This is a genomic window from Comamonas sp. A23, assembly GCF_004522605.1.
GTDB lineage: Bacteria > Pseudomonadota > Gammaproteobacteria > Burkholderiales > Burkholderiaceae_C > Comamonas > Comamonas thiooxydans.
In genome coordinates this window covers 55,999-111,826 of the sequence record NZ_RSDT01000008.1, presented here as the reverse complement: position 1 = coordinate 111,826, position 55,828 = coordinate 55,999, and the positions used below count along the sequence as shown (strand labels likewise).

The following is a 55,828-nucleotide window of genomic DNA, read 5'->3' as shown; positions in this document are numbered from 1 at the left end:
TCATGCCAGCCATGAAGACTGGCGCGCTGCGACTGAGCAAGTCGTGCTGCAGCTGCGTGGGCAGTTGCTGCGCCAGTCACTGCAGCCGCACCGGCTGGGTCTGGTCTATATCGCGCAGGGGCTGGTGCCCCATGCGCAGCCCTTGCTGGCGCTGCTGGCGCGCGAGTTGCCCCAGGTCACCGACTGGGTGGGCAGCTCCGGTCACGCCGTACTGGCCATGGAGCACGAGTATTCCGAAAGCTCCTCGCTGGCGGTCATGCTGCTGGACCTGCCTGCCGCCCATTACCGCGTCTATTCAGGCGTGGCACCGCTGGCGCAAAGCGGTGCCGAAGCCGGATTCGAGGCGCATTCGGCCCTGGTGCACTCCAGCATCGATCAGCCTGATCTCGCTGAGTTGCTGCTGGAGCTGTCCGAGCGCATCAGCTCTGGAAATCTGTTCGGGGCGCTCAGCAGCGAGCAGGGCGTGCAGTTCGCCTGTCGTGCCGAAGACCTGCCCCGGCTGAGGGCGCAGGCCAGCGTCGGCATTTTTCATGCCGGCTTTTCCGGCGTGGCCTTCGATGCCGATGTAGCCTGTATCTCAAGACTGGCCCAGGGCTGCGCGCCTTTGGGTGCGGGGCTCGAAATTACCGAGGCCAGAGGCCCGGTGGTGCTGGAGCTCGAAGGCGAGCCTGCCTTGCCCCGACTGCTGCAGATGCTGGATGTGGAAGCCAGCCCCAGCGCAGGAGGCGGCTGGCAGGCTGCGCTGTCGCAACTGCGCAAGACACAGGCCGCGATTGCCCCGCTGGGCCGGGGTCTGGAGCGCGGGGCGCTCACCGACGAGGCCCAGGTGCTGCATATCGTGGGGCTGGATCCGGTGCGCCAGGGCGTTGCGCTGTCGTCGCCCGTGGAGGCCGAGCATACGGTGATCTTCTGCCAGCGCCAGAGCAGCGCGGCCCGTCATGAGCTGATGCAGATGGGCGCGGCCCTCAAGGATGCGCTGCAGCCCGACTTTGCCGATGCCGGCCCCGAGACCATGGCCGAGGCGGCCCAGCCCCAGCATATACGCGGTGCGATCTATGTGAGCAGCAAGGGCCGAGGCAGCGAGCTGTTTGGCGGAGCCGATGCCGAGCTCAAGCTGCTGCGCCATGCGCTGGGGCCGGTGCCTCTGATCGGCCTGGTGGCCGAGGCACAGCTGATGGATGCGCATGTGCATCAGCTGGCCGGCGTGCTGACGGTGTTCACCGGTAAATAGCCTGAAATTTGATAGCTGCTAACGTTTGATTCAAATGGTTTTCAAAATCAATTGACTCTGAAGTCATGAATTAATCGGCACAAGCAGCTATCAAAAAAAGATGTTCACCCCAAAAGCTGGCGCGGCCTGAAATCAGCGATGCCGAGCAAGAGCCGTGTCGCGGCGATGGCATCGCCCCCCTCCGCGAAGCAGAGAGGGGGAAGCGGCGGGGCCGCTCAGGGGGTGGAATACAGTTCCACGCCCAGATTCAGCATCAGGCGATTGGCCCAGCCGAACAGTGCGGCTGAGTGCAGCATGTCCAGGATTTCCAGATCGGACAGACCTGCATCACGCAGCGGCTGCAGATTCTGCGGACCAAAGCCGCCCGGCGCACGCGTCAGTGTCAGCGAAGCCTGGATGATGGCGCGCTCGCGGGCATTGGTGCCGGCGGTTTCGGGCTCGTCAAACAGCTGGGCCATCACATCGTTGCGCTTGGCCAACTGCTCGAAGCGCTGGGCATGCACCGAAGCGCAGTACACGCAGCCGTTGGAGCGAGAGACGGCCGTGGCCGCCACTTCGCGCTCGGCGCGGGACAGGCCGCCGGGCGCATACATGATGGCGTTGAAGGCCTGGGAGCGCTCCAGCAGCACCTGGGGCTGGCGGGCCAGCAGCAGATAGAAGTCCATGCTCTTGGCCTTGGGGTGGCTGACTTCCAGCACATGCTGCTGCTCGGGCGTGGCGGTGCGGGGGTCCAGCACCTGCAGCCAGGCCTTCCAGTCCAGCGTTTCGCTGGTGAAGCCGTTGCGGCGCAGCGGCTCGCCGGGCGGCGGCAGGTTGGCGGGGTGGACAAAGGGCGCGGCATCGACAGGCTGGGCGGCAGGCGCTTCGGTCACGCCGCCCAGCTCGCCCATGGCCTTCACACCCGCCAGCAGGCGGGCCTGATAGGCCACAAAGCCGATCAGCTGGGCCAGCAGCACGGTGTCGTTGAGCGACAGGCCGGCGGCCGGAATGGCCAGCAGCGCAGCCTGATCGCTCTGGGCCGGGTTCAGGGCCAGCGTGCGCACAAAGTGCAGCATGGCGTCCAGGCGCGCATTGCCGGTCTGGGCGCCGGGCTGATCGAGGATGGAGCGCAGCTCGGGCGTGATGGCGTCGCCCAGGGCCTCGGCGCGCGCACGGTATTCGGCTTCCAGCACGGTCACGCCGCTGACGCGGGCCTGCTCGGCAGCCAGCACCAGGCGCTCGGCCTGGGTCAGCGCGCTGTCCAGTTGATTGCCCAGCAGCAGGTCTTCGCAGGCCTGGGTGGCCAGAGCGACTTTTTCGCGCTCGTGGCGGGTGGTGAATGTGGGGCTGCCTTGCTCAAGGCCGGCCAGTCGGTCTATGGTGTCTGTCATGCGAAGTCTCGTGATTTAGGGTTGCAGCTGCCGGATGCGCGCAGCGCTGTCGGCTGCGGTCCATTCTGTGCCCTCCAGTTCGGGCTCGGCATAGGCCTTGAGCTTGTCGAAGTGCTGCTCGATATCGTCCAGATAGAACAGCGAGGCCAGGCCCTGGGCCAGCTTGCGCGCCCCATCGCTGATGGCGGGAATATCGCCCGACACCGTGCCGTGCGAGAGCGCAGCGGGGTAGCAGAAGCAGTGAATATGGTCGAGACCGGGTAGCTCGCCCTGGAACTCGAACAGCGGTCCCAGATCGGGCGATGCCGACAGCTCGGCATCCTCATCGGCGGCCTCGGGCGTGAAGCGGCTGTTCCACAGCTTTACATGCGGCGCGATGTCGGCAAACTCGGGACGCAGGCTCCAGTCGATGGCAAAGCCCGTGGAGACGATGAGAAAGTCCAGCACGAACACGCCGGCCGAGGTCTGCACCTGCAGCTTGTTGCCCGCTTTTTCCACACTCTGCACGGCGCAGCCCAGGTTGAAGAAGGCGTTGTCATGGCGCGAGACGCGCAGCGTGCTGCCGTGCGGCGGCGGCACCTGCTGGGCGTTGATGTAGTGGCGGATGCGCCATTTCCAGGCATCGGGCAGCAGATACTGGCCGTGGGTCAGGCCGGGCACGCCCGATCCCTTGGATTTGTTGATCAGCGGCAGCTGCTGGCGGCGGATCAGCATGTCCACGCTGGCCGCGCCGTTTTCGAGGGCCGTCGCCGCGCTGTCCATGGCCGAAGCCCCGGCACCGACCACGCCCACATGCTTGCCCGCCAGCGTGGCGTAGTCCATGGCATCGGAGGAATGGGCCCAGAACTTCCTGTCCACGCCCCGCATGAAGGCGGGAACCGTTGCGCCGCCCAGACCGTCGCGGCCCGTGGCCAGCACCAGGCGGCGGGTTTGCCAGGTGGCGATTACGCCATTGGCCTTGACATCGACTTCCACCACGTCATCGGCCTGCGGACGCACGGCAACGACTTCATGGCCGTTGCGTACATCGGCGTTGGTCACGCGGCGGTACCAGCGCAGATAGTCCATCCACTGCAGGCGCGGGATCTTGTCCAGCGCCGTCCAGGCATCCAGACCGAACTGGGCGATGAACCAGGCGCGAAAGGATAGTGAGGGGATGCCCATGGCCGGGCCGGTCAGTTCCTTGGGCGAACGCAAGGTTTCCATGCGCGCCGTGGTGGCCCAGGGACCTTCGAAGTCCAGCGGCGACTTGTCCAGCAACACGGGCTTGATGCCGACCTGACCCAGCGCCACATGCAGGGCCAGACCGGCCTGACCGGCGCCGATGATGACCACGTCATGCACGGGCAGATCGCGGCGGGTGGAGGGAGGAATCCAGGCCTTGGCAGGCCAGCCCAGCGTGAGCAGATCGTCGCGCAGGCGTTCTTCCAGCGTTGCCAGCCCCGATGTGGCGGCTGTCGTAGAAGGTGAAATTGACATAGCTAAAACCCAAAAGCGTCTGAGGCTTGAGCCGCAGACGCATCAAACAAACACCGATAACGCAATACTGGCACGATACAAGCCAGGGCTCCGAGCAAGAGCCGCCTCGCGGCGAAGGAGCCGTCCCCCTCCCGATGCAACGCATCGAGAGAGGGGGAAGCCGCGCAGCGGCTCAGGGGGTGTCAATCAATACTTATTTTGGCATCCTTGACCACCTTGGCCCATTTGATGCGATCTTCATGCACGGTCTTCTTGAACTGCTCGGGTGTCTCTTCGCGGATGGTGTTGCCCTGGGAGACAAAGCGCTCGCGCACCTCGGGCTGCTTGAGCACGTCGTTGACCGCCAGGTTGAGCTTCTTGACGATGACCGGGTCCGTGCCCTTGGGCGCGAAGATGCCGAACCAGATGGAGCTGTTGAAGCCCTTGGTGCCCGGCAGGCCGCTGGCAGCAATGGTGGGTACTTCCTTGACGGCTTCCACGGGCTTGGCAGTGGTCACGCCCAGCAGGCGCACCTTGCCGGCCTTGTAGTGGCTCAGCACGGTCTGCACCTGGTTCATGATGCAGCAGGTCTCGCCGCGCAGCACCGAGGTGATGGCTTCGGGGCCGCCCTTGTAGGGCACATGCACCATGTCCAGGCCCAGACGCGAGTTGAACTCGGCAAACGCCATATGGGTGCCTGCGCCATTGCCGGTGGAGGCGTAGTTGTACTTGCCGGGATGGGCCTTGACCTCGTCAACGAACTCCTTGAGGGTCTTGACGTTGATCACATTGGGATTGATGGTCAGCACATTGGCCACGTCCACCAGCGGTGCGACGGGCACAAAGTCGGCCTCCACGTCGAAGGGTAGCTTTTTGTAGAGCGCGGCATTGCTGCCATGGGTGGCGGCGGTGCCGAAGTAGATGGTGTAGCCATCGGGTTTGGCGCGGGCCACGAACTCGCTGCCGATATTGCCGGCGGCGCCGCTCTTGTAGTCAATGATCACGGGCTGGCCCAGGATCTTGCCCAGCGGCTCCTGTGCCACGCGGCCGATCACGTCCACACCCGAGCCGGCGTTGAAGCCCATGATCATGGTGATGGGCTGATGCGGATAGCTGGCGGCACCGGGATCGGCCGCCTGGCTGGCCAGGGGAAACAGGGCGGCGGCCGCCGTTGTGGCAACAAGACCGGAGATGAAACGGGGCAGCAAACGCATGATGGGACTTGTCCAGAGGAACCTTGAATGCTGTGAATTGTGTCCGTAATTTAATGATTTGCTTCTATATGCTTATGCAGCATTAAGCTTGTGGGGTTAATGCAAAAAAGCCCAGATCTCTTGCGAGACATGGGCTGAAATCCGCTGGAAAGTGATGACTCGGAGGGCCAGCGGAGGGAGCGATCAGGGCTTAAAGCTTCAACAGGCTTTTAGCGGCGATAGGGGTTGTGGGGGTTGCGGTCATGGCGGTTGGGCACACCGTCGCCATCCCTGTCCCAGCGGCTGGCGCGGTAGTCCCAGCGGTTGCCGTGCTGCACCCAGACGGGCTGGCGGTACACATAGCCAGGGCGGTTCTGCACCCAGTGGCCGGCGCGCCAGACATGGCGATGGCCGCGCGGTTCCCAGTAACCAGGAGCCCAGACATAGCCACGGCGCGGAGCGGGCACGGCTTCATAGCGGACCGGGGGCGGTGCGTTGAACTGCACGTTCACATAGGCGCCCTGGCTGGCACCCGCCCAGTAAGCGCTTTGGGCCTGTGCACTACCGGCAAAGCCCAGCAAGGCGAGTGCGCCTGCGGCAGCGACGGTGTGGATGGTGTTGCGGATTGTCAGCATATACGCCTCCTTCATGGGTAGCGGGCTGTCTGTGGGTCCAGGCATCCCTTGGGCTCCATGTTGGAAGGCCAGCGTCAACCGCGGGTTGCCGCCGTGCGAAGTCTTGCAATCTTGTGTGTCTGTTTGGTGAAGAATGTATAAAACAGGCGGATAACGCAGATGCAGCAAGCGCATTTAGCTACATATTTTGGAGTGACAGTCTACCGGCGCAAGGCCGCAAAGGCGGGCAGCTCCCATTTGCGCATGCCCAGCACCAGGGTGTAGCCCTCGATCTTGTTGGGCCCCAGGCGCTGATCCTGCAGATGCTGCTGCGAGAAGTCCTGACCGATGCGCTGGATGCGCTCCACGAAGCTGGGCGCCAGGCTGGGGGCGATGGAGCCGTGCACCAGCAGCATGGTCTCGTCCTCGCCGGCAAAAGTGCCGCCAAAGTAGTCCAGCACGGCGTTCTCGCGGAAGAAGTCCATCACCGGGCCGTTGGTCTGCCAGCGGAAGGTCTTGGCCAGGCGCAGCTTGTAGCGGTTGCCAGGACGCAGCTCGATGATGCCGATGCGGTCCAGTTGCGCCAGATAGCCTATGCCCTCGGGCTCGCTTATGCGGTAGGTGGCGACTATCTGCTCCAGCGTCCACTGGCTGAGCACGCAGATGGCCGTGAGCAGCAGCTTGCGGTCGGCAACCACGGCAATCTCCTGCTCGCGCGTGATCTGCTGCAGCAGCGGTCGACTATCGGCCACATTGCGGGCCAGATCGGCAAAGTCCAGGTGCAGGGCGCGGCAGATCTCGTCAATGCGCGACAGCGGCATGTCGCCCTTGGCCAGCATGCGCTTGACGCTGGATTCGGCCATGCCTATGGCCTGGGCCAGGTCGGCATAGGTCATCTGCGCGGCCTTGAGTTCTTTCTTGATGGCGGTGACGAGATCGGCAGTCGTGCTCATGGTATCGGTTGGTAGTACTGGCAGTGCAGCGGTATGAGGCAAGTTTAGAAGATTGATGCCGCTGCTTCGGCGGGTTTCCATACTGCGCGGCAAACACAAAGGGACGCACCATGCAACTGCACAACTCATCGATACCGGCCGTGGAAATGACGAGCCCCGAGACCTCGGGCACGCTGGAGCAGCGCTTTGCCTTGTTCGGGTGCATGGCCTTGCTGTTCACGCTGGCGCTGCTGATGCCTGGCATGGCTCAGCCCGAGCACTACCACGCCTTTGCCGACCGGCGCGGCTGGCTGGGCGTGCCGCATGCGGCCGATGTGTTGAGCAATCTGGGGTTTGTGCTGGCGGGACTGGCGGGCTGGGTCGCACTGGCGCGTGCCGACTATCAAAAGCTCAACGGCACGGCGCGTGCCCTGTGCGCCCTGTTCTTCACGGGCCTGCTGTGCTCGGGGGCAGGGTCTGCGTACTATCACTGGGCACCGCAGGATTCGAGCCTGGTCTGGGACCGGCTGGGCATGAGCCTGGCTTTCGCCGGCTTGCTGGGCCTGGCGGTACAGACGCGCATTGACGACATCAGCGCCCGCATCACTGCCGGAGTACTGCTGGTGGCCGCACCTGCCAGCGTGGCGGTCTGGGCGCAGACCAGCAATGTGCTGCCCTGGGTGCTGGTGCAAGGCGGCGGCATGCTGACTCTCCTGTGGCTGGCCTTTGTGGCACCGCGTCGTCATGCGCTGCCCATGGAGCTGGGCTGGGTTCTCGGCTTGTACCTCGTTGCCAAGCTGCTGGAGTTCTCGGACGGCGATGTCTTCGATGTGACCGCGCACTCAATCTCCGGCCACAGCCTCAAGCACTGGATGGCCGCCGCTGCCGCATGGCCTGTGCTGCGTGCCTTGCTCCAGTGGCGCGAGTCGTAATATTCATAGCGGCGGGCGCATGTTCAACAAGCGTCAGCCGCATAAAACCTACAAAAAAATCCGGGCAAGTTGGCACAATGCCAGCAGCGCCACAGGGAGAGATCCATGAATTCCACGCCGACCGTGCATACGGCCGCCGCTGCACAGCAGCATGCCCACCCCAACCAGTTCGCCCTGCTGGGCCAGCGCCGCTTTGCGCCGTTTTTCTGGACGCAGTTTGCCGGTGCGGGCAATGACAATCTCTTCAAGTTCGCCTTCACGGTGATGGTTACCTATCAGCTCAGCGTCTCGTGGCTGCCGCCTTCCATGGCGGGCCTGGTGATCGGTGCGCTGTTCACCCTGCCTTATCTGCTGTTTTCGGCCACTTCGGGGCAACTGACCGACAAGTGGGACAAGACCCGCATGTTCCGCCTGGTCAAGAATCTCGAGATCGCCATCATGTTGATCGCGGCCTGGGGCTTTGTCCAGGCCAATGTGCCGGTGCTGCTGCTGTGCGTGTTCCTCATGGGGCTGCACTCCACGCTGTTCGGCCCCGTCAAGTTCGCCTATCTGCCCCAGGTGCTCAACGACCGCGAACTCACGGGCGGCAACGGCATGGTGGAGATGGGCACTTTTGTCGCCATCCTGCTCGGTCAGGTCGCTGGCGGCCTGCTGATCGCCGTGCCCGAGGTCGGTCATATGCAGGTCGCCATGGCCTGCGTGGCCGTCGCGGTCGTGGGCCGCATCTGCGCGCAGTTCATCCCTCATGCGCCCGCGACCGATCCGGGCCTGGTCATCAACTGGAACCCGTTCACCGAAACCTGGCGCAACCTCCAGCTGGCACGCCAGCAGCCCGTGGTGTTCCGCTCGCTGCTGGGCATCAGCTGGATGTGGTTTTTCGGCGCGGTGTTTCTCTCGCAGTTCCCCAGTTTCGCCAAGGAGGTGCTGCATGGCGACGAGCATGTGGCATCGCTGCTGCTGGTGATCTTCTCGGTGGGCATAGGCATCGGCTCGCTGCTGTGCGAAGTGTTCAGCCGTCGTCAGGTGGAGATCGGCCTGGTGCCGCTGGGCGCGATTGGCATGAGCGTGTTTGCGATTGATCTGTTCTTTGCCACGCGCGCGCTGCCGCCCTCCGAGCTGATGGGCGTGAACGCCTTTTTTGGAGAGGCCAAACACTGGCGCGTGATGCTGGATCTGGGCCTGCTGGCGCTGTCGGCGGGCATTTACAGCGTGCCCATGTATGCGCTGATCCAGATGCGCAGCCAGCCCACGCACCGCGCGCGCATCATCGCGGCCAACAATATCCTGAACGCGCTGTTCATGATCGCCTCGGCGGTGCTGGCCGGTGCCCTGCTGGCCGCAGGTTGCAGCATTCCCCAGGTGTTTCTGATCACCGGCATTGCCAACGCCATCGTGGCGCTCTATGTGTTCCTGCTGGTGCCCGAATATCTGCTGCGCTTTGTGGCCTGGGTCATTACCCACTTTGTCTACCGCTTCAAGGTGCGCGGCGACGAGCATATTCCGCGCGATGGTGCGGCCGTGCTGGTCTGCAACCATGTGAGCTTTGTCGACGCCATCTTGCTCATGGCGGCCAGCCCGCGCCCCATCCACTTCGTGATGGATCACCGCATCTTTCAGACGCCGGTGCTGGGCTGGCTGTTCAAGCTGGCCAAGGCGATCCCGATCGCGCCGCACAAGGAGGACCCTGCGACCTATGAAGCCGCGTTCGCACGGGCCGCGGAGGTGCTGCGCGAGGGCGATCTGCTGGCCATCTTCCCCGAGGGCGGCATCACCTTCAATGGCGAGCTGCAACCCTTCAAGGGCGGCATCATGAAGATTCTCGACCATGCGCGAGACGACGGCCTGCAGGTTCCCGTCATTCCCATGGCGCTGACCAATCTCTGGGGCTCCTACTTCAGCCGCATCGAGCTGCGCGGCGGCAGGAATGTGGCCATGGTCAAACCGCTGCGCCGCGGCCTGTTCAATCGCGTGGGGCTGGAAGTGGGCGAGCCCGTGGCGGCTGCCTCTGTCACGCCGGCCCTGCTGCAGCAGAACGTGGCGGATTTGCTCCGGCGTTGAGGCGGAAAGATCAGGGCAGGAGCCGGATATCACCCATGTAGGCCAGTCCTTCGCCATGGGTGTTGTCCGAGTCTGCCGAGACGGTGACGCCGATGATGGTGGGCATGGCCTGGGACTCGTCGCCAAAGGCGTGCAGATAGTCGGACGCCAGGTTGCGCTGTTCCGCCACCCACTGGCCTTTGTGCGTGCTGCCGCTTTGCAGCACGATATAGCGCATGCGATGCGTGAACGCGTTGTGCATGACCGTGCCTGTGGGTTGCTTATTGTCCCAGACATAGCACAGCGTCTCGGCCGGAATATCCTCTCCGGTGCTGATTTTTCCCAGGCGCAGCTTGGCCCGTTCACCAAAGCTCAGCTGCGATTTGTCAAAGTCGAATGATATGCAGAGCTTGAGCGCCGCATCGTCACCGGCTCTGGTTTTGATATCGGCCTTGTCGATCAGCTGATCCACGCGCCAGCGCCACTGCAGTTGCAGATCGGGCGAAGCAGTCAGGTGCAGCGTGTGAACCATATTGCCATAGGCGTCCTGTGTGCTCACGCGCAGCACATGCCCGCCATCCTGGTCCACCACATTGAAGGCCGTCGGGTTCTTGTTGGGCAGGGCGGCAAAGTGCCAGGGCCCTCCCAGAGGGCCCGGCGGCATCTGCGAAAAAGCAGGAATGCTGCTGCCCTGCGCCAGTGCCGAGACAGCTAGCGTGGACATGGCCGTGGCGAGCGCTGCTGCAAGCCGGCTTTGCCGGCGTGAAGGTTGGTGCAGGGCGAAGGTCTGAGAGTGAAGCCGCATGGATTGCCTGATGATTTTTGAAAGTTGTGGGCGCGGGAGTGGGGCAAGATGTGCAAGCTGCAACTGGTTTGAGCACTGGCCGTGGGCGGGAAGTATCGCTTCTCGATACTGCGAGACCTGCCGCTTGCCGATTTTGACAAAACACAGGGCCAAAGTTTCGGGCGCATGGATGATTCGTTCGTCGCCGCATGCAAATCGCGGCCCATTTCAACAACCACCGGGAGCCATTTGTGATCAACGTCCTGACCTTTATCCGTCCTCTTCGCAACGGCCTGTGCGCCCTGGGCGCGGCCTTTGCCTTGCTGGGCGGCAGCGCAGTCCACGCCCAGAGCGAAGCCTCTCTGGTGCTGTCGGCCCTGCCTGTGGCATCGGTGGTTGCAGCGGCATCGGGTGGCGCTTCGGAGGAAGTCGTGGCAATCCCCCTGTTTCTGTCGGCGGCAGGTGCATCCGTGATCGTTGAGGCCGTGGAAAGCAGTGCCACAGGCGTGACCTATGTGCTCAAGAATGTGGCCGACGGCACCTCGGCCGTGGTCAAGGTCTCCGGCCAGGCCGCAGGCGCGCTGTCGGTCGGCGTGGGCACGGTGGTGCAAACCAGCGCCACGGCGGCCGGCGTGATTCTGTCCACGGCAGGCAAGGTGCTGGCCTTCATCCCCAACGAAATCGGCAAGGCGCTGATGCACAACGAGCGTCTGTAATTCAAGAAGCTGGAGGCTCGCATGATCAAGGAAGCTACAAGCGTTGTACACGCCATGGCGCCCGCTCGACGCGCCGGCATGCCCATTCACGGCCCTGTGGCGCTGGCGCTGGGCGCCGCGCTGATTGCCTGGGCGGGCTCGGCCCAGGCCGGCCGCAGCTGTGAAGACCGTCCGCTGACCGCCGATGTGATGGCCAAGGGGCTGAATCTGGCCGCGCGCACCGCCAAGGCGCTGGACGCCGAATTCCAGAAGAACGGCACCCAGGTCGTGTTGCTGGCGCGGCAAGGGCAGGACTTGAGCAAATACGATCTCAAGTACTCGCACTATGGCTGGGCCTACAGAACGCCTGCCGGCCCCTGGCGCGTGGCCCACAAGCTCAACGAGTGCGGCACTGCATCCGGCCATATCTACCGCCAGGGCCTGGGCGAGTTCTTTCTTGACGATATGTGGCGCTATGAAGCCGCCATCCAGATCCCGACACCGGCGGTGCAGCAGGCCCTGCTCAAGTTCCTGAACGCTCCCACGGTGCTGCGCCTGCAAAACGAGCCCTACAGCATGGTCAGCTATGTCTGGAGCAGCAAATACCAGCAGTCGAACCAATGGGCGACCGAGACGCTGGCAGCCGCCATGGAGCCGGCGGCGATTCAGAACCGCGCACAGGCTCAGGCCTGGTTGCAGTCCAAGGGCTATGAGCCCAGCGCGCTCATCATCCGGGCGTTCTCGCGACTGGGCGGGCGCATGACGGCTGCCAATATCGCGTTTGACGATCATCCGAATGAAAAGCGCTTTGCCAGCCGCATCGAGACGGTGACGGTGGACTCCGTGACCCAGTGGTTGCAGCGCACGCAACTGGCATCGGCCGTGCGCACCGTGCAGTGAGTTTGAGCCTTTTTGGCTTCAAGGCCCTGCTGAGTATGCGCATGGTGCTACGTTTTTGGAGTAATTGAAAATGAGCAAGTCTCTGCGTTTGCCCGAGAAATGGTTTCGCCGCGGCCTCTGGCTGGTCGCGTTGGTGTTTGCCTTCTTCCTGATCGGTCTGGGTGGGCTGGTGGTGGGCAACCTGCCGCAGCCCGATCGCTCGCTGGAGATCGAGTCTTTTATTCCTGAGGCTGATGCACAGCGTGTGCAGGCCGAAATCGACCAGGCCCGGAAGACGGCCGGCGTGACCCAGAAGGCCCTGGACAGGGCCCAGCTCAAGTTCGACGCCGAGCGTGCGCGCTACCAGTCGGCGCGCGACACCTTTGACAACTGGGTGGCGACCCGCCGGGCCACGGAGCGCCCCGAGCAGGACGCCGAGTTGGTCGCACGCAGCAAGGCGCTGGATGCACTCAAGCAGGCCGAAGACATAGCCCGCCAGGAGCGCGAGAAAGAGGCCCAGACCAATCTGGAGGCCAATCAGGCAGTCTCCAACGCCGAGGCCGAGATGAGCAGTCTGCGCGAGCAGGCCTATCCCCAGTATGAAGCCGCCATGCGCGCCAGCGAGCTGCGCGTGTTTCTGTTCCGTCTGGCCATCACCTTGCCCCTGCTGGGCGTGGCGGGCTGGCTGTTCGCCAAGAAGCGCAAGAGCACCTGGTGGCCATTTGTCTGGGGCTTTATCTTTTTTGCGCTGTTCGCCTTCTTTGTCGAGTTGGTACCTTATCTGCCCGACTACGGCGGCTATGTGCGCTATATCGTAGGCATTTTGGTGACGGTATTGCTGGGGCGCTATGCCATTCTTGCGCTCAACCGCTATCTGGAAAAACAGAAGCTGCAGGAGTCTCTGCCCGAAGAGCAGCGCCGTGAAGAACTGAGTTATGACGTGGCGCTGGAGCGCCTGTCCAAGAATGTGTGCCCGGGCTGCGAGCGCCCGGTGGATCTCAAGAACACCGAGATCGACTTCTGCCCTCACTGCGGTATCGGCCTGTTCGACCATTGCGGCAGCTGCAATACCCGCAAGAGCGCGTTCTCACGCTTTTGCCATAGCTGCGGCACTGCGGCGGGGAAGATCCTGCCGCGTCTGGATGCCGCACCCGCAGTCCAGGTCACACCCGAGACGAATGATGTTCCGTGACCATGGACTGGCCGGTGGGGTCTGAGCTGCGGGTACAGCTCAGCAAAGCTGTGCCACGACGCGATCGCGCCCGGAAGCCTTTGCGTCATACAAAGCCTGATCTGCATCCTGCAGCAGCAGATCAAGGCTTTGATGTGCTTGCAGCCGGCTGGTATGGACCAGACCTATGCTGACCGTGGCACTCATCGTCTTGTCATTCATGGGCACGCGCAGCTCCCGGATGGCGCGGTTGATGCGCTTGGCGATCTCCTGCGCAGCGGTTGCGTCCACCTTGGGCAGGGCCACGGCGAATTCCTCGCCTCCCATGCGGCCCACGATGTCCTGAGCGCGCAGCACCTGACTCAGGGTCTGGCTGAAGCTGCGCAGCAATTGGTCGCCTCCCGCATGGCCGAAGCTGTCGTTGATCTGTTTGAAATGGTCGAGATCCAGCATCAGAATGGCAAAGGGCTGGCCATCCTGGCGGCAACGCTCCAGTATTCTTTGCCCCTGCTTCATGAAGGCACCGCGTGCCAGCATATCGGTCAGAAAATCGTGGTTGACGGCATGACTGAGCTTTTGCATCAGCTCGTTGCGCGCCATATGCGATCCGGCCACCGCCAGCGGGCCCAGCACCAGCATGCATAGCCCCATGCGAAATGACAGCGTTTCGAGAAAATGAGCGGGTGTGAATTCAAGCGTGCCCAGCGAAATGAAGATGATGCTGCTCAGGCAAAGTGTTGCCGTGATCAGCGTCAGACTGAAGATGCGATAGCTCAGCGCGCACCATATGAGAGCCGGCAGCGAGAACGCCAGCGAGCCGGGACCTTTGATCCAGTAGCTGATGGCCTCCAGCGCAATGACAGACAGCAAAGGCAGGACGCGGCGCATGGGGGAGGGCTCGCCCAGATGCCCAACTGGCTGCTTGCGTGTCGGCCAGGCCAGAACAATGGGCAAAAACATCATGTAGTTCAGCCATTCGCTGCTCAGCCACATGGAAAAGGCCTGCCAGTGCGGCGTCCCGAAAACGGCGCTCAGCACCGGAGCTCCCAGCAGCGCGGCCGTCAGTGCGCCCAGACCGCTGCCCACAAACAGCAGCAGGGCGGAGGACTGGCGTTGCATGAACAAAGTGGCATGGCGCTGCCTGTGCATCAGCGCCCAGGCCGCGCCCACACCGGCCATATTGGCGATGCTCAGCAGGATCGCCACATCGAGCCGGCTGCCCGTGAGCAGATCGGCTGCGATATAGGCTGCCGAAACCGCCAGCACCGAGCTCGGGCGCAGCCAGTCAGGGCGGTGCAGCAAAAGGCCCAGCAGCAGCGCGTTTGCGGGCCAGATCGCCGAGAGAAATCCCATGGGGCGCCCCAGTATGCCCAACAAGGCGGCTAGCAACACCAGGCCCCCAAGCCCGAGCGCCGCTGCCCATGTCCTGGGGGCAGCGGTCTGCGGCAGCGGCGTTGGCTTGGGTGCGGAGGCTTCGGTCATGGGAGAGGGGCCGCGAGCGTTTCGTGGAATTTTCTTCAGTGGCTCTTTGCGAATTCGATATCAATCGCCAAAAATGCCTGTTGTTGCCGTCAGATGTTGTGGTTCTAACAAAAACATATAGAAAAACGATTGCCAAAGCGGTTTTGCAGCGCGCAATTGACGATGTTTTTCATTTGACGGACTCCAGACAAACCGGATGTCAGCCGCCGAATGAAAAAAGCCAGAGACTCGCTCTGGCTTTTCGAGGTTCTGCTGCGGCAGATGATGGGTGGCTCAGACCCCGCGTGCGCGGTCGGCCTTGAATTGGGCGCGGAACTCGGCAAAAGTGCCTGCGTCCAGTGCGTTGCGGATTTCCTGCATCAGGTTCAGGTAATAGTGCAGATTGTGGATGGTGGTGAGCATGGGGCCCAGCATCTCGCCGCAGCGGTCCAGGTGGTGCAGATAGGCACGGCTGAAGCCTTCGCGGCCGCCATCGTCCCAGCTCACGCCGCTCTTGCCCGCGCATGCGTGGCAGGTGCAGGTGGTGTCTATGGGCTGGTGGTCCACCTTGTGACGAGCGTTGCGGATCTTCAGATCGCCGTAGCGCGTGAAGATGGTGCCGTTGCGCGCATTGCGGGTAGGCATCACGCAGTCAAACATGTCGACGCCATCGGCCACGCCTTGCACCAGGTCTTCGGGTGTTCCTACGCCCATCAGATAGCGCGGCTTGTTGGCGGGCAGCAGATGCGGCGTGTGGGCCATGATCTCCAGCATTTCGTCCTTGGGTTCACCCACGGAGACGCCACCCACGGCATAGCCGGGGAAATCGATTTCCAGCAGACCCTGCAGCGATTCCTCACGCAGATTGGTGTACATGCCGCCTTGCACGATGCCGAACAAGGCATTGGGGTTTTCCAGGCGCTGGAATTCCTCCTTGGAGCGCTTGGCCCAGCGACGGCTCATCTCCATGGACTTGCGCGCTTCGGCTTCGGTGGTCTTCTTGCCGTTGGTTTCGTAGGGCGTGCACTCGTCGAGCTGCATGACGATGTCCGAATTCAGAATCGTCTGGATCTGCATGCTGACCTCGGGCGACATGAACAGCTTGTCGCCGTTCACGGGACTCTGGAAATGCACGCCTTCTTCGGTGATCTTGCGCATCGCACCCAGCGACCAGACCTGGAAGCCCCCCGAGTCAGTCAGTATGGGCTTGTCCCACTTCTCAAAGTCGTGCAGACCGCCAAAGGACTTCATGATGTCCAGGCCTGGACGCATCCACAGATGGAAGGTGTTGCCCAGAATGATCTGTGCGCCCATTTCTTCGAGGCTGCGCGGCATCACGCCCTTGACGGTGCCATAGGTGCCAACGGGCATGAAGATGGGGGTCTGGACCTTGCCGTGGTTAAGCGTCAAGGTGCCACGGCGCGCGTGGCTGGTCGGGTCGGTCTTGAGAAGGTCAAACTGCAGCATAGCCCGCTATTTTCCCAGATGCCCGCAAGCACTGCTGCAATAGCCGGTGCTTGCCCCAGATTCGCAACCCGTCTTTGCAGCCTGGGCCTACACTGGTGCGCAAGACGAACAGGAGGTTGCCATGCTCAAGATCATGATCGCGGTGGATGGATCGGATGTCGCACTTGAGGCCGTACGCCACGGCATCAAGCTTTTGCAGAGCGGACTGGATGCTCACTTTGTAATAGCTCATGTGCAGAAGGAGGCCACGCTGCTGGAGCTTGCAACCACAGATTCAGATCTGATCGCCAACGCCAGCATCGAAGCCGGCATGGATCTGGTGGCGCCTGCACAGGATCTTCTCAAGGAGGCAGGGGCCTCCTATGAAGTGGAGATCAGCCTGGGCGAAGAGGCCAATACCCTGATCGATATTGCCGAGAGCAATGAATGCGATCAGATCATCATCGGTGCCACGGGCCAGAGCGGCCTGGGCAGCATTCTGATCGGCTCGGTCTCACGCGAGGTGGCCAGACACAGTCGGCTGCCGGTGACGATTGTGAAAATGCCCGAAGTGGCCGAGGCGGATGACAACTCCGCTGAAGATGCTGATTCCTGATTTGATAGCGCTATGCGCTTGACCAATAAGCGCTGGAAGGAAGTTTGACTGGAGGTCAGGCCGCACGACGCTGCTGGCCGGATTCACGTCTTTGCCAGCTGCTGCGGCTGCCTGCACGATGGGCTGCAAATTTGCCATGTGGCATGCTGGCCAGGCGCATCAGCATCCAGCGGCAATAGCCTTGCACGCTCAGGCATTTGTTGATTTCTTCTTCGGGCAGCGGGCCGGAGACCACGACCAGCCGGTTTGCGCCTTCCCAGTCTCCTGCCATGCGCAGACGGCGTTGCGCGCCCATGGCCCAGGAGTGAATGCGGGTGGGGTGACCATGCTGGTGCACGCGACCGGTGATTCGGTCAAACGCGATGGCGACCAGCTCGGTCTTGAGACGATAGGGCCGCTCTCCCGTGATGGCGTTGGGCGCATCACGCATGTCGTAGAGATAGTAGAACCCGGACTTGAGCCGATATCGCAGATGCAGTAAATCCATGAACCATGCCCCCCAAGCCTGTGTCACGCAGGACTGCGTGCAGGGCATTCTCCATGAAATTGTCACAAAACGGTGTTTTTTCGGACTCAGGCACTTTCTGGCGAGCTCAGCACCTGTCTGAGCTTGCCCAGTTGTTCATACAGATCGCTGGCGTTTTTGCTGCCCAGCGGAGTCAGCAACTGCTCAAGCCATAGCTCATGCGCAGCAGCCATGGCCTTGAACTGCTTTTTGCCCGAGCGGGTCAGGCGCACGATCATGGAGCGGCGGTCTTCCTCGTCAGCCACGCGTTCCACCCAGCCTTCGGCCACCAGTTGATCGGTCAGTCCGGTCACATTGCCGCCGGTCACCATCAGATATTCCGACAGGGTCTTCATGCGCAGACCTTTGGGAAAGCGGCTGAGTTGTGCCAGGTAGTCAAAACGAGGCAAGGTCGTGCCGAACTCTGTGCGTAGCTGGCTGCGAATGACTTGCTCAATCTGTGTGCTGCAGGTCAGAAGGCGCAGCCACAGGCGCACGGCTTGATGGTCGGAGTGGGACAGGCCAGCCTCGCGTCCCGGGGCTTCGGGCATGTCGATGGAGAAATCCGGATTGTGTTGGGCCATGGTTGGCATGGTGCGCAAACTAGCGTGCTTTGGGTTCAGGGTTTGGCCGGATTCTAGTGAAAATTTCATGCATTAATAATTTAGATATAAAGTAATTTTTCAAAAGCCAGGAACGGATCACTGTCATGAAAATTGTCTGCATAGGTGGTGGCCCCGCCGGCTTGTACTTCGCTTTGCTGATGAAGCAGATGAGCCCTGCGCATGAGGTGACGGTGGTGGAGCGCAACAAGCCCTACGACACCTTTGGCTGGGGCGTGGTTTTCTCCGATGCCACCATGGACAATATGCGCGACTGGGACCCGGTGACAGCCGCGCAGATCGAGCAGGCTTTCAACCATTGGGACGATATCGAGTTGCTGTTCAAAGGGCGCAAGATTCGCTCCGGAGGACATGGTTTTGTGGGGATTGGCCGCAAGCATCTGCTCAATATCCTGCAAGCACGATGCGAACAGCTGGGTGTGAACCTGGTGTTCGAGACCGATGTGCAAAGCGACGAGGACTATCCGGATGCCGACCTTGTGATTGCCTGCGATGGCGTGAACTCGCGCATTCGCAGCAAGTACGCCGACATCTTCAAGCCCGATATCGTCACCCGCCCCAATCGCTATATCTGGCTGGGGACGAACAAGGTCTACGAGGCATTCACCTTTGATTTCGTGCGCACGCCGCATGGCTGGTTTCAGGCGCATATCTACAAGTTCGACGACAAGACCTCGACCTTCATAGTGGAGACCACGGAGGAATGCTGGAAAGCCAGCGGTCTTGACACCGCCGATCAAGAGCAGTCCATTGCCTTCTGTGAAAAGTTGTTCGCGGACAATCTTCAGGGCGAGAAACTGATGACCAATGCCCGCCATCTGCGCGGCTCGGCCTGGATCAACTTTCAGCGCGTGGTCTGCGATCAGTGGTGGTTGAAAAACCGCAAGGGCAGCCATGTGGTGCTGATGGGCGATGCCGTGCATACGGCACATTTCGCCATTGGCTCAGGAACCAAGCTGGCGATTGAGGATGCGATCGAGCTGGCTCGCCAGTTCAAGCTGCGGGGTGATGCGGCTGCGCATATTCCCGAGGTGCTGGCGGCCTATCAGGAAGCGCGTCGCGTTGAGACGCTGCGCATTCAGAATGCGGCCTGGAATGCGATGGAGTGGTTCGAGGTCTGCGGCCAGCGCTATTGCGACCAGCTGGAGCCCGAGCAGTTCATGTACTCCATGCTCACGCGCAGCCAGCGCATCAGCCATGAAAACCTGCGCCTGCGTGATGCGCAGTGGCTTGGCGGCTATGAGAAATGGCTGGCCGAAAGAAGCGGTGTTGCGGTCGATGCCAAGGCGCCGCCGCCCATGTTCCTGCCCTATACCCTGCGCGGCATCACGCTGAAGAACCGTATCGTGGTCTCTCCCATGGCGCAGTACTCTGCGGTTGATGGCGTGCCTGGTGAGTTTCACCTCGTTCACCTGGGTGCGCGTGCGCTTGGCGGTGCCGGTCTGGTGTTCGCCGAGATGGCCTGTGTCAGCCCCGAGGGGCGCATCACGCCTGGCTGCCCAGGTACTTATAGCGCTGAGCAAAAGCAGGCCTGGAAACGCATCAGCGACTGGATTCACACCAACACCGATGCCAAGTTCGCCATGCAGATCGGCCATGCGGGTGCCAAGGCCTCGACGCGGCTGGCCTGGGAAGGTACGGATCTGCCGCTGGAGCAGGGCAACTGGCCCGTCATGGCAGCGTCGGAGCAGCAATATCTGCAGGGAGTGAGCCAGATCTCCAGGGCCATGACACGCGCCGACATGGATGAGGTGCTGCAGCAGTTTGTGCATGCTGCGCAAATGGCGGCCGACATCGGCGTGGACTGGCTGGAGCTGCATTGTGCGCACGGCTATCTGCTGTCGGGCTTTATCTCGCCGCTGACCAATCAGCGCAGTGATGAATATGGCGGCAGCCTGGAAAACCGCTTGCGCTACCCGCTGGAAGTGTTCAAGGCCATGCGTGCCGTTTGGCCGCAGGACAAGCCCATGTCCGTGCGCATCTCTGCCCATGACTGGGTGCCGGGCGGCATCACGCCCGAAGATGCGGTACAGATTGCCAAGGCCTTCAAGGCCGCAGGTGCCGATCTGATCGACTGCTCATCGGGGCAGGTCAGCAAGCTCGAAAAGCCGGTGTTTGGCCGCATGTATCAAACCCCGTTTGCAGACCGCATTCGACAAGAGGCCGGTATTGCGACCATGGCCGTGGGCGCGATCAGCGAAGCCGACCATGCCAACAGCATCATTGCTGCAGGACGTGCCGATCTGTGTGCGATTGCCAGACCGCATCTGGCCAATCCGGCCTGGACGCTGACCGAGGCCGCCAAGATAGGCTACACGCCTATCGTCTGGCCCAAACAATACTTCCAAGGCAAGCGCCAGATGGAAGCCCTGTTCGAGCGCGAAAAGGCCTTGAAATGAAGCACCCCCTGAGCCGCTGCGCGCCTTCCCCTCCTCTCTCCACACGCTGCGCGCTATGGGAGGGGGCGGCACCCGTGGCGTGGGGTGGCTCTTCCTTGGTGTTCGTGTGGCGGTTCGCGCCAGTTTCGTGAGCGATGGAGAACTCAATGACAGGCGATCTGAACGATCAACATGCGCTGGTGACAGGCGCGGGCCAGGGCATTGGCGAGGCGATTGCACGCCAGTTGCTGGCGCAGGGCGCTCGCGTCACGGTGCTGGGGCGTCGCGCCGAGCCGCTGCAAAAACTGGTGGAAGAACATCCCGGTCAATGCCGGATGGTACTGGCCGATGTGGCGGATGAGTCACAGGTGAAAACGGCGTTTGAAAAGGCAGTGGCTGCGCAAGGTGCCATCAGTATCCTGATCAACAACGCAGGTCAGGCCGGCAGTGCACCATTCATGAAGATGGATGCCGCGCATTGGCAGCAGATGCTGGCCGTCAACCTGAGCGGCACCATGCACTGCATCCAGCAAGTGCTGCCGGCCATGTCCGCTTCGGGCTGGGGGCGCATCGTCAATGTGGCCAGCACGGCCGGTTTGATGGGCTATGCCTATGTCGCAGCCTATGTGGCGGCCAAGCATGGCGTGGTGGGTCTGACACGAGCTCTGGCGCTGGAGTACGCCAAGACCGGGATCACCGTCAACGCCGTCTGCCCCGGCTATACCGAAACCGAGATTGTCAAAACCGGCATTGACCGCGTCGTAGCCAAGACCGGCCGCACACCAGAGCAGGCAATGGCCGAGTTCGTCAAATCCAACCCTCAAGGCCGCCTGGTACAGCCGCACGAGGTGGCGGACGCCGTGCTGTGGCTATGTGGGCGAGGCGCATCAAGTATTACCGGGCAAGCCATAGCCGTCGCTGGTGGCGAAGTCATGTGAACCGGATCTTTGGAGACAGACATGAGCGAATATGAAATCGATCCAGCGCTGCAAGCTGGCAATCACAAGCTGCTGGCGGGCTATAAGGCCACGCATTTCCAGTGGCAGGTGACAGATGGTGTGGCCACCATCACCCTCAATCGCCCGGAGCGCAAGAATCCGCTGACGTTTGATTCCTATGCCGAGCTGCGTGACCTGTTTCACCAGCTCAAGTGGGCGCAGGATGTAAAGGCCGTGGTGCTGGTCGGCGCGGGCGGCAACTTCTGCTCGGGCGGTGATGTGCATGAAATCATCGGTCCGCTGGTCGCGCTCAAGGCTCCCGAGTTGCTGATGTTCACCCGCATGACGGGCGAACTGGTCAAGACCATGCGAGCCTGCCCCCAGCCCATCATTGCGGCAATCGATGGCGTATGTGCGGGGGCAGGGGCCATCATGGCCATGGCCTCGGACATGCGCCTGGGCACTGCGCGCAGCAAGACCGCATTCCTGTTCAACCGCGTGGGGCTGGCGGGCTGCGACATGGGGGCCTGCGCCATGCTGCCGCGCATCATTGGCCAGGGCCGTGCGAGTGAGTTGCTCTATACGGGGCGCAGCCTGGGCGGAGAGGAGGGTGAACGCTGGGGCTTCTTCAACCGTCTGAGCGAACCTGAGAGCGTGCTGGCCGAGGCGCAGAAGCTGGCCGCCGATCTGGCTGCCGGTCCCAGCTTTGCCAACGGCATTACCAAGACCATGCTGCACCAGGAATGGGCCATGACCATAGAGCAGGCCATCGAAGCCGAAGCCCAGGCCCAGGCCCTGTGCATGCTGACCGAGGATTTCTCGCGTGCCTATCACGCGTTCGTGGCCAAGCAAAAGCCAGTCTTTCAAGGAAACTGATATGGCAGACACCAGCTATCTGAAGTGGCCTTTTTTTGAAGCCCATCACGCTCGTCTGGCCCAGTCGCTAGATGCCTGGGCCAGGCAGAACATTGCGCATTCCCATGGCGCCGATGTGGATGCCGAATGCCGGCAACTGGTCAAGGCCCTGGGCGAGGCCGGCTGGCTGCGTCATGCGGTTGCGGGTACGGCCTATGGCGGTGCGGGAGAGCATATTGATACAAGAGCCATCTGCCTGATCCGGGAGACTCTGGCGCGTCATAGCGGGCTGGCCGACTTTGCGTTTGCCATGCAGGGTCTGGGTTCGGGGGCGATTTCTCTGGCGGGCAGCGAGGAGCAGAAAAAACGCTATCTGAGCCTGGTGGCCAGGGGCGATGCGATCTCGGCCTTTGCGCTGTCCGAGCCCGACGCCGGCTCGGACGTGGCGGCCATGGCCTGCGAGGCCAGGCTGGAAGGTGATCACTATGTCATCAACGGCGAGAAGACCTGGATTTCCAACGGGGGGATTGCCGACTTCTATGTCGTTTTTGTGCGTACCGGCGAGGCTGCGGGTTCGCGTGGTCTGTCGGCACTGATCGTGGAGGCCGGCACCCCGGGCTTTGAGATTGCCGAGCGTATCAACGTCATCGCGCCACACCCGCTGGCGCGTTTGAAGTTTTCGAACTGCCGCGTGCCTGCCACCCAGCTCGTGGGCGCGGCCGGCGAGGGCTTCAAGGTGGCGATGCGCACGCTCGATGTGTTCCGCACCTCGGTGGCCGCCGCATCGTTGGGCTTTGCGCGTCGTGCCATGGATGAGGCATTGCAGCGCGCGACCAGCCGCAAGATGTTCGGCGGCGTGCTGGCTGATTTTCAGCTCACCCAGGCCAAGCTGGCGCAGATGGCCACGCAGATCGACAGTGCGGCGCTGCTGACCTATCGCGCAGCCTGGTTGCGTGACCAGGGCGAGAACGTGACAAGGGAAGCCGCCATGGCCAAGATGACGGCGACGGAAAACGCCCAGCAGGTGATCGATGCCGCCGTGCAGATCTGGGGCGGCCTGGGCGTGGTCAGCGAGCAGCCTGTGGAGCGCCTTTACCGGGAGATTCGCGCCCTGCGCATCTACGAAGGCGCGACCGAGGTGCAGCAGCTCATCATTGGGCGTGACCTTATCAAAAGTCATAGCTGATGGCGATTTTGTATCAAGCGTTTGATCCTGTTTTTGCCTGAAAGATCGGAATCATGTCGTACACCGCGCATATCGATACCTTTGCTGCCGACAACCTGCCACCGCCCGAACAGCAGCCCGAGTTCATTTTCGAGCTGCCCGAGCTGCGGTTCCCCGAGCGCCTGAACTGTGCTGTGGAGCTGCTGGATAGACATGTGAGCGAGGGGCGCGGCGACCGCTTGTGCATTCAGGCCGAAGGCCTGCGCTGGAGCTATGCGGATCTGCAGCTCAAGGCCAATCGCATCGCCAATGTGCTGACGCAGGAGCTGGGACTGCAGCCGGGCAACCGCGTGTTGCTGTGCGCACCCAACAATCCCATGATGGTGGCCTGCTGGTTTGGCGTCATCAAGGCCGGGGGCATTGCCGTGGCCGCCATGCCGCTGCTGCGGGCCAAGGAGCTGTCCACCATCATCGACATAGCGCAGATCAGCCATGCGCTGTGCGATGCGGCACTGCGCACCGAGGTGCAGGGTGCGCAGGAAAAAACCAGCACGCTCAAGGCCGTGCGCTATTTCAACAGTGTGGAAGCCGATGCACTGGAGCGCCTGATGGAGCGGGCGGGCGATGACTTCCAGGCCGTGGAAACTGCAGCGACCGATACCTGTCTGCTGGGCTTCACCTCGGGCACCACGGGCGTGCCCAAGGCCACCATGCATTTTCATCGTGATGTGATGGCGGTCTGCGCCTGCTGGCCCGTGCATACGCTGCGTGCCAATGCCGACGATGTGTTCATAGGCAGTCCTCCGCTGGCATTCACTTTCGGGTTGGGGGGGCAGGTGCTGTTCCCTATGTCCATCGGGGCCAGCATGGCCTTGCTGGAGAAAGCCGGCCCCGTCCAATTGGTTGATGGCATTGAGCGATTTGGTGCCAGTGTGGTGTTCACTGCGCCCACGTCCTATCGTGTGATGGCCCAGCAGGGCGAACGTATCCGCCGCACCCGGCTGCGCAAATGCGTGTCGGCGGGCGAGGCCTTGACCGCCTCCACACGCGCGCTGTGGAAGGAGGCGACCGGTATTGAAATCATTGACGGCATCGGTTCTACCGAGATGCTGCACATCTTCATCTCGCACCGCGAAGAGGAGGCCCGTCCCGGTGCCACCGGCAAGGCCGTGCCCGGCTATCGGGCCAAGGTGGTGGATGATGCGGGGCTCGAGGTACCGCCCGGCACCGTGGGCAGACTGGCCGTGCAGGGTCCAACGGGGTGCCGCTATCTCAACGACAGCCGTCAGACCAAGTATGTGAGCCGGGGCTGGAATCTGACGGGCGATGCCTATCTGATGGATGTCGACGGCTATTTCGTTTATCAGGCACGCACCGACGACATGATCATCTCGGCCGGATACAACATCGCTGCACCCGAAGTCGAAGAGGCCCTGATGCAGCACGGTTCTGTGGCTGAATGCGCGGTGATTGGCGTGGCCGACAGCGAGCGAGGCCAGATCGTCAAGGCTTTTGTGGTGCTGCGTGCCGGCCATGTGGCCAGCGATGCCATGGTCATGGAGCTGCAGGATTTTGTGAAGAGCCAGGTCGCTCCCTACAAATATCCACGGGCCGTACAGTTCGTCGATCAGCTGCCGCGCACGGCCACGGGCAAGTTGCAGCGCTTTCGCCTACATCAAACCTGATTGCCATGTTTTTAAAAGCTGCATGCGCCTGATTGAAAAGCGCTGCAGGCAGATTTTGCCGAAGGAATTGTTTGGGAATGAATGAAGTGGCAATGGCTTCAAAACGCTTTGTGACGCAGGTGCCGATTCGTTTTGCGCACTGCGATCCGGCGGGCATCATCTTCTTTCCCCAGTATCTGGTGCTGTTCAACGGGCTGGTCGAAGACTGGTTCAACCAAGCGCTGGGCCTGAGCTATGCGGACATGCTGCACAAGGACAAGGTGGGCCTGCCCATCGTGCATCTGGAGTGCGACTTTCGTGCCATCACCCGCATGGGTGAAACCGTGAGTCTGGGCCTGTCGGTTGCCAAGCTGGGCAATCGTTCGCTGACGCTCGATGTGGATTGCACAGGCCCTGAGGGACAGCTGCGCGTGACGGCGCAGAAAGTGCTGGTCTTCACCAGTCTCCAAACCCATCAGGCCATCACTGCGCCGCAACATATCCGCCACGCAATCGAGCGTTGGCAAAGTTCATCCAATCCAACAGAAAACAGGAGTTGAACATGCAAGTACTGCTGCCTCCGGGCTGGCCCCGGCCCAAGGGATATGCGAATGGCGTGGCCGTCAGCGGCCGCCAGATCTATGTGGCCGGCATGATAGGCTGGGACGCCGAAGGTCGGTTTCATACTGACGACCTCGCGGCGCAGGCCAGACAGGCTCTGCACAATATCGTCGAGGTGCTGCAGGCCGGTGGAGCCAAGCCTGAACATATCGTGCGCATGACCTGGTATATCACCGACAAGAAGGAGTATCTGGCGCAGCAGGCCGAGATCGGCAAGGCCTATCGCGAACTGATCGGTTCATTCAGCGTGGCCATGACGGCCGTGCAGGTGGCTGCCTTGATCGAGGACCGGGCCAAGGTGGAGATCGAGGTGACTGCAGTCGTGCCCGACTGATTGGCAATCTGCGCACGCATAGCCGCTGGGCCTTGGGCGCAGCGGTTTTTTACGGCTGCTGCTTTGCAGTCTTACCGTTGTGCAACGCGGCTTGCATGGAGGCGGCGGAGGCTGGGCTATCCTCGCGCTGCCCTCCAGCCGTTGCACACCCGCTGTTTTGCGAGATGCCATGAAGCCGATATTTGACCCGTACCGACGCCATGTTCTTCAATGCATGCGTGCCGCAGCATTGCTGACAGGTGGTGCCATGCTGCTAAGCGCCTGTGGCAAGAAGACGCCCAAGGCCGCAGCCGTTCCTGCCGGGGCTACCGTGCTGGCGCTTGGTGACTCCTTGACGCAAGGTGTTGGAGCCAGCGCAGATGCCTGCTACCCCAGCCTGCTGGCCGAGCGCACGGGTTGGAAGGTGGTGAATGCAGGTATTTCGGGCGAGACCAGCAAGCAGATTGCGGACCGTCTGCCGGGGCTGCTCGATGAGCACGGGCCATCGCTGGCGATTCTGTGCGCCGGTGGCAACGACTGGCTGCAGCGCAGGAGCGAGCAAGTTGTGCAAGGCGAGATCACGCGCATGCTGCAGCTGTGCAAAGCCAGGGCGACGCCCGTGCTGCTGGTGGCCGTGCCGGAGCTGAGCCTGAGTGCAGCGTTGACGGGGCGCATGAAGGATCACTCCATCTACCAAACCTTGGCCAAGGACAACCGGGTGGCATTGCTGGCCGATGCCTGGAGCGAGGTGCTGGGCAATAGCGCCTTGCGCGCCGATCAGGTGCATGCCAATGCCGCAGGCTATGCGCGGTTTACCGAGTTGCTGGTGGCTCAGGCCCGGGCTTCTGGCTTTCTGGCGTAAATCACGGCTCGGCCCAGCGGCTGCGGGCCAGGCCGGCTTCAGAAGTCCAGCAGGCTCAGGCCCACGCTGAGTACCGTGCGCTTGTTGTTGTAGTCGATCAGACTGTCGCCATAGCCGCTGAACAGCTGAACATGCAGGCGCAGATTGCTCTTGCCGCCGTTCCAGCCTTGGCCCAGGGTGCGCAGCCACTCGATACGACCGGAGCCCTTGCCCTGGCCCAGCGAACCGCGTGCAGTCAGGCCCAGATAGTTCTGCTCGTTGACGTTCCAGCCCAGCTTGACTTCACCGCGACCGATGTAGTCCTGGATGTGGGGGTTGTCGTCCTCGAGCGCGCTCTCCTTCATGCGCTGCCAGGCCTTCAGATGCAGCTGCCAGCGGTTGCCCAGCTCGGCGCCGGTCATCAGATACCAGCGGTTCCAGCTGCGCGACAGCGGGTTGCTCTGGCCGTTCGACTGATGAGCTATGCCTATGCCCGAGTAGCGCCAGCGCCAGCCCAGCGGCAGCTGGGCGTCCGTCGGGTAGACGTAGAACACCTCGGGCTCGTGGTCGGTGGTGCGGAAGGGCCGCGAGATATCGCCGTTGAACAGCTGCCAGTAGGACTGCTGGGTATAGCCGAACCACAGCGAATCCTTGCCCTTCGAGGTGGGGCCGGTCAGCAGGCCGGAGGCAATCTTGGTGCGGGCCGAGAGCTGCAGGCGCATCTCGTGCTTCTGGTAGGGCTGCTCGGTCGCCAGGCCGCGGCTGGGCGAATAGGGCTGCTGATTGACCTCGTCGCCCACGACCACGGAGACCGACATGGGACGGTAGCCGCGGAAGTTGAAAGTGCCGCAGTCCGTGCCGGGCTCCAGCTCGAAGTAGCGCGACACCTCGGTGTAGCGCGGATCACGGCAGCCGCCGTTGTTGGGTGAGAGACCCAGGCCGCTGTCGGCGCTGGCGACAGTCGCCCCAGCCGCACTGGCGGGCGCGGCATCGTTCGCCGAGGCGGTAGCGGCAGTGAGAGCCGGCGCAGCTTGTGCGCTGGCTGCAGGTGTACTCCAACCGGTGGCAGGGGGCGCAACCGCCGGGCCTTGCTTGTGTGCCCAGGCATCAAAGCAGGCCAGGCGGTCGTTGTTGCTGGTGGTGGCAGCACATTGCTGCCAGCTTTCGGGGGGCGGCAGTTCCGCGCTGCTGGCGGTGGTTGGGTTCAGGCCGCCGACCAGTGCCAGGCCGATGCTCAGGGTCAGGGGGGGCGGGGTAAAGAAGCGAATACTCATGGGTCAATCAATGCACAGGCCGGTTGCGGTTGGCAACACCCAGCCCTGCTCAGGGTTGGGCCTTGCGCATGATGAACGCACGTGGTGGAACATTTTCTCCCTCCTGGTAACTGCCGTGAATTTCTGTACCGCAACTGCCCTCGACCACTTCGCCCAGCCAGGTGCCGGTGATGCGTGAGCCGTCTGCGCTTTCTTCAAGAGTGACCGTACCCTCGTTCACATCGCCCACCATGGGATGGCTGCTGCCCAGGCGGCTGACGCTGCCTTTGACATTGCCTTCCCATTCGGGATGCGGGCCCAGCACCATGCGGGCGGTTTCCTCACTGCCGGCGACGGAGCCCGTCCATACGCCTTGCAGCTGCTTGTCGCTCATCTGCCAGTCTCGCGCGCAAGTGCTGACAGGCTTGGAGTCAAACTGCGCGCAAGCTGTTATGGAGAAAGCGCTGGCAGCTATGAAAATCAAAGATCTCAAAGTCATGTGGAGTCATCAGTTGGCGGCGCCTGGCGCCGCCTGGTTCTTGCGCGCGGCAAATTCTTCGCGCAGCTTGCGCAGCTTCTCGCGCGGGTCTTCCTTGGCCGTGGCCGCATCGAGGCCCATTTCCTTGATGAAGCGGCTGGGCTGGCAGGCCACCATCTCGCGGCCTTTTTTGCGGCGCTTGGTCCAGCTCACGGCCAGCGTGCGCTGGGCGCGGGTGATGCCCACATACATCAGGCGGCGCTCTTCCTGCAGCCGCGCTGCCGTTTCATCGCTGACCTGCTGCTGCTTGCCATCGTCATCGTCCAGCTTGAATGGCAGCATGCCCTCGGTCACGCCGACCTGCATGACATGGGGCCATTCCAGACCCTTGGACGCGTGGAGGGTGGAGAGCACGACCATGTCCTGCTCCTTCTCGCGCTCGCTGATGGTGGAGAGCAGGGCAATGTTCTGCGAGACCTCCAGCAGGCTCTTGACCTCGGTCTGGGTGCCGGCGCCTGCAGCATCTTCTATCTGGCCGCCAGCGCGCTGGGCCATCCAGTCACAGAACTCCAGCACATTGCTCCAGCGCGCGGCGGCGACGGACTCGCTGTCCTCGCTGTCATACAGATACTGTTCGTAGCCAATTTCCTTGAGCCAGTCGATCAGAAAGCTGCGCGAGGCTTCAAAGCCCAGGGTGTGGCGGGCACGGTATTCCAGGTCGTTGATATAGCGGCCGAATTCCAGCAGGCTTTCGAAGGCCTTGCGCGGCAGCGCCTCTTCCAGCATGGCATTGAACAGCGAGCCGAACATGCTGAGCTTGTGCGCAGCGGAGAACTCCCCGAGCTTGCCCAGCGTGGTGTGGCCGATGCCGCGCTTGGGCGTGCCTATGGAGCGCAGAAAAGCCGGGTCGTCGTCGTTGTTGATCCAGAGGCGGAACCAGGCGCACAGGTCCTTGATCTCGGCGCGGTCGAAAAAGCTGGTGCCGCCCGAGACCTTGTAGGGGATGTTGGCCTTGCGCAGCGCCTTCTCGAAGGGCTTGGCCTGGTGGTTGGCGCGGTAGAGGATGGCGAAGTCCTTCCACGCGGGCTGCGGGTTCATATTGGCGCGCAGGCTCTGAATGCGGGCCACGGCACGCTCGGCCTCGTGCTCTTCGGTGTCGCAGTCGACGATGCGCACGGGTTCGCCCTCGCCGAGTTCCGAAAACAGTGTCTTGGGAAACAGCTTGGGGTTGGGGCCGATCACATTGTTGGCGGCGCGCAGGATGGCGCTGGTGGAGCGGTAGTTCTGCTCCAGCTTGATGACCTTGAGCTGCGGAAAGTCCACGGGCAGCTTCCTGAGGTTGTCCAGCGTGGCGCCGCGCCAGCCGTAGATCGACTGATCGTCGTCACCCACGGCCGTGAAGTGGGCGCGCTCGCCCACCAGGAATTTGAGCAGCTCGTACTGCGTGGCATTGGTGTCCTGATATTCGTCCACCAGCACATGGCCCAGCAGGCGTTGCCATTTTTCGCGCACCTCGGGGTGGCCGCGCAGCAGGCGCATGGGCATGCCGATCAGGTCGTCGAAGTCCACGCTCTGGTAGGCGGTCAGGCGCTCTTCATAGCGCTGCATGATGAGAGCGGTGCTGCGCTCGTTGTCGTCCTGGGCCATGGCCAGGGCCTTGCGGCTGTCCCAGCCCTGGTTCTTCCAGCCGCTGATGGTCCACTGCCACTGGCGGGCCGTCGCCACATCGGTGGTGCCGCCCGCGCAGTCCTTGAGGATGCCGGTGACGTCGTCGGTGTCCAGAATGCTGAACTGGGGCTTGAGACCGAGGATGTGGCCGTCCTCGCGCACCATGCGCACGCCTAGCGAGTGGAAGGTGCAGATCAGCACCTCCTTGGCCTGGCGGCCGATCAGACCTGCGGCGCGTTCGCGCATTTCGGCGGCGGCCTTGTTGGTAAAAGTGATAGCGGCAATGCGGCGTGGCGCCAGACCGGTTTCGATCAGACGGCCTATCTTGTGCGTAATCACACGGGTCTTGCCCGAGCCGGCGCCTGCCAGAACAAGGCATGGACCTTCGGTGTAATGCACGGCCTGGAGCTGAGCGAGGTTGAGACCAGCAGACATGAAGCAGAGTGACCCATCATCAAAAACAAGGACTGGGAGCATACCGCTTCGCTGTGAAGAGCCCTGATGACCGCGTTCACAACTGACAAAAATCAGGGACTCAGCGAGCGTTTCACCTACACGTGCACTCTCCTGTTATCTGAATAATTGTTGTAATAAGGTGTTAGTTTTGTAGCGTGAAGATTGCATCGTGTCCGGCCTTGATCCCGACAGCGCCAGCGAATTTTCGATGGTTGAGGGATTCATTGTCTTTTCCTCAACCCTCAGGGTGTTGTGCATGGCGAGAACCATCGGTGAAGTGAGCTTGGCCGCAGAACTTTGGACGCCTGCCGTGCAGCAGCGCTTTGAAGCGCTGTTCGCCGTGGCCGCGCGCAAGTCGCTTTCCGGCTGGCGTCAGGTTCCACGCCATGCGGCCGAAGTGCTGGTGATCGAAGGGCTGGAGAGCCTGCTGGTCAGGGCCGAGGCGAGAGCTCCTTGTGTGGTCTATCTCGGCGGCGAGCCGGCCATGCAGCCGCTGGGGCGTTCTTCCCAGGGCTGGGCAGTACATCTTGATGTGGACTTCACGCTGTCCGACCTGATCGACATGCTCGACCGTGCCGCGGTTTTCCTCATGGACTGGAGAGCCCGGCACAGGGCCGGTGAGCCCCTGCCGCTGCAGCGTGCCTTGCAAGAGCTTCAGTCGCAGGGAGTCGACTGTACGCATTGCTTTCAAATCAAATCCTGGGTTGCTTTGCCTGGCAGCGTCAACAGCGCGCAGAACATGCGTGCGCTGGCGCTGCTCGCGCGTGGGCCTATCAATGCCAGATCGCTGGCCGAGCACGCCGGCATTGAGATGTCGCAACTATCGACCCTGCTGTCCCTGCCTCAGATTCAGGCAGTCCTGCGCTGTAGTCTGCGCGGCTCCGAGGAACCCTCCGCTGCACAGAAATCAATTGCCCAGAAGCAGCCCGCCGCTTCCGTGACGCGTCAATGGCTCAGCAAGCTGACGGGCTGGATTACCCGTGGAGGACGTACATGACATCTTTCATGCCCATGCAGCCCGGCCAGGGTCTGCTGCGGGTGAGTCTGCTGGGGCCCATGGGCATAGGCAAGACCACGGCGCTGCGCAGCCTGTGCGGGGAATTCATGGCAGGCAGCGATGTGCGCAACCTGGACAAGGCGACGCACAGCAAGGAGTTCACCACGGTCGGTGCGGAGTTTGGCGAGATCGATCTGGGCTCTGGCGAGAGACTGCAGCTGGTAGGCAGCCCCGGTCAGGATCGTTTTGATTTCGTGCGCCGCTGGGTGCTTTCTGCATCGGTGGGAGCGCTGCTGATGGTGGACGTCAACGATGCGGGCGCGGTGGACTACGCCTGCGAGATGCTGACGGGGATCGCAGAGCTGGACCAGGCACCTTTGATGGTCATTCTCAGTTGCCGTCCCGCCAGCGGAGCAAGGCTGGAGGCATTCAGCTCCGCCCTGGTTGCCAAAGGCCATGACCTCACCCCGCTTGTTGAGGCTGATCCACGTGATCGCCAGCAGATGCTGGATGCCCTGAGCGTGCTGGCATCGCTGCTCTCCTTGCAAAGTCAGACTCTATGAAGACCCATACCTCCCTCGTGATTCCGCCACATGCCGTGGAGGCAGGTCAGGAAATCCTGGCGCGTGTGGTCGCCCCGGTGGCGGGCGTCCACATCGCCTTGCTCTGTACCCCTGACGGTTTCGAGATTTCAGCGCTGCGCATTCGCAGCGATCTGCCGACCGAACGACTGTCGGCCATGGCGGGCTCGCTCATGGCCATGGCCAAGGCCGTGGCCAATGAGATCGGACACAGGGATTGCAAGCGCCTGACCTTCGAGACGGAGTCGGGCACGGTGGTCTTCCAGGCGGTGAACGGCTCTTTCCCGGCCGTTCTCTGCCTGGTGGTGGATCAGAACGCCTTGCTGGGTCGCGCGCTCTGGGCGGCTGGCGAGGTTGCCACAGGGTACCTGCCCTCTTGATCACAGGTTCACTGGAGTTCTGAGTCTGAGTGGGTGCGCATCTGGCGCACGAGTTCCTTGTCTTGCTTTTTCAAAAGGTGGATTTATGGCCTCTATCCAGGATTCTCTGAACGCTCTGATGACCGCAGACGGTGCTGTCTGCGGCGCCCTCGTGGACAGCGCCAGCGGCATGCTGATGGGCAGCGTAGGCGGCGGCGTGGACATGGAGCTGGCCGCGGCCGGCAACACCGAGGTCGTGCGTGCCAAGATCAAGACCATGCGCATGCTCAATCTCAACGACCAGATTGACGACATACTGATCACTCTGGGCAAGCAATATCACATCATCCGTCCCGTTGCCGCCAATGACGGCGTGTTCTTCTATCTGGTGCTGGACAAGGCGCGTGCCAACCTGGCGCTGGCGCGCCGCAAGACTGCAGATGTGGAAAAGGAGCTCAAGCTCTGACGCGCTGTCCTTGTACCTGTCACAGCAGCCTGCCTTGCGCAGGCTTTGTTTTTGGATAGGTCTGCACTGAAAAATTTTCATCGAAGGCCGTGAGAGGGCTGGAGCCGGGCGCTGTCACAATTTGTGCGTGTTGTCCGTTCTACTCATCACCTTTCCCTTCTTTGCCCTGGTGGCTTGCGGCTTTGTCGCCACATGGCGCGGCATCCTGCCCCAGGCGTCCATCCCCGGCCTCAATGCCTTTGTGCTGTACTTCGCGCTGCCTTGCATGCTGTACCGCTTTGGCGCGCAGACACCGATTCATCAGCTGCTCGACATCAACGTCACCCTGGTCTATCTGCTCTGTGCGGTGCTGATGGTGGGGGCGACCGTGCTGCTGACACACGCACGCCTGGGCTGGAACGATGCCGCATTCGGTGCACTGGTCGCTGCTTTTCCGAACACCGGCTTCATGGGCGTCCCCATGCTGGCGGCGCTGCTGGGCGCGCAGAGTGCGGGGCCAGTGATCGTGACCATGGCCATCGACATGGTCCTCACCACCTCGGCCTGCATTGCGCTGTCGCGGCTCGATCTGGCGGGAGGGCAAGGAATCTGGCTGGCAGTGCGCAATTCGCTCAAGGGCATGGCGTCCAACCCCATGCCCTGGTCGATTCTGCTGGGCGGCCTGGCATCCGCCATGGGTTGGGTATTGCCCGGCCCGGTGGACAAGACCGTGTCCATGCTGGCTGCAGCGGCTTCGCCGGTGGCCTTGTTCACCATAGGCGCGGTGCTGGCGCGCTCGCAGATGAACAGCCACGAGCGCGTGGCAGCGCGCGACTATGTACCGATCGCGCTGGCCAAACTGGTCGTCCACCCGCTGCTGGTCTGGGCCGTCGGATTGGCCGCAATCTCCATGGGCTTGGGGCTTCAGCACGAAACCCTGGTGGTGCTGGTGCTGCTGGCAGCCCTGCCGTCCGCCAGCAATGTATCGCTGTTGACCGAGCGCTACGGCGCCCACAGCGGCCGCGTGGCCCGCATCATCCTGGTATCGACCAGCCTGGCCTTTCTCAGCTTCTCCGCTGCCGTGGCGCTGATGACCTGATCAAAAACAATAGCGATTTGCGCAAGACCAGCCTGCGCAAACCGCTGTTTTGGCTAAAAGCCGTAGATCAAGCACACCCCAACAAAGAGACACCGAGGAAGGGACGTCCCGCACCGAAGGTGTCGTCCCCCTCCCGAAGAGAGAGGGGGAAGGCGCGAAGCGCCTCAGGGGGGGAGTGCTCAATACTCCCAGAACATCCGCTGCAGTTCCTTGGTGTTGGCGCCCTTGGTCAGCGCCAGCATGGTCAGCAGGCGTGCTTTTTCGGGGCGCATATCGTGGGCGACCACCCAGTCGTACTTGTCGTCGGGCTGCTCGGCATTGCGCAGCACAAAGCCGTAGGGCACGCGTGACGAACGCACGATGAGCACGCCCTTGCCGCGGGCATCCTGCAGCGGCTTGACCATGCGGTCGGCGACCGAGCCATTGCCGGTGCCGGCATGGACGATGGCCTTGGCGCCAGCATCGACCAGGGCATTCACGGCCGTGGGCTGGACGCTGCCGTAGGCATAGACGATGTCCACCTGAGGCAGCTTGTCGATGTTGTCGATATTGAACTCGGAGTTCATGGTGTGGCGCTTGACGGGCGCGCGGAACCAGTAGTTCTTGCCCTCGACCACCATGCCCAGCGGGCCCCACTGGCTCTTGAAGGCACCGGTCTGGATATTGATGTCCTTGTTCACATCGCGGGCGGTGTTGATCTCGTCATTCATGGTGACGAAGACGCCCTTGCCCCTGGCGTCCTTGGAGCCAGCCACGCTGACGGCATTGACCAGGTTCAGTGCGCCATCGGCGGACAGGGCCGTGCCCGGACGCATGCTGCCGACCACGGCAATGGGCTTGTCGGTGTGCACGGTCAGGCTCAGGAAGTAGGCCGTCTCGGCCAGCGTGTCCGTGCCGTGGGTGATGACGATGCCGTCCACATCGGACTGCTTGGCCAGTTGCGAGACGCGCTTGGCCAGGGTCAGCAGATTGTCGTTGGTGAAGCTCTCGGAAGCGATCTGGAACACCTGCTCGCCGCGCACATTGGCGATCTGGGCCAGCTCGGGCAGGCCGGCCAGCAGCTTGTCCACAGGTACCTTGGCGGCCGTGTAGGTAGCGCTGTTGACGGTCGAGGCACCGGCACCCGCAATCGTGCCGCCCGTGGCCAGCACCACCACATTGGGCTTGGCTGCCTGCGCCTTGGCCGCCTGCGCGGCCGCAGGCGATGCATCCTGCGCCAGGGCTGCGCCTGGGGCGGACAGAACGCCTAGAACGGCAATGGTGGCAGCCAGCAAGGACTGGCGGAAGACTTGTTTTTGCATGAAGTAGTGCTCCGTGATTGAATGAAACGGCCTCTTGTGGAGCCGAGCCTCACACCATGCAATAGCCATGCCGGCTTGCCCATTCGCGCAAATCCCGATGGATTTGCCAGGCGCCTGTGGTTTATATAAATTGATAGCTACCAGCGCTTATGGGTAAAGGGCTCAAGACTGAAAACCCTTAAATTTTCAGCGGCTTTAGATGCTGAGCGGATCCACATCCACCAGCCAGCGCACCAGGGGCCTGTGCTCGGGCAGAGTGCGAAGCCAGTGCAGATACTGCTGCCAGGCATTCAGAAAGCGCAGCAGGGCGCTGCGGTTGCCGGCTTCCAGCAGCATCTGGGCACGCTCCACATTGGCCACGCGCTGCACCGCCATGGGGATGGGCGGGTAGATGAACACCTCGTCCAGATAAGGCAGCTTGGCCTCTCTGGCGACCTGGGTGGCGGCATTCAGAAAGGCCTGGGCGGCTTCCTGGGTGCGTGCATCGGCCCGGACTATGGCCTGAAAGGCATAGGGCGGCATGCCGGCATCAAACCGTTCCTTGAGCTGCTGCCTGGCAAACGCCGGGTAGTCATGCTTGCGCAGTGCGGTGTAGACGGCGTTTTGCGGGTCGTGGCTTTGAATCCACATTTCCGGATGGCTGCCCTGGGCCTTCACATATTGCGCATCGCGCCCGGCACGCCCGGCGGCCTGCATCAGCAGGCAGAACAGCCGCTCCGGGGCGCGATAGTCGCTGGAGTACAGCGCGCTGTCGGGTTGCACGGCCGCCACCAGCGTGATGCGCCGAAAGTCATGGCCCTTGGCCACCATCTGGGTGCCTACCAGCACATCCACATCGCCGGCATGCACCTGGGCCAGCTGCTGCTCCAGGCTGCCCTTGGCCTTGGTGGTGTCGGCGTCGATGCGCGCCACGCGGGCCGGATTGCCGTCGGGACGCTGCACATTGCGCAGCAGCCGCTCCAGCTCTTCCTGCAACTGCTCCGTGCCCTTGCCCAGCGGCAGGATGTCGGGGTTGCCGCAGCTGGGGCAGGCAAACGGCACACGCTGGGTAAAGCCGCAGTGGTGGCAGCGCAGCGTGCGGTCGCCCTTGTGAAAGACCTGGTGAGCGCTGCAATGGGGGCAGTCGCTCTTCCAGTTGCAGTCGGCGCAGAACAGCACGGGGGCAAAGCCGCGGCGGTTGAGCAGAATCAGGCTTTGCTCGCCGCGTTTGACGCGCTCGGTGATGGCCTCGATCAGCGGCGGCGAGAACACGGCGCGTTTGGGTTGCTGGCCCATGTCCACCATTCTCACCCTGGGAAGGCTGGCCGCGCCTGAGCCGGCCGCGCCAATGCTGGCCGCGCCGATACGGCTGGGCATATGCAGGCGCAGGTAGCGGCCGACATCGGGTTCCGAGGCATGCCAGCTCTCCAGCGACGGTGTGGCGCTGCCCAGAATGACCTTGGCGCCGGTATCGCGCCCGCGCCAGATGGCCAGATCGCGTGCCGAATAGCGTGCCCCTTCCTGCTGCTTGTAGCTGGCGTCATGCTCCTCGTCGACCACGATCAGCGCCAGTTGCGGCACGCTGGCAAAAATAGCCATGCGCGTACCCAGCACGATGCGGGCGCGGCCCGTGTGAGCGGCCAGCCAGCTTTTGAGACGCTGCGGGTTGGTCATGCCGCTGTGCATGCTGACTACGGCGTCCTTGCCGTACTGAGGCACGAAGCGGGCGACAAATCGCTCTTCCAGCTGAGGCGTGAGGTTGATCTCGGGCACCATCACCAGGGCTTGAGCCTCCGGGTTGGCATCCAGCACGGCTTGCACTGCACGCAGATAAACCTCGGTCTTGCCGCTGCCAGTGCTGCCGTAGAGCAGGAACGGGCCGGGGTTTTGCTCAATTTGCTCGAAAACCGCCGATTGTTCGGCACTGAGGGCGAGCAAAGGCGTTGCGCTGCTGGCGTCCTGCGTGTGAGCCATCGTCTCGGTGCTCGCTTGTGCTGCTTCAGCGACTTGTGTCTTCTTGCGCTTGCCGGCTGGCGTCTTGGCTGTCTTGGGCGGAGTCAGCCGCCGCGCCAGTTGTTCGGGCGACATATCGCGCAATTGAGGCGGCAAGGCGGTGACGGCGATCTCGCCCAAGCTGCGCTGGTAATAGTGCGCGGCAAAAGCCACCAGGCGTCGCCAGGCCTGGTTCAGCGGTTCTATGCCCTGCAGCAGGCCGGCAATGCTGCGCAGTTCCACCCCGTCTGGAATGGCTTCGGGGGCGGCGGGCGTATCCCAGACCACACCCAGCAACTCTCTTTTTCCCAGAGGAACGCGCGCCAAGCTGCCGGGCTCCAGCCATGCATCGCTAACGTAGCTCAACAGATCACCTACGGCGCTGTGGGCAGGGGTCTGGACGGCAACGTAAACGATATGGGACATGGAGTTGGATCGGGGGAAGGCGCTGCAGAGGCCGCGGTTCCTCAGAGCTATAGCAGATTTTGAGGCCTGCAAAGGCTTTGCGTTCTGTGGATAACTTTGTGAGAAACAATATGCGCGAAAGGCCTGAGCAAGTCCTGTTCGTGTTTGTAAGCCGGCAGGATGGCTGAGTGGTTGAATAATTAATTTATTTAAAACAAAGACTTATATGTATTCATGAGGCGATGAGGAGCTTGCTTCGGAGGAGTGTTGGCAGGGAGTCTGCCTCGCCATATCTGTGCATAAATCAGGCGGCGAGTCACTGTCAACCGAGAAGCTCCCTAAACCTAAATGCTTCCAAACCGCTGTGCAAAGTCCTTAACTTCTCAAAAAATAGCACTAGAGCCAGCAGCCATGAGGCATGCAGTTATCTTGAAGCATTCATATGTGGATAACTTCCGTCAATCGATGCCAAGGTGGATGAAAAAATAAAAAAGCGCCAAGCACTGCTGGCGCCGAATTTTTCAGGGTCTGAGATTTAGTGATTTGAAATCAATGATTTGCTGCCGCTCTGCTGCATCTCAGGGTGGCAATTGTCGTTCAATAACCATTTGATCTTATCGGGTGATTGGGGCCCGTTGTTCTGCAACAAATGCCTGGGAAGGCAGTTGTTGCAGGGGGAATCAGCCCTTTGTGCGCAGCAGGCGCGAGTGGCTGTGCACAGCTTCGACCAGCGCGGCCACATGTTCGGGCGGGGTGAACTGGCTGATGCCGTGACCCAGATTGAAGATGTGGGTGGGGCCGGTGGTGCTCTTGTCGGTATGGGGCTTGCCAAAGCTGTCCAGCACGGCACGCGCCTGGGCGGCGACCTGCTCGGGTGCGGCAAACAGCACATTCGGGTCGATATTGCCCTGCAGCGCCTTGCCGGGGCCGCCGATCTCGCCGCCCACGATGGCGCGCGCCTTGCCCAGATTGGCCGTCCAGTCCAGACCCAGCACTTCGCAGTCGATGTCCTTCATGTCGGGCAGCCAGATGCCACCGCCCTTGGTGAAGACGATGCGGGGCACGTCGCTGCCGTCCACGCCGGTGCGCTTGAGCTGAGCCAGCACGCGCTTGGTATAGGCGAGGCTGAATTCCTGGAAAGCACCGTCGGCCAGCACGCCGCCCCAGCTGTCAAAAATCATCACGGCCTGTGCGCCGGCATCGATCTGGGCGTTCAGGTAGGCCGCCACGCTGTCGGCGTTGACTTCCAGGATGCGGTGCATCAGGTCGGGGCGCGAGTACATCAGCGACTTGACGGTACGGTAGTCATCGCTGCCCTTGCCCTCGGTCATGTAGCAGGCCAGAGTCCAGGGGCTGCCCGAGAAGCCGATCAGCGGTACACGGCCATTGAGCACCTTGCGGATATTGGTGACGGCGTCAAACACATAGCGCAGCTTGTCCATGTCGGGCACGGCCAGCTCGGCCACGGCGGCCTCGTCGCGCACCACCTTGGCAAAGCGCGGACCTTCGCCTTCGGCGAACGACAGGCCCAGGCCCATGGCGTCGGGCACGGTCAGGATGTCGCTGAACAGAATGGCAGCGTCCAGCGGGAAGCGATCCAGCGGCTGCAGGGTCACCTCGGTGGCGTAGTCCACATTGGTGGCCAGGCCCATGAAGCTGCCGGCCTTGGCGCGGGTGGCCTTGTACTCGGGCAGGTAGCGTCCCGCCTGGCGCATCAGCCACAGGGGCGTGTAGTCAGTAGCCTGGCGACGGCATGCGCGCAGGAAGGTGTCATTGGTCAGGGGGGCGAAACTCATATGCCGATTGTCGCCCACTCCGGCTTTCCCATTCACCACAATCCCGAGCGGCAATTCAGCTCTCTGTGCAGGGATGGCGGCCGCCATGGTTTGTCATGCAACCGTCATCCAAATGTCGCGCGGGCTTCATCTGCGTTTTCCACAATGACGCCACGCAGACACACCGTGTGGCACAGGCAGGCCGCCAACTGCGTCCAACACCGGAGGAAAGCAGACATGAGGCATCCCGAGATTCTTGATGCGCTGAATGGCCAGAGCATCGCGACGACATCATCATCGGCTCCCTCGCTTTCCCATCGTCCCGCCAGTCCCGTGCATCCTGCCGCGCCCGCTTTGCGCCTGCAGGTGCGCTGGGCCCGGCATCTGGACGAGGTTCGCCAGGCCCAGCGTCTGCGCTATCAGATCTTTGCCGAAGAAATGGGCGCTGTGCTGCAGACGCCCGTGGCAGGTCATGACATCGATGTCTTTGACGATTTCTGCGAGCATTTGATGGTCTGCGATGAAGAGCAGAACAAGGTGATCGGCACCTACCGTCTGCTGACCCCCGCCCAGGCCCAGCGTGCCGGCGGTTTGTACAGCGATCAGGAGTTCGATCTCTCGCCCATCAACGCCTGGCGGGCGCAGATGGTCGAACTGGGGCGCAGCTGCGTGCATGCGGAGCATCGCCAGGGCGGCGTGATTCTGGCGCTCTGGGGGGCGTTGGCCGAATTCATGCAGCGCAACCGGCTCGAGGCCATGGTGGGCTGCGCCAGCATTCCCATGCAGTACCCGGGCCTGGCCCATGGCGAAGGTCCGGCACGCATCTGGCAGCAACTGCGCCAGAGCCATCTGGCCGAGCCCGAGTTGCAGGTGCGCCCCCGAGTAGCCCTGCCCGAGGAGTTGGCGCATATCAGCAATGTCTCGGCAGATGCGTTGAAGGTCGAGCCGCCAGCGCTGATCCAGGGCTATCTGCGTGCCGGTGCCAAGGTGCTGGGGGCGCCGGCCTGGGACAGCGACTTCAATACGGCCGATCTGCCCATCATGATGCGCATGCAGGATCTACCCTCACGCTACCGCCGACTGTTCGGGCGCATGAAGGCCTGAGGCGAGGGCAGAAAGCAAAAAGCCTGCGGCCATGCCACAGGCTTTTTTGATGGCTGGACGGGTCATGCCGCGTGGCTGGGCTCATCTTCCAGGCCTTCGGCAAACAGGCCCAGCGCCGTAACCATCAGGCCCAGCATGAGGAAGGCATAGGCTGCAATGGACAGCACCAGACTCATGCTGTAGCCCCATTGCAGAACCGAGCAGGCCCAATCCCAGGACCCATAAAGCGCGCTGCACTGATTGCTGGCCGGCATGTGCACATACCAGGTGACGGCGATCCACATCAGGACCAGCATCACCACCGTGGTGCGAAGCTTGTGTGACGGCGTCTGGTCCATGTTCTTGAGCAAGACCAGCGGTATGGCTCCGCCCCAGACAAACATCATCAGCCAACTGAAGGCAGGAGCCTGCGCCAGTGCCTGTTGCAACCAGTGCATCTTGGGCATGCTGTTGATGCTGGCCAGGACGTCCCAGGCAAAAGGCAGGGCCAGACCGGCGATTGCCAGACTGGCCAGCGCCAGTGCACGCAACAAGCAAAGACGTTTGTGAGACGGCTGGTGGATAAGGTTGGCATGCATGGCTTACCTCCTGTGCAGTTCAGGCAGTCCGCAGTGGTCAACGCGTGCAAGGCTGGCAAAGGCTGGAAACTGCGGTTGCGCCTGGCTTGTGGGCAGTTCCAGTCTAGAGCTTTTGCCTGGTTTGTGCCATAGGCACTATGCGCCTGCTTGAAGTTGCGCTCCACTCCAAGGTGAGGCCGGTGTGCCCAGTCGTAAAGTTGATTGCGCCAGGTTCATTGAGCTTGCCGGGGCTGGCATCTGCTCACCCCTGGGGCTAAGCTTGGTTTGCTCGACTCAGGGCCATGACCCCGCAGCGCCGGGCAAAGGAGTTCTTATGCTGAGCCATTCTGCTGTGACGACGATGCTGCCGGTGATGGATATGACGCGTGCTCGTGCTTTCTACGAAGAAAGCCTGGGTCTGCAGCCAGGAGAGCTGCGGCCCGATGGAAAGTTTGTCTACCTGGTTGGCGGCAGTGCGCTGGCCCTGTTTCCAAAGCCTGGCGGTACCAAGGCCGAGCACACGGCCATCAGCTTTCGGGTGCCCGATATCGCTGCCAGCATTCGGGAACTGAAAAGCCGGGGTGTGGTGTTTGAGGACTACGACTTCCCCGACTTCAAGACCGTCAACCATGTCTGCGTGCTGGGGTCCGAGAAAGCCGCCTGGTTCAAGGACACCGAGGGTAACTACCTCTGCCTGCATGAGGAAGTGGCGACAGCCTGAATTGCGTCATGCTTTGCGCGCGGTAATGGCCTAGATCTGTTTGAGTGCGTCAAGCACCTCGCTTTTGGAGAGCAGCTCGCTCAGCACCACAGGCTGCTTGCCGGGCAGGTACAGCACGTAGACGGGGACGCCGCTGCGCCCCAGCGATTGCAGTGCCTGGGTGATGGCTGGGTCTTGGCGTGTCCAGTCGGCGCGCAGCAGCTGCACCTGGTGCTGCGCAAAGGCAGCAAGCACCTCGGCATTGCTGAGCGTGGTGCGCTTGTTGACCTGGCAGGTCACGCACCAAGCGGCCGTGAAGTCCACAAACACCGGCTGGCCCGAGGCATGGGCAGACTGAACCTTGTCTGCCGACCAGGGTTGCCAGAGTTCGCCGGCCTGTGTTTGAGCCTGGCCCGCAGGCTCGGCCTTGATCAGCGGCAGGGCGTAATAGGCCACGCCAGCGGCCAGCAGCAAGGCGATGGCACCGAGGCTCATGCGGCTCTTGCCGCGCAGGCCTAGGGTCCAGATCAGCGCGGCCAGCACCAGCAGCAGGGCCAGCAGGGCCGCGGCGGCGTCCATGCCGCCCTGGTGGCCCAGCACCCAGACCAGCCAGACCACGGTGGCAAACATGGGAAAGGCCATGGCGTGGCGAAAGGTCTGCATCCATGGGCCGGGGCGGGGCAGCCAGCCCACGACGGAAGGCACGAAGCTGGCCAGCAGATAGGGCAGGGCCATGCCCAAGCCCAGTGCGGCAAACACCGTCAGCGCCTGCGCTGCAGGCATATCGATAGCAAAGCCCAGAGAGGCACCCATGAAGGGCGCCGTGCAGGGCGAGGCAATGGCCACGGCCAACACGCCGGAGAGGAAGGAGTCCAGTATCGGGTTGCGTGCCTGGGCGCTGGCAATGCTGCTGGGCAGCAGACTGCCGAACTCGAACCAGCCGGCCAGATTCAGTCCCAGCGCGGTGAACAGCGCTGCCAACAGCGAGACCACAACTGGCGACTGCAGCTGGAAGCCCCAGCCCAGTTGCTGACCGGCCGCGCGCAGGCCCAGCAGCAGTGCGCCGAGAGCCACAAAGGACAGCACCACGCCGGCGGCATAGGCCAGGCCACCCAGTTTCTGGGCCTGGCGGTTCTGGCCATGCACCGCAAACCTCAGTACCTTGATGGCCAGCACGGGAAACACGCAGGGCATGAGGTTGAGGATCAGACCGCCGATCAGGCCGCCCAGCAGGGCCGCCCAGAGGCTGCCTGCACTGGCCGTATTGCCTGCGGGTACGGTCTGTGAAGCGGTCTTGTTGGCCTCCAGCGCTGCGGCTAGGGCCGGGGAAACGCCTGCGAGCGCGGGGGCGCTCCAGCGGCCCTGCACGGCCAGCTCGCTGCGCCAGCCAGCGCTTTCGCCTCGCTCCAGCGCCGCAGCGCGCTCAGCGGGCGGCAGGGCCAGCACAACGGCCAGTTGCGCTGCGGTTTCGCCGCGCATATCGGACAGGGGTATGTTTTCGCCGACCCAGACGTCACCGTCCCAGTGCTGCTTCCAGTCCTTGCCCGACTCTGCGGCATGCTTGAAGGTGTCGGCGTTCTCGGGGTAGAACTCCAGTGTCTTGCCCTTCAGGCTGGCGGGCAGTCCGGGTATGCGCAGCGTCACACGGTCGTCGGGCAGGTTCGTGCCTTCGGCCTTGCCGGACTCGACAAGGGCCTGGCCGCCCTGGCTCAGCGCCTGGGGCTGGCCGGCCTGGGCCTGCGCAAAGGCCTGGCTTTGCGCAGCGCTGCTGCCCTGAACGGGGATCTGCAGCTGGAAGTTGCCGGACTCGGGAATGCATTCCACGCGGCAGACCAGCCATTCGGCGGCCAGGCCCACGTCCACCATGCCGGAGGCCGGTGCCTTGAAGTCGGCCGCGACCTTGATGGGTACGGGCAGCAGCACCGTGTCCTCATAGCCATAGTTGACCAGGGGCCCTACGCGCAGCGCATGAGGCAGCGGCCAGGCGATGGGGCCAGCCTCCAGGCCCGTGGGCAGCTGCCACTGCAGCACCGTGGGCAGGCCCGAATCGCCGGCATTCTTCCAATAGGTATGCCATTCGGGCTGGTGGGTGATCTTCAACCCCAGCCAGAAGACCTGACCGGCGGTGATGCCCTCGGGGGCCTGGGCCACCAGCTCGGCCTGCACACGCGGCGTCTGCACGGTGGCGGCACCTGACGCTGCATTCTTCAGCAGGATCTGCGCGCCGGCACCGCTGGAGAAGGCACAGACCCAGATGGTCAGCGCCAGCATCAGCCAGAGTGAAAGGCGTTGCGAGAGGCTGCGGGGTCCGGTGGTCAGGAAAAGGGCTTGAGAAGACATGGCGGACGGTGGGAGTCTGTGGCGGTGTTTTTGGTTCCCTGCACGGGGGCGGCCGATTGGCAAAACCAATGCTTGCATAGGCGCATGGTATTGGACAGAAGGCGCGGGCGGACTCCATCATGGCCCGGCCAACAAGGCTCAAACAGCCCGCAGCCGGAGCCGGTCGCAGGAGTCCGTTACCGGGCAATTACAGGAGACAAGCATTATGGTGAATACATCACGCCGCCGCTTTCTTGCCACCTCGACTGCCTGTGCTGCCACCGCGCTGCCCTGGCATGCGGCCGCTGCGCCCGGCTATCCGGACAAGCCGGTACGAGTCATCGTGCCGTTTCCGGCCGGTGGCACCACCGACGTCGTGGCCCGGCTGACCATGCAGAAGTTGGGTGAACTTGCGGGCCAGTCCTTCGTGGTCGACAACAAGAGTGGCGCCAACGGCGTCATAGGCTCCGAGCTGGCGGCCCGCGCAGCACCCGACGGCTATACCTTGCTGATGAACACGGCAGGAGCGCAGACCCTGAGTCCCGTGCTCTACAAGACCGGCTACGAGGCGCTGGCCAGCTTCGAGCCCATCAGCCATCTGTGCGATGTCGGCTTTGTGGTGATTGCGCGCAAGGACCTGCCCGTCAATAGCATGCAGGAGCTGATCGCCATGGCGAAGCAGGGCCGGCCGCTGAGCGCCTCGTCGGGCAGCAGCATGATTTCGCTGATCACCGAGCAGTTCAAGAAAGTGATCGAGGCACCGGGCATCGTGAATGCCCAGTACAAGGGCACGGGCCCGCAGATGCAGGCCGTGGTGGCGGGCGAGGTGGACTTCTCGTTCGACTCCTTCACCTCGGTGGAGATGATTCGCGCTGGCAAGGTCAAGGCCCTGGCCGTGCTGCTGCCCCAGCGTGTACCGGCCTTTGCGCAGCTGCCTACGCTGCGCGAGCTAGGCATAGCGGGCATGGATTTCAATTCCTGGTCGGGGCTGCTGGCTCCCAAAGGTACGCCTCAGGACATCGTGGGCTATCTGGCCCAGCAGATGGACAAGATCATGCAGATGCCTGATGTGCTGGCCAGGCTTGCTGGCTACAACTACATGCCGCGGCGCAGCACGCCCCAGGAGTTCGGTCGGCTCATTGCCGACGACCATGAGCGTTGGAAGCGCATCGTCAAGAAAACAGGCATTACCCTGGGCTAGCTTCGCGAGAAGCAGATCCGGCCTCCGCGGCCAGGTTGGCGACGGAGCTGGGCGGCTGCCCGCCCACCTCGGCCGGGATGGCGATGCGCTTGCAGGGCTCGGCACTGGCCATCAGCGCATCGCTGTCCACGGGGGCCTGCTCCTCCGTCCCTGCGGGCTGTGCCGGGGCTGCAGCCGGCAGCATGTGCGCCTTGCGCCAGTTGCCCCAGCGGTAGTAGGCCAGCATCATCAGCATGGAACAGACGGAGCTGATGGGAAAGCTCCACCAGATGGCATCCACGCCCATCACGGGTTGCAGCCAGCGCGCCACGGGCACGCGTATGCCCCACATGGCAATTGCCAAGATGAGCACCGGCGCCATCACGGCCCCCGTGGAGCGCACCACGCCGGCCAGCACAAAGGTCACGCCGAAGAAGAGGAAGGAGCCTATGGCAATGTGGTTGAGATGGCGGGCCACCTCCAGTGAGGGGCTGCCGCCGGGCAGAAACCAGCCCAGCACATGGCGGTCCAGCAGCACGATGAGGACGATCAGGCTGCCCGTCATCAAGAGATTGCCCAGCATGCCTGCATTGGCCGTGGCGCTGACACGCCTCCAGAGCCCTGCTCCCACGTTCTGCGCAGCCATGGACGAACAGGCCGCGCCTATGGCCATGGCCGGCATCTGCACATAGGTCCACAGTTGCAGCGCTGCGCTATAGGCGGATGCGGTCTGCACGCCATGCTCGTTGACCATGGAGATCATGGCGATCATGGCCAGCGAGATCATCACGATCTGCACGCCCATGGGCAGGCCCTTGACCACCAGAGTGCGCACAATCGTCAGATCGGGCTTGAACAGCCCCAGTTGCCGGCGACCTATCCACAAGGGGTGGCGGCGCAGGCGCAGCCAGCCCAGCAGGGCAAAAAAGCTCACGGCATTGGCAATCAGCGTGGCCACGGCCGAGCCCTGGATGCCCATGCGCGGTACCGGCCCCCAGCCAAAGATCAGCAGAGGGTTGAGGGCCATGTCCAGTGCCACGACGACGAGCAGAAACCAGAACGGCGTTCGGGTGTCTCCCGCGCCGCGCAGGGCCGCCGTCACAAAGCTGAACATGAACAGCAGCGGAATGGCCAGAAAGATGACCTTGAGATAAGCCTCGGCCAGTGGCAGCGCTGCTTCGGGTGTGCTCATCCACAGCATGAGATGGCGCGACAGCGGCCAGCCCAGCAGGGCAATCAGCAGCGAGACAACACCAAAAAACGTCGCGCTGGTGCCAAGCACGCGTTTGGCCTGGGCGATGTTTTTCGATCCCATGCTCTGGGCGATCAGGATATTGGTCGCCATGCTGATGCCGAACACCGCGCCGATCAGCGCAAACATCACATTGTTGGCATTGGCGGTGGCCGTCAGCGCGGCCTCGCCCAGGTGACCGCCGACCCAGATAGCATTGACCGAGCCGTTGAGCGACTGCAGCACATTGCCGGCCAGGATCGGCAGGGCAAAGACCAGCAAGGTGCTGGCAATCGGGCCCTGGGTCAGGTCGCGGGTCTGGGGCTTGGAGTTGGCGGTGCGCGCACTCTGGCGCGGGGCGCTGGCGGAGGCTTCAGGCATCGGCCCATTGTGGGGCATGTCGGCCGGTTGCGGTTGACGGGCGGTGGGCCCGGAATCCGGGGCAGGAGGTGGTTTTGGGGCGCTGGCGCAGCTACGATGATGGCCATGAGCAATACACCGACCACTCCCGCAAGCGCGCTTCCCCGCTGGCCGTCACGCTTCTGGGCCCAGGCATCGGCCCATGACTTTGCCCTGGCCCAGAACAATGGCCTGGCCGCAGACACCGTGGCCGTGCTGCCCGTGGCGGCGGTGGAGCAGCATGGGCCGCATCTGCCGCTGTCGGTGGATGCCAGCCTGATAGAGGGCGTTATCGATGCCGCTCTGGCGCAACTGCCCGCCGAGCTGCCGGTGCTGTTTCTGCCGGCGCAGAACATCGGCTTTTCGGTCGAGCATACGCACTATGCGGGCACCTTGAGCCTGCAGCCGGCCACGCTGATCGCGCTGTGGACGGAGCTGGGCGCCTGCGTGGCGCGCGCCGGCATCAGGAAGCTGCTGCTGCTCAACGGTCATGGCGGCCAGGTCAGCGTGATGGACATCGTTGCGCGCGAGCTGCGCATCAAGCATGGCCTGCTGGTCTACAGTGCCAGCTGGTTCGGGCTGGTGGACGACGCGGCCAACCAGCAGTTCTGCGCGCATGAGCATCGCTTCGGTATTCACGGCGGCGAAGTGGAGACATCGATGATGCTGCACCTGGCACCCGAGACCGTGCATATGGAGCGTGCGCAGAACTTCGCCTCCAGCTCGGAGCTGCGGGCCGGCAAATACCACTTCATCGGCAATGGCCGCAGTGCCAAGCTGGGTTGGGCCATTGAGGACTACAACCCGGCCGGAGCCGTGGGCAACTCCGCCGCCGCGACGGCCGAGCGCGGCGCGGCCATGGTGCATTCATCGGCCGAGGGCCTGGTCAGGCTGCTGAGCGAAATTCATGATCTGCCCCTGAGCACGGTGGGAAACCAGCCGCAGCCGCTTTGAATTCAGGAGCTTCTCACGCAATAACAGTCTAAATTTGCAGGTTGTTTTGTTTTGAAAATCAATGCTATCAAGCGTTAGAAGCTACTGAAAACATAGTCCTTGCTGTCATTGCTTCGGTATTTTTGCCTGAGCAATCACATCGCCCCAGCGCTTGATTTCCGATTGCAGCAGCTTGGCGGTCTGCTCTGGCGTGCTGGCCTGGGCCTGCACATTCAGTTCGCGCAGCTTCTTGGCGACCTCGGGGTTGTTGACGGCGGCGTTGATTTCCTTGTTCAGACGCGCGATCACGGGGGCTGGTGTCTTGGAGGGTGCAGCCAGCGCATTCCAGGACGAGGCCACAAAGCCCTTGACGCCGGATTCCTGGGCCGTGGGCACATTGGGCAGCAGCGGCGAGCGCTTCTCGCCCGTCACAGCGAGCAGGTTCACGGCCTTGGAATTGATCTGGCCCATGATGGGCGTGAGAATTTCCACGGCCGCATCGATCTGCTTGCCGCGCAGCGCGGTCACCACGGCGGGTGTGCCGTTGAAGGGCACGATCTGAGCATCAATGCCGGCCGTGGTCTTGAACAGCTCTGCCGCCAGGTGCTGGGTGCTGCCCACGTTGATGCTGCCCAGGTTCAGCTTGCCGGGATTGGCCTTGGCATAGCTCACGAGTTCGCCCAAATTCTTGAAGGGCGATTTGGCATCGGTGATGACGCCGATGTCGAAGTAGCCCAGCGTGGAGATGGGCGTCAGGTCCTTGACCATGTCGAAGGGCAGATTGTTGAACAGGTTCACCGTGACGGCACTGCCGTTGGACATGAGAAACAGCGTATGGCCGTCGGGCGCCGCCTTGGCCACGGCGTCGGCCGCCACGATACCGCCCGCGCTGGGCTTGTTGTCTATGACCACGGGCTGGCCGAGCTGGGTGGACAGCTGCTGCGCCACCACACGGGCCGTCACATCGGCAACGCCGCCGGCCCCGAAGGGAACGACGATGCGGATGGGTCGGTTGGACAGGCCTTCGGCCTGGGCGGTGGCAGCAAATCCGCTCAGCAGGGCAGCCCCCGCTGCGGCACTGATCAGGGATTGGGTAAAACTGCGGCGTTTCATGCTTGTCCTTCTGTCTGAAACTTTTATCCCAAGAGTGTGCCGCCGAAAGATGCCCGGAGGCAGCCGCAAAGCGTTCTGTCTGCTATGCCGCACAGGTATGGCTAGTTACCGCTTGCTTGCAGGGTATCCAGTCCCCAGTGATGCATGATCTCGCGCACTATCAGCAGGGCGGCTGCATGCTCGGGGGTCTGCGGCAGCTGCGGGTCGGCATGGCCGGGCTGCTGGGCCTGGCGCGCCAGCAGCTCGAACAGGTTCTCGATGGCCTCGCGTGACGCCTGGGTGGCTTGCGGGTCGGCTGTGGCACTGTGGATCAATTGCCGCAGCAGCGGGGCTGTCGTTTGCAGCAGACTGGCGCCTGCAGGCAGCCAGCGCCCGGCCGGCATGACGGCATCCTCGACATCGGCAATCGCGTTTTCCAGCATCAGCGCATTGGGCATGCGCTGGTCAAATGCCTTGACCAGGGTGGCAATGCCGATGGGCAGCCGGTGCTGCTGCGCGCCTATGTCAAGCGTCAGCGCCGTATCGCCAAGGCTGAGAAAGATGGAGTCCATGCAGGACTTGTAGCAGCTTGTGTTTGCCTGCGCCGGGGTCGTGGGTGATCAGGCTGCGGTGACCCAGTCTCTGTACTCGAGCCCATCCAAATGATTGAGCGTATTGAAGCTTTGCAGCATCAGCCGCTTGGGGCTGATGCTGAATTCGGTCACTGCAATATTGCGCAGCCGCATATTGAGGGCAATGGTCACTTCGGGCGCGGTTCCAAGCACCTGGCCCACGGCCGCGGAGATGGGGCCGCCGCTGCTGACCAGCAGCACGTTCTGGCCGCTGTGCTGGTGGCGTATCTCCTCGAGCACCTGGTGCACTCCATCCGCAAACCCGTTCCAGTCAGGCATGCCGACCGGGCTGATGGTGCCTCCCATCCATTGCGCCAGCGCGTCGCACAGCAGGCGGAAATGATGGCGGTACAGCTCGGGCGTATCGGGCCTGGGCAGAGGGGCAGGATGGATGGCGCGCAGCAGGGCTTCGCTGTCGTACTCGTTGAGTCCGGGCCGGTTTTGTGCCTCGGGGCTGGAAGCGCTGCCCAGACCCTGGACTATGCCGGCCAGCGTCTGCTGATGGCGCTTGAGCGTGCCTGCATAGACGGCGTCGAACTTCAGACCTCGCTCACGCCAGTATTCACCCAGACGCACGGCCTGTTCCTGGCCGCGTGGGCTGAGCTGGTCGTAATCATCCGCGCCAAACGAGGCCTGGCCATGGCGCACAAGGTAGAGGTTTCCCATGGCGCGGATGTTGGGCCTTGGCCGCTTGCTGCGCTGTCATGCCTGCGACCAGGTGGCGCTTGGGTGACAGCGGACTGGTTCGCATTTCCGCATCTCGCATCGGGATTGAGGTACAGGCATGGCCTGGCGCTCGGTTAAGATAGTTGAGAGCTATTCTCAAAAACATAACAACACGCTCCGCTTTCGGTACTGGTTCACGGATCTCTTGCACTTGGCTGGCAGGAGGCTTGTCGGTTTCGAGGCGGAGCGTGTTTTTTTATGCCTGTTCACCTTCTGGAGCCCTCCATGTTTCGACGACCCCTGTTTGCACTGGCCGCCGTTGCCAGCCTGTGCGCCCCTGCGCTGTCCGCCCACGCCGAGGACATCACGCTCTATACCACCCGTGAACCGGCACTGATCCAGCCCTTGCTGGCGGCCTTCACGGCGCAGACCAAGATCGGCGTGAAGACGGTCTTCGTCAAGGACGGCCTGCTGGAGCGCGTCAAGGCCGAAGGCCAGCGCTCGCCTGCCGATGTGCTGATGACGGTGGATATCGGCAATCTGCTGGATCTGGTGGACGGTGGCGTGACCCAGCCAGTCAAGTCCAGCATTCTGGAAGCCGCCATTCCTGCCCAGCTGCGTGCCGCAGACAATCAGTGGTTTGCGCTGTCCATGAGGGCCCGCGTGCTGTATGCCGAAAAGGACATGAAGATCGGCGCCTTCCGCTATGAAGACCTGGCCAAGCCGCAGTTCAAGGGCAAGGTCTGCAGCCGTGCCGGCCAGCACCCCTACAACACGGCGCTGATTGCCGCCATGATTGCCCATGACGGCGAGGCCAAGACCGAGCAGTGGCTCAAGGGCGTCAAGGCCAATCTGGCACGCAAGGCCACAGGTGGTGACCGCGACGTGGCGCGTGACATTCTGGGCGGCATCTGCGATGTGGGCCTGGCCAACACTTATTACGTGGGCCATATGAAGGCGGCCAAGGAAGGTACGGACGCACGCAAGTGGGGTGATGCCATCAAGGTCGTCAAGCCTACTTTCAACGATCCCAAGAGCGGCACGCATATCAATATCAGCGGCGCCTCGGTGGCCAAGCACGCGCCCAACCGCGATCAAGCCGTGAAGCTGCTGGAGTTCCTGGTCTCCGAACCGGCCCAGAATATGTACGCTCAGGCCAACTACGAGCACCCTGTGCGCAAGGGCGTGGCGCTGGACCCCGTGGTGGCCCAGAGCATCGGCGAGATCAAGATCGATCCGCTGCCGCTGACCGAGATTGCCAAGCACCGCAAGGCTGCCAGCGTGCTGGTCGACAAGGTGGGATTCGACAAGTAAACACCCCTGAGCGGCCCCGCCGCTTCCCCTCTCTCTATGCGCTGCGCACTAGGGGAGGGGACGACAGCATCGCAGCGGGACGGCCCTTGCTCGCTGTCCCTTGCTTGGGAGCATGCTTGTTTTAGCATTGCGCTCCTGTTTGAGCCCCTTTGCTGGGGCATGTCTGTTTCTGGGCCCTTGGTCTTGCCGTGATCGTTTTGTCTTGATGTTTTCTTATCTTCGTTCAGGGCTCAGGCCCGTTGGGCCGGCGTGGCAGGGCGCAAGCTGGTTGATTGCGCTGGGGGTGTTTGCGCCCATTGCCTCGCTGGCCTGGCTGGCGCTGGGGGCGGACTGGGCGCACTGGCAGGATCTGCTGCGCTATGTGCTGCCCGATGCCGCAGCCAATACGGCCTGGCTGCTGGGCGGGGTGGGTCTGGTGGTGCTGGTGGTGGGCACGGGCTGTGCCTGGCTGGTGACGGCCTGTGATTTTCCGGGGCGGCGCTGGCTGCATTGGGCACTGCTGCTGCCGCTGGCCATGCCGGCCTATATCGTGGCCTTTGCCTATCTGGACCTGCTTCACCCCATAGGCCCGGTGCAGGGCGCGCTGCGCTGGTTGCTGGGGTACGACAGCCCGCGTCAGTGGCGCCTGCCCGATCTTCGCTCCATGGGCGGTGCGATCTTCGTGCTGGGCTTCACGCTCTACCCCTATGTGTACATGACGGCGCGCTCCATGTTCATGACCCAGCCGGCGCATCTGATGGAGGCCGCACGCTCGCTGGGTGAGACCCGCTGGGGTGCTTTTTGGCGCGTAGCCCTGCCCATGGCGCGACCGGCGCTGGTCGTGGGCCTGAGCCTGGCGCTGCTGGAGACACTCAACGATATCGGTGCGTCCGAGTTTCTGGGCGTGCACACGCTCACGGTGTCGATCTACACCACCTGGGTCACGCGCTCCGATCTGGCTGGTGCCGCGCAGATTGCCTGCTCCATGCTGCTGGCCGTGGTGGCCCTGGTCTGGCTGGAGCGTCAGGGGCGCAGTCGTCAGCGCTTTGGCTCGGCCCAGCGCATGCGGGCCATAGCGCCGCACCGTCTGCCCGCAGGCAGGGCCTGGCTGGCAACACTGGCCTGCAGTCTGCCGGTGCTGATCGGCTTTGCTGCGCCAGCGGCCTATCTGGCCTGGGAAAGCGGCAAGCGTCTGGTACAGGGCTCGGGCGTGTCCGAGGGCCTGGTCTCTAGTCTGCTCAACACTTTGGGGTTGGCGCTGGGCGTGACCGTGATCGCGGTGGCTGCGGGTCTTGTCGTGGCCTGGGCCACGCGCACCGGCATCAGCACGCGAGCGCCTTCGCGCTGGCCAGCGCAGCTGGCGGCGCTGGGCTACGCCGTGCCGGGCACGGTGCTGGCCATCGGCCTGCTGACGCCGGCGCTGGCGTTCGACGCCGGGCTGGCCCAGCTGTTCGGTATGAATGGCCTGCCGCTGATGGGGCAGGGCATCGTGTTGGTGGCTGCCTGCGTGATTCGCTTTCTGGTCATGCCCGTGGGCGGTATCGAGGCCGGGCTGGCGCGTATCCCGCCGACGCTGGAGCAGGCCTCGCGTCTGCTGGGCGAAAGCCGCCTGGGCACGCTGCGCCGCGTGCATCTGCCGCTGCTGCGGCCCGCCATGGCCACCAGTGCCATGCTGGTGTTTGTCGATGCCATGAAGGAGCTGCCTGCCACCTTGCTGCTGCGCCCGGCCGATTTCGACACCCTGGCCACCTGGCTCTATGCGGAAGCCGCGCGCGGCACCTATGAGGAGGGCGCGATCGCCGCGCTGTGCATTGTGGTCGCGGGGCTGGTTCCCGTCATGCTGCTGGCGCGCACGCAGCTGTCGGGTGGGCAGCGATGAATAAGCATGAAAATGGGCTGCGGCGCCTATGGGTATTACGCAAGCAGCTATTGAATATGAATAAGACTTACGCATACAAGAATGCAACAATGGCCTGCCTTTTGAGGCAGTTGTCTTGCATGAACCCGTTTTGCGTAAGTCGTGATGAAGTGATTGCATGACCGCCTCTCTACAAATTGCGCAGCTGCAACTGGGCTATGACACGCCCAAGGGCTTGCACACCGTGCTGCAGGGCTTTGATCTGCAGGTGCCTGCAGGTCATATCGCCAGCCTGCTGGGCCCTTCGGGCTGCGGCAAGACCTCCGTGCTGCGAGCGATTGCGGGTTTTGAGCCGGTGCGCGCGGGAAGCATTCATCTGGGCGAGGTATTGCTCTCCGGCCCCGGCACGCATCTGCCTCCCGAGCAGCGCCATGTGGGCATGATGTTTCAGGAATACGGCCTGTTCCCGCATTTGACGGCAGTGCAGAACGTGGGCTTCGGCCTGCGTCGCATGGGCAAGCCAGAGCGCGACAAACGTGTGCAGGAGCTGCTTGCCGTGGTGGGGCTGGCGAATTCAGGTAGCAAGTTCCCGCACGAGCTGTCCGGCGGTCAGCAGCAGCGTGTGGCGCTGGCCCGCGCCCTGGCGCCGTCCCCGGCCTTGCTGCTGCTCGATGAGCCATTTTCCAATCTCGATGCCGCCACGCGCGAGCGCCTGACGCTGGAGGTCCGCGATATTCTGCGGGCCACCGGGCAGACGGCGATTCTGGTCACGCACAACGCGCAGGAGGCCGAAACCATGGCCGACCAGATCTGCAGGATGACGCCGGCCCAGCTCTGAGCCGGCTCTGAGGTCTAAAGCAGGACGCGGCCTGATGTGACGGTCACGGTATGGCCGCCCACCCAGAGCTTGCCGTTGGCGGCGGTCTGGACATGAACCTGTCCGTCACGGCCCACGCATACGCCTTGTGCGGCGATATAGGGCGTCTGCAGCAGACCCTCGCCCGTCAGCCATTGGGCCAGTGCAGCATTCAGGCTGCCGGTGACAGGGTCTTCGCTGGCGGTCTCGCCTATCAGGGCGCGCACTTCAAGGCGTGGCTGGGCTGGGGTCACTTTTTCTTGAGCTGCTTCTTCCGCCTGCTTGGCAAAAGCGCGGGCCTCGCGGCTGGAGCGGCCAATCAGCGGGGCATCCTCTTCCACCTCATAAATGGCCGCCAGACCTGCTTTGGCCCCCAGCTTTTTGAGTGCTCCAAAGTCTGGCTCCACACTCAGAACCGTATCGGGGTGGTCGAGCAGCATTCCCAGCCAGGGCGAGCCGTTGTAGAGGCTACGCGCCATCAGCAATTGCTCACGCTGCAGGCCCAGGGCCTGCAGCACGGGTGCCAGCTCCTCTTCGGAAATCTCCTGGGAGTCGAGCGAAGGGGCTTCGAAAAACAGCGCACCTTGCGCATCGCAGCCAATGGCTACCAGGCCTTTTTGGCATTCCTGCAGTACCTGCTCGGGGTTGCGCGGCTGGCCGCCCTGGGCCAGCCAGGCATGGCAGCTGCCCAGCGTGGGGTGGCCGGCAAAAGCCAGCTCGCCCGCGGGCGTGAAGATGCGCAGCCGGTAGTCGGCGCCCGCAGCCAGCCCCTCGGGCGTGGGCTGCAGCACAAAAGTGGTTTCCGACAGATTGGTCCAGCGCGCAAAGGCCTGCATCTGGGCCTCGCTCAAGCCATCGGCGCCCAGCACCACGGCCACGGGGTTGCCGAGCAGCGCGGTGTGCGTGAACACGTCCACGGTCATATAGGGACGGGAGAGAGGGCTGGTATGTGCGCAGGCAGACATGGGCAGCGATTGTCGGCAAAAAGAAAAACCGGCGCAGAGCCGGTCGATGTGGCATTTCACATGCCATGGGGTATCAGAGACAGCGAGGAAGCGCCGCCGCGCACCGAGGCTGTCGTCCCCCTCCCGCATTGCGCAGCAAAGCGAGAGAGGGGGAAGGCGGGGCCGCCTAGGCGCGTCAGCGCCTCAGGGGGTGTTGCTGCGGATGGCGTCAGCCAGAGCAGCAATGCCAATATTTATCTGCTCGGCAGACACCGTCACATACGACAGGCGCAGCGTGTTGTTCTGTGCATCGCCGGCGTAGAAAGGCGCGCCGGGCACAAAAGCCATATTGCGCTCCACGGCCTTGGTCAGCAGGGCCTGGGCGTCCATGCCTGCAGGCAGCTTGACCCAGAGGAACATGCCGCCCACGGGACGTGTCCATTGCACGTCTAGGCCGGCCATCTCGCGCTCCAGGGCCATCAGCATCACATCGCGCTGAGCCTTGTACATGGCGCGGATGGTGGGCACATGGCGGTCCAGGAAGCCGTCCTTGA

At 62.8% G+C, this 55,828-nt stretch carries 51 protein-coding genes (2 of these 51 running past the window's edge); 27 read left to right on the top strand and 24 right to left on the bottom strand.

Annotation, left to right across the window (positions count from 1 at the left end; translation table 11 throughout):
• On the top strand, window positions 1-1,231 hold the 3' portion of the coding sequence (locus EIC84_RS17865) for an FIST N-terminal domain-containing protein (RefSeq protein ID WP_003065653.1). The gene continues 20 nt to the left of window position 1, outside the view; 1,231 of the gene's 1,251 nt are visible here — the last part of the coding sequence; the start codon falls outside the window, past its left edge; the stop codon is at window positions 1,229-1,231.
• 215 nt (window positions 1,232-1,446) lie between these two features.
• Here EIC84_RS17865 and EIC84_RS17860 read toward each other — a convergent pair whose 3' ends face one another.
• The 5 genes from EIC84_RS17860 to EIC84_RS17840 all read right to left on the bottom strand — a co-directional run bounded on the left by EIC84_RS17860 (window position 1,447) and on the right by EIC84_RS17840 (window position 6,819).
• Window positions 1,447-2,601 (bottom strand): peroxidase-related enzyme, encoded by a 1,155-nt coding sequence (locus EIC84_RS17860; protein ID WP_003065652.1) that lies wholly within the window; start codon window positions 2,599-2,601, stop codon window positions 1,447-1,449.
• 15 nt (window positions 2,602-2,616) lie between these two features.
• Window positions 2,617-4,080, bottom strand: coding sequence for an NAD(P)-binding domain-containing protein (locus tag EIC84_RS17855; protein WP_003065651.1), 1,464 nt, complete (start codon window positions 4,078-4,080; stop codon window positions 2,617-2,619).
• A gap of 182 nt (window positions 4,081-4,262) precedes the next feature.
• Window positions 4,263-5,273 (bottom strand): tripartite tricarboxylate transporter substrate binding protein, encoded by a 1,011-nt coding sequence (locus EIC84_RS17850; protein ID WP_003065641.1) that lies wholly within the window; start codon window positions 5,271-5,273, stop codon window positions 4,263-4,265.
• Between the two features lie 209 nt (window positions 5,274-5,482).
• Entirely contained in the window at window positions 5,483-5,887 is a 405-nt protein-coding gene (locus EIC84_RS17845; RefSeq protein WP_003059306.1) for a YXWGXW repeat-containing protein, read from the bottom strand.
• A gap of 200 nt (window positions 5,888-6,087) precedes the next feature.
• Window positions 6,088-6,819 (bottom strand): helix-turn-helix transcriptional regulator, encoded by a 732-nt coding sequence (locus EIC84_RS17840; protein WP_003065639.1) that lies wholly within the window; start codon window positions 6,817-6,819, stop codon window positions 6,088-6,090.
• A 110-nt stretch (window positions 6,820-6,929) separates the two neighbouring features.
• On the opposite strand from EIC84_RS17840, the gene EIC84_RS17835 reads away from it, so the two are divergent.
• Complete coding sequence (locus EIC84_RS17835) at window positions 6,930-7,730, top strand: hypothetical protein (protein WP_003065637.1); 801 nt, start codon at window positions 6,930-6,932, stop codon at window positions 7,728-7,730.
• Window positions 7,731-7,835: 105 nt separating this feature from the next.
• Window positions 7,836-9,788, top strand: coding sequence for an MFS transporter (locus EIC84_RS17830; protein ID WP_003065635.1), 1,953 nt, complete (start codon window positions 7,836-7,838; stop codon window positions 9,786-9,788).
• Between the two features lie 10 nt (window positions 9,789-9,798).
• On the opposite strand, the gene EIC84_RS17825 is transcribed toward EIC84_RS17830, so the two are convergent.
• The gene (locus EIC84_RS17825) at window positions 9,799-10,491 is read right to left on the bottom strand and encodes a DUF3047 domain-containing protein (protein ID WP_003065633.1); all 693 of its coding nucleotides are present in this window, start codon (window positions 10,489-10,491) and stop codon (window positions 9,799-9,801) included.
• A 269-nt stretch (window positions 10,492-10,760) separates the two neighbouring features.
• On the opposite strand from EIC84_RS17825, the gene EIC84_RS17820 reads away from it, so the two are divergent.
• The 3 genes from EIC84_RS17820 to EIC84_RS17810 all read left to right on the top strand — a co-directional run bounded on the left by EIC84_RS17820 (window position 10,761) and on the right by EIC84_RS17810 (window position 13,317).
• Complete coding sequence (locus EIC84_RS17820; RefSeq protein WP_003065632.1) at window positions 10,761-11,267, top strand: hypothetical protein; 507 nt, start codon at window positions 10,761-10,763, stop codon at window positions 11,265-11,267.
• Between the two features lie 21 nt (window positions 11,268-11,288).
• Window positions 11,289-12,146: a DUF2145 domain-containing protein gene (locus tag EIC84_RS17815; RefSeq protein ID WP_003065630.1), complete on the top strand. Its 858-nt coding sequence runs from the start codon at window positions 11,289-11,291 to the stop codon at window positions 12,144-12,146.
• Between the two features lie 70 nt (window positions 12,147-12,216).
• The gene (locus EIC84_RS17810; RefSeq protein ID WP_003065628.1) at window positions 12,217-13,317 is read left to right on the top strand and encodes a hypothetical protein; all 1,101 of its coding nucleotides are present in this window, start codon (window positions 12,217-12,219) and stop codon (window positions 13,315-13,317) included.
• Window positions 13,318-13,356: 39 nt separating this feature from the next.
• On the opposite strand, the gene EIC84_RS17805 is transcribed toward EIC84_RS17810, so the two are convergent.
• On the bottom strand, window positions 13,357-14,778 hold the full coding sequence (locus tag EIC84_RS17805) for a GGDEF domain-containing protein (RefSeq protein WP_003065626.1): 1,422 nt from the start codon (window positions 14,776-14,778) through the stop codon (window positions 13,357-13,359).
• 273 nt (window positions 14,779-15,051) lie between these two features.
• Window positions 15,052-16,224, bottom strand: coding sequence for a tRNA guanosine(34) transglycosylase Tgt (gene tgt, locus EIC84_RS17800; protein ID WP_003065625.1), 1,173 nt, complete (start codon window positions 16,222-16,224; stop codon window positions 15,052-15,054).
• Between the two features lie 121 nt (window positions 16,225-16,345).
• Here tgt and EIC84_RS17795 point away from each other — a divergent pair, with 121 nt between their 5' ends.
• The gene (locus EIC84_RS17795) at window positions 16,346-16,819 is read left to right on the top strand and encodes a universal stress protein (protein ID WP_012836812.1); all 474 of its coding nucleotides are present in this window, start codon (window positions 16,346-16,348) and stop codon (window positions 16,817-16,819) included.
• 55 nt (window positions 16,820-16,874) lie between these two features.
• Here EIC84_RS17795 and EIC84_RS17790 read toward each other — a convergent pair whose 3' ends face one another.
• A complete protein-coding gene (locus tag EIC84_RS17790; RefSeq protein ID WP_050788965.1) occupies window positions 16,875-17,354 on the bottom strand; it encodes a hypothetical protein in 480 nt (159 codons plus the stop codon).
• A gap of 38 nt (window positions 17,355-17,392) precedes the next feature.
• Entirely contained in the window at window positions 17,393-17,917 is a 525-nt protein-coding gene (locus EIC84_RS17785) for a MarR family winged helix-turn-helix transcriptional regulator (protein ID WP_012836814.1), read from the bottom strand.
• A gap of 116 nt (window positions 17,918-18,033) precedes the next feature.
• On the opposite strand from EIC84_RS17785, the gene EIC84_RS17780 reads away from it, so the two are divergent.
• The 8 genes from EIC84_RS17780 (at window position 18,034) to EIC84_RS17745 (ending at window position 26,743) form a co-directional block, all read left to right on the top strand.
• The gene (locus EIC84_RS17780) at window positions 18,034-20,346 is read left to right on the top strand and encodes a bifunctional salicylyl-CoA 5-hydroxylase/oxidoreductase (protein WP_003065620.1); all 2,313 of its coding nucleotides are present in this window, start codon (window positions 18,034-18,036) and stop codon (window positions 20,344-20,346) included.
• Window positions 20,347-20,492: 146 nt separating this feature from the next.
• Window positions 20,493-21,263: an SDR family NAD(P)-dependent oxidoreductase gene (locus EIC84_RS17775; RefSeq protein ID WP_003065618.1), complete on the top strand. Its 771-nt coding sequence runs from the start codon at window positions 20,493-20,495 to the stop codon at window positions 21,261-21,263.
• A gap of 21 nt (window positions 21,264-21,284) precedes the next feature.
• Entirely contained in the window at window positions 21,285-22,139 is an 855-nt protein-coding gene (locus EIC84_RS17770; protein WP_003065616.1) for an enoyl-CoA hydratase family protein, read from the top strand.
• A 1-nt stretch (window position 22,140) separates the two neighbouring features.
• Window positions 22,141-23,304, top strand: a complete 1,164-nt coding sequence (locus tag EIC84_RS17765) for an acyl-CoA dehydrogenase family protein (RefSeq protein ID WP_003065614.1) — start codon at window positions 22,141-22,143, stop codon at window positions 23,302-23,304.
• A gap of 53 nt (window positions 23,305-23,357) precedes the next feature.
• Complete coding sequence (locus EIC84_RS17760; protein WP_003065612.1) at window positions 23,358-24,968, top strand: benzoate-CoA ligase family protein; 1,611 nt, start codon at window positions 23,358-23,360, stop codon at window positions 24,966-24,968.
• Window positions 24,969-25,045: 77 nt separating this feature from the next.
• On the top strand, window positions 25,046-25,507 hold the full coding sequence (locus tag EIC84_RS17755; RefSeq protein WP_003065610.1) for a thioesterase family protein: 462 nt from the start codon (window positions 25,046-25,048) through the stop codon (window positions 25,505-25,507).
• Window positions 25,508-25,509: 2 nt separating this feature from the next.
• Window positions 25,510-25,902: a RidA family protein gene (locus EIC84_RS17750; protein WP_003065607.1), complete on the top strand. Its 393-nt coding sequence runs from the start codon at window positions 25,510-25,512 to the stop codon at window positions 25,900-25,902.
• Between the two features lie 169 nt (window positions 25,903-26,071).
• The gene (locus tag EIC84_RS17745) at window positions 26,072-26,743 is read left to right on the top strand and encodes a GDSL-type esterase/lipase family protein (protein ID WP_080554141.1); all 672 of its coding nucleotides are present in this window, start codon (window positions 26,072-26,074) and stop codon (window positions 26,741-26,743) included.
• Between the two features lie 38 nt (window positions 26,744-26,781).
• On the opposite strand, the gene EIC84_RS17740 is transcribed toward EIC84_RS17745, so the two are convergent.
• The 3 genes from EIC84_RS17740 to EIC84_RS17730 all read right to left on the bottom strand — a co-directional run bounded on the left by EIC84_RS17740 (window position 26,782) and on the right by EIC84_RS17730 (window position 30,556).
• Window positions 26,782-27,996 (bottom strand): phospholipase A, encoded by a 1,215-nt coding sequence (locus EIC84_RS17740; RefSeq protein WP_003065601.1) that lies wholly within the window; start codon window positions 27,994-27,996, stop codon window positions 26,782-26,784.
• Between the two features lie 49 nt (window positions 27,997-28,045).
• Window positions 28,046-28,369: a hypothetical protein gene (locus EIC84_RS17735; protein ID WP_003065599.1), complete on the bottom strand. Its 324-nt coding sequence runs from the start codon at window positions 28,367-28,369 to the stop codon at window positions 28,046-28,048.
• 114 nt (window positions 28,370-28,483) lie between these two features.
• Window positions 28,484-30,556 (bottom strand): ATP-dependent helicase, encoded by a 2,073-nt coding sequence (locus tag EIC84_RS17730; RefSeq protein WP_003065596.1) that lies wholly within the window; start codon window positions 30,554-30,556, stop codon window positions 28,484-28,486.
• Between the two features lie 229 nt (window positions 30,557-30,785).
• Between EIC84_RS17730 and EIC84_RS17725 the strand changes: the two genes are divergently transcribed.
• The 5 genes from EIC84_RS17725 (at window position 30,786) to EIC84_RS17705 (ending at window position 34,058) form a co-directional block, all read left to right on the top strand.
• A complete protein-coding gene (locus EIC84_RS17725) occupies window positions 30,786-31,574 on the top strand; it encodes a hypothetical protein (protein WP_177341126.1) in 789 nt (262 codons plus the stop codon).
• The gene (locus tag EIC84_RS17720) at window positions 31,571-32,137 is read left to right on the top strand and encodes an ATP/GTP-binding protein (protein WP_003065591.1); all 567 of its coding nucleotides are present in this window, start codon (window positions 31,571-31,573) and stop codon (window positions 32,135-32,137) included. Before EIC84_RS17725 ends, EIC84_RS17720 begins: the two co-directional genes overlap by 4 nt.
• Complete coding sequence (locus tag EIC84_RS17715; protein WP_003065588.1) at window positions 32,134-32,535, top strand: roadblock/LC7 domain-containing protein; 402 nt, start codon at window positions 32,134-32,136, stop codon at window positions 32,533-32,535. Before EIC84_RS17720 ends, EIC84_RS17715 begins: the two co-directional genes overlap by 4 nt.
• Before the next feature lie 85 nt (window positions 32,536-32,620).
• On the top strand, window positions 32,621-32,980 hold the full coding sequence (locus tag EIC84_RS17710) for a hypothetical protein (RefSeq protein WP_003065585.1): 360 nt from the start codon (window positions 32,621-32,623) through the stop codon (window positions 32,978-32,980).
• Window positions 32,981-33,107: 127 nt separating this feature from the next.
• The gene (locus EIC84_RS17705; RefSeq protein WP_012836828.1) at window positions 33,108-34,058 is read left to right on the top strand and encodes an AEC family transporter; all 951 of its coding nucleotides are present in this window, start codon (window positions 33,108-33,110) and stop codon (window positions 34,056-34,058) included.
• A 179-nt stretch (window positions 34,059-34,237) separates the two neighbouring features.
• Here EIC84_RS17705 and EIC84_RS17700 read toward each other — a convergent pair whose 3' ends face one another.
• The 3 genes from EIC84_RS17700 to hemE form a co-directional block, all read right to left on the bottom strand.
• Window positions 34,238-35,359 carry an asparaginase gene (locus EIC84_RS17700; RefSeq protein ID WP_003065578.1) on the bottom strand — a complete coding sequence of 374 codons (1,122 nt, stop codon included), beginning with the start codon at window positions 35,357-35,359 and terminating at the stop codon, window positions 34,238-34,240.
• A gap of 195 nt (window positions 35,360-35,554) precedes the next feature.
• Complete coding sequence (gene priA / locus EIC84_RS17695) at window positions 35,555-37,756, bottom strand: primosomal protein N' (protein WP_003065574.1); 2,202 nt, start codon at window positions 37,754-37,756, stop codon at window positions 35,555-35,557.
• Window positions 37,757-38,415: 659 nt separating this feature from the next.
• Window positions 38,416-39,531 carry a uroporphyrinogen decarboxylase gene (gene hemE, locus EIC84_RS17690; RefSeq protein WP_003065572.1) on the bottom strand — a complete coding sequence of 372 codons (1,116 nt, stop codon included), beginning with the start codon at window positions 39,529-39,531 and terminating at the stop codon, window positions 38,416-38,418.
• A gap of 216 nt (window positions 39,532-39,747) precedes the next feature.
• Here hemE and EIC84_RS17685 point away from each other — a divergent pair, with 216 nt between their 5' ends.
• A complete protein-coding gene (locus tag EIC84_RS17685) occupies window positions 39,748-40,614 on the top strand; it encodes a GNAT family N-acetyltransferase (RefSeq protein ID WP_003065570.1) in 867 nt (288 codons plus the stop codon).
• Window positions 40,615-40,676: 62 nt separating this feature from the next.
• Here the strand turns inward: EIC84_RS17685 and EIC84_RS17680 are convergent, their stop codons facing one another.
• Window positions 40,677-41,192, bottom strand: coding sequence for a hypothetical protein (locus tag EIC84_RS17680; protein ID WP_003065569.1), 516 nt, complete (start codon window positions 41,190-41,192; stop codon window positions 40,677-40,679).
• 313 nt (window positions 41,193-41,505) lie between these two features.
• On the opposite strand from EIC84_RS17680, the gene EIC84_RS17675 reads away from it, so the two are divergent.
• Entirely contained in the window at window positions 41,506-41,892 is a 387-nt protein-coding gene (locus EIC84_RS17675) for a VOC family protein (RefSeq protein ID WP_003065566.1), read from the top strand.
• Window positions 41,893-41,922: 30 nt separating this feature from the next.
• Here the strand turns inward: EIC84_RS17675 and EIC84_RS17670 are convergent, their stop codons facing one another.
• A complete protein-coding gene (locus EIC84_RS17670) occupies window positions 41,923-44,211 on the bottom strand; it encodes a protein-disulfide reductase DsbD (protein ID WP_034362100.1) in 2,289 nt (762 codons plus the stop codon).
• A 205-nt stretch (window positions 44,212-44,416) separates the two neighbouring features.
• Between EIC84_RS17670 and EIC84_RS17665 the strand changes: the two genes are divergently transcribed.
• Entirely contained in the window at window positions 44,417-45,391 is a 975-nt protein-coding gene (locus tag EIC84_RS17665; protein ID WP_003065562.1) for a tripartite tricarboxylate transporter substrate binding protein, read from the top strand.
• Here EIC84_RS17665 and EIC84_RS17660 read toward each other — a convergent pair.
• Entirely contained in the window at window positions 45,378-46,982 is a 1,605-nt protein-coding gene (locus EIC84_RS17660; protein ID WP_003065561.1) for an MATE family efflux transporter, read from the bottom strand. The genes EIC84_RS17665 and EIC84_RS17660 overlap by 14 nt on opposite strands.
• Window positions 46,983-47,078: 96 nt before the next feature.
• Between EIC84_RS17660 and EIC84_RS17655 the strand changes: the two genes are divergently transcribed.
• Window positions 47,079-47,954, top strand: a complete 876-nt coding sequence (locus tag EIC84_RS17655; protein WP_003065559.1) for a creatininase family protein — start codon at window positions 47,079-47,081, stop codon at window positions 47,952-47,954.
• Window positions 47,955-48,059: 105 nt separating this feature from the next.
• Here EIC84_RS17655 and EIC84_RS17650 read toward each other — a convergent pair whose 3' ends face one another.
• The 3 genes from EIC84_RS17650 to EIC84_RS17640 form a co-directional block, all read right to left on the bottom strand.
• Window positions 48,060-49,046, bottom strand: a complete 987-nt coding sequence (locus tag EIC84_RS17650) for a tripartite tricarboxylate transporter substrate binding protein (RefSeq protein ID WP_003065557.1) — start codon at window positions 49,044-49,046, stop codon at window positions 48,060-48,062.
• 101 nt (window positions 49,047-49,147) lie between these two features.
• Window positions 49,148-49,597 (bottom strand): hypothetical protein, encoded by a 450-nt coding sequence (locus EIC84_RS17645; protein ID WP_003065555.1) that lies wholly within the window; start codon window positions 49,595-49,597, stop codon window positions 49,148-49,150.
• A 48-nt stretch (window positions 49,598-49,645) separates the two neighbouring features.
• Window positions 49,646-50,323, bottom strand: coding sequence for a histidine phosphatase family protein (locus EIC84_RS17640; protein ID WP_003065553.1), 678 nt, complete (start codon window positions 50,321-50,323; stop codon window positions 49,646-49,648).
• 285 nt (window positions 50,324-50,608) lie between these two features.
• Here EIC84_RS17640 and EIC84_RS17635 point away from each other — a divergent pair, with 285 nt between their 5' ends.
• The 3 genes from EIC84_RS17635 to EIC84_RS17625 all read left to right on the top strand — a co-directional run bounded on the left by EIC84_RS17635 (window position 50,609) and on the right by EIC84_RS17625 (window position 54,312).
• Window positions 50,609-51,637 (top strand): extracellular solute-binding protein, encoded by a 1,029-nt coding sequence (locus EIC84_RS17635; RefSeq protein ID WP_003065551.1) that lies wholly within the window; start codon window positions 50,609-50,611, stop codon window positions 51,635-51,637.
• 205 nt (window positions 51,638-51,842) lie between these two features.
• Window positions 51,843-53,495, top strand: a complete 1,653-nt coding sequence (locus EIC84_RS17630; protein WP_034362096.1) for an iron ABC transporter permease — start codon at window positions 51,843-51,845, stop codon at window positions 53,493-53,495.
• Window positions 53,496-53,652: 157 nt separating this feature from the next.
• Window positions 53,653-54,312 (top strand): ABC transporter ATP-binding protein, encoded by a 660-nt coding sequence (locus EIC84_RS17625; RefSeq protein WP_003065547.1) that lies wholly within the window; start codon window positions 53,653-53,655, stop codon window positions 54,310-54,312.
• 14 nt (window positions 54,313-54,326) lie between these two features.
• Here the strand turns inward: EIC84_RS17625 and EIC84_RS17620 are convergent, their stop codons facing one another.
• Both EIC84_RS17620 and EIC84_RS17615 read right to left on the bottom strand, forming a co-directional pair.
• Window positions 54,327-55,253, bottom strand: a complete 927-nt coding sequence (locus EIC84_RS17620; RefSeq protein WP_080554139.1) for a PhzF family phenazine biosynthesis protein — start codon at window positions 55,251-55,253, stop codon at window positions 54,327-54,329.
• A gap of 225 nt (window positions 55,254-55,478) precedes the next feature.
• Window positions 55,479-55,828 carry the 3' end of a PLP-dependent aminotransferase family protein gene (locus EIC84_RS17615; protein WP_003065544.1) on the bottom strand. It continues 832 nt past the right edge of the window, so only the last 350 of its 1,182 coding nucleotides appear in the window; the start codon falls outside the window, past its right edge; its stop codon occupies window positions 55,479-55,481.

Coding starts and splice junctions, on each gene's coding strand:
- EIC84_RS17645 (WP_003065555.1), bottom strand. CDS start 49,597: ATGGACTCCATCTTTCTCAGCCTTGGCGATACGGCGCTGACGCTTGAC.
- EIC84_RS17795 (WP_012836812.1), top strand. CDS start 16,346: ATGCTCAAGATCATGATCGCGGTGGATGGATCGGATGTCGCACTTGAG.
- EIC84_RS17815 (WP_003065630.1), top strand. CDS start 11,289: ATGATCAAGGAAGCTACAAGCGTTGTACACGCCATGGCGCCCGCTCGA.
- EIC84_RS17630 (WP_034362096.1), top strand. CDS start 51,843: ATGTTTTCTTATCTTCGTTCAGGGCTCAGGCCCGTTGGGCCGGCGTGG.
- EIC84_RS17655 (WP_003065559.1), top strand. CDS start 47,079: ATGATGGCCATGAGCAATACACCGACCACTCCCGCAAGCGCGCTTCCC.
- EIC84_RS17825 (WP_003065633.1), bottom strand. CDS start 10,491: ATGTCCACGCTAGCTGTCTCGGCACTGGCGCAGGGCAGCAGCATTCCT.
- EIC84_RS17640 (WP_003065553.1), bottom strand. CDS start 50,323: ATGGGAAACCTCTACCTTGTGCGCCATGGCCAGGCCTCGTTTGGCGCG.
- EIC84_RS17780 (WP_003065620.1), top strand. CDS start 18,034: ATGAAAATTGTCTGCATAGGTGGTGGCCCCGCCGGCTTGTACTTCGCT.
- EIC84_RS17650 (WP_003065557.1), bottom strand. CDS start 49,046: ATGAAACGCCGCAGTTTTACCCAATCCCTGATCAGTGCCGCAGCGGGG.
- tgt (WP_003065625.1), bottom strand. CDS start 16,224: ATGCTGCAGTTTGACCTTCTCAAGACCGACCCGACCAGCCACGCGCGC.
- EIC84_RS17835 (WP_003065637.1), top strand. CDS start 6,930: ATGCAACTGCACAACTCATCGATACCGGCCGTGGAAATGACGAGCCCC.
- EIC84_RS17725 (WP_177341126.1), top strand. CDS start 30,786: ATGGTTGAGGGATTCATTGTCTTTTCCTCAACCCTCAGGGTGTTGTGC.
- EIC84_RS17750 (WP_003065607.1), top strand. CDS start 25,510: ATGCAAGTACTGCTGCCTCCGGGCTGGCCCCGGCCCAAGGGATATGCG.
- EIC84_RS17730 (WP_003065596.1), bottom strand. CDS start 30,556: ATGTCTGCTGGTCTCAACCTCGCTCAGCTCCAGGCCGTGCATTACACC.
- EIC84_RS17665 (WP_003065562.1), top strand. CDS start 44,417: ATGGTGAATACATCACGCCGCCGCTTTCTTGCCACCTCGACTGCCTGT.
- EIC84_RS17765 (WP_003065614.1), top strand. CDS start 22,141: ATGGCAGACACCAGCTATCTGAAGTGGCCTTTTTTTGAAGCCCATCAC.
- EIC84_RS17715 (WP_003065588.1), top strand. CDS start 32,134: ATGAAGACCCATACCTCCCTCGTGATTCCGCCACATGCCGTGGAGGCA.
- EIC84_RS17810 (WP_003065628.1), top strand. CDS start 12,217: ATGAGCAAGTCTCTGCGTTTGCCCGAGAAATGGTTTCGCCGCGGCCTC.
- EIC84_RS17830 (WP_003065635.1), top strand. CDS start 7,836: ATGAATTCCACGCCGACCGTGCATACGGCCGCCGCTGCACAGCAGCAT.
- EIC84_RS17710 (WP_003065585.1), top strand. CDS start 32,621: ATGGCCTCTATCCAGGATTCTCTGAACGCTCTGATGACCGCAGACGGT.
- EIC84_RS17635 (WP_003065551.1), top strand. CDS start 50,609: ATGTTTCGACGACCCCTGTTTGCACTGGCCGCCGTTGCCAGCCTGTGC.
- EIC84_RS17805 (WP_003065626.1), bottom strand. CDS start 14,778: ATGACCGAAGCCTCCGCACCCAAGCCAACGCCGCTGCCGCAGACCGCT.
- EIC84_RS17620 (WP_080554139.1), bottom strand. CDS start 55,253: ATGACCGTGGACGTGTTCACGCACACCGCGCTGCTCGGCAACCCCGTG.
- EIC84_RS17720 (WP_003065591.1), top strand. CDS start 31,571: ATGACATCTTTCATGCCCATGCAGCCCGGCCAGGGTCTGCTGCGGGTG.
- EIC84_RS17625 (WP_003065547.1), top strand. CDS start 53,653: ATGACCGCCTCTCTACAAATTGCGCAGCTGCAACTGGGCTATGACACG.
- hemE (WP_003065572.1), bottom strand. CDS start 39,531: ATGAGTTTCGCCCCCCTGACCAATGACACCTTCCTGCGCGCATGCCGT.
- EIC84_RS17860 (WP_003065652.1), bottom strand. CDS start 2,601: ATGACAGACACCATAGACCGACTGGCCGGCCTTGAGCAAGGCAGCCCC.
- EIC84_RS17850 (WP_003065641.1), bottom strand. CDS start 5,273: ATGCGTTTGCTGCCCCGTTTCATCTCCGGTCTTGTTGCCACAACGGCG.
- EIC84_RS17760 (WP_003065612.1), top strand. CDS start 23,358: ATGTCGTACACCGCGCATATCGATACCTTTGCTGCCGACAACCTGCCA.
- EIC84_RS17670 (WP_034362100.1), bottom strand. CDS start 44,211: ATGTCTTCTCAAGCCCTTTTCCTGACCACCGGACCCCGCAGCCTCTCG.
- EIC84_RS17675 (WP_003065566.1), top strand. CDS start 41,506: ATGCTGAGCCATTCTGCTGTGACGACGATGCTGCCGGTGATGGATATG.
- priA (WP_003065574.1), bottom strand. CDS start 37,756: ATGTCCCATATCGTTTACGTTGCCGTCCAGACCCCTGCCCACAGCGCC.
- EIC84_RS17845 (WP_003059306.1), bottom strand. CDS start 5,887: ATGCTGACAATCCGCAACACCATCCACACCGTCGCTGCCGCAGGCGCA.
- EIC84_RS17700 (WP_003065578.1), bottom strand. CDS start 35,359: ATGCAAAAACAAGTCTTCCGCCAGTCCTTGCTGGCTGCCACCATTGCC.
- EIC84_RS17745 (WP_080554141.1), top strand. CDS start 26,072: ATGAAGCCGATATTTGACCCGTACCGACGCCATGTTCTTCAATGCATG.
- EIC84_RS17785 (WP_012836814.1), bottom strand. CDS start 17,917: ATGCCAACCATGGCCCAACACAATCCGGATTTCTCCATCGACATGCCC.
- EIC84_RS17680 (WP_003065569.1), bottom strand. CDS start 41,192: ATGCATGCCAACCTTATCCACCAGCCGTCTCACAAACGTCTTTGCTTG.
- EIC84_RS17740 (WP_003065601.1), bottom strand. CDS start 27,996: ATGAGTATTCGCTTCTTTACCCCGCCCCCCCTGACCCTGAGCATCGGC.
- EIC84_RS17755 (WP_003065610.1), top strand. CDS start 25,046: ATGAATGAAGTGGCAATGGCTTCAAAACGCTTTGTGACGCAGGTGCCG.
- EIC84_RS17770 (WP_003065616.1), top strand. CDS start 21,285: ATGAGCGAATATGAAATCGATCCAGCGCTGCAAGCTGGCAATCACAAG.
- EIC84_RS17790 (WP_050788965.1), bottom strand. CDS start 17,354: ATGCCCTGCACGCAGTCCTGCGTGACACAGGCTTGGGGGGCATGGTTC.
- EIC84_RS17685 (WP_003065570.1), top strand. CDS start 39,748: ATGAGGCATCCCGAGATTCTTGATGCGCTGAATGGCCAGAGCATCGCG.
- EIC84_RS17855 (WP_003065651.1), bottom strand. CDS start 4,080: ATGTCAATTTCACCTTCTACGACAGCCGCCACATCGGGGCTGGCAACG.
- EIC84_RS17840 (WP_003065639.1), bottom strand. CDS start 6,819: ATGAGCACGACTGCCGATCTCGTCACCGCCATCAAGAAAGAACTCAAG.
- EIC84_RS17820 (WP_003065632.1), top strand. CDS start 10,761: ATGCAAATCGCGGCCCATTTCAACAACCACCGGGAGCCATTTGTGATC.
- EIC84_RS17735 (WP_003065599.1), bottom strand. CDS start 28,369: ATGAGCGACAAGCAGCTGCAAGGCGTATGGACGGGCTCCGTCGCCGGC.
- EIC84_RS17660 (WP_003065561.1), bottom strand. CDS start 46,982: ATGCCTGAAGCCTCCGCCAGCGCCCCGCGCCAGAGTGCGCGCACCGCC.
- EIC84_RS17775 (WP_003065618.1), top strand. CDS start 20,493: ATGACAGGCGATCTGAACGATCAACATGCGCTGGTGACAGGCGCGGGC.